Below are 56249 nucleotides of genomic sequence, written 5' to 3' on the forward strand. Positions count from 1 at the left end.
CCGCATCGCCGGTGTACCGCGGCACGTGCTGCGCACCACGCTGGCGTACAGCCGGCATCAGCGGCTGCGCGTGGCGGGCACGATCGACTGGGTGCCCACCGGCGCGTACGTGGACTATGCCAACACACAGAAGGTGCCGGCATACGTGCTGTTCGGCGTGCAGGCGAGCTACGAACTGGAAGGCCGCGCGCGCGGCGTGACCTTGTTCGTTGACGCCCGCAACCTGTCCAACCGCCGCTATATCAGCGACGTGAGCACGGTCGCGGACCTGCGCACAGCCACCAACACGGCGCTGTACTACCCGGGCAACGGCCGCGCGGTGTACGCGGGCGTCAAGTACAAGTTCTGAGAGATGAACCATGTCCTTTGATGATTCTTGGCTCTAACCTGACCAAACGTTCGCCGCTACACTCCTGAACAGTCGATTCCATCTTGGCTTTATATGTCTTACATCAGCACGGGTGTCGAATATGCACTGCATTGCTTGATACATCTAACGCGATCCCGGGATTTTTCCGTGGAGGATGTGAGCGTACGGGATCTGGCAGAACTTCAAGGGATCCCGAACGAATATCTCGCCAAGATATTTACAAAGCTCGCCAAAGCCGACCTCGTATGCGCCACCGAGGGCATCAAAGGCGGATTCAGGCTCGCGCGAGCCGGGAATCGCATCACGGTCCATGACGTTGTGGTCGCCATCGATGGCGAAAAGCCAATCTTTGACGGGCAGGAGATTCACCGTCGCTGCGCCATCTTTGGCGACAGGGTTCCCGCATGGGCGGCCCGCGGCGCATGCGCGATTCAAGACGTCATGCAATCGACGGAGAAGGGCATGCGTGCGGAAATGAAAAAACACACGGTGACCGATCTCGCGCTTCGCATCAGCGCCAAGGCTTCTCCCACGTACGGACCAGAGGTTGCGCAGTGGCTGTCGGATCGGACATCCAATCGGCAGTGATGACATGCCCTAGTCAAGATCATTGATCTTGCACCTCAACGACCGCCCGGCTGGTCGATAAGCTCCCCCTTCCGCAACATGATCTTGAAGGACGCTCGTAGCATATGGGGAAGCCGACGGTGTGGAAGACGGGTGAATTGAAGCTGGATCACGTCAGTGCTGTGTCACTCGTCGATCAGATCTCGCGGCATATAGAAGGAGCAATTGTCGAAGGCTCTCTGGCTCCCGGTGGCAGAGTTCCCTCTTGCCGCGACCTGGCCGTCCAGCTAGGTGTTGCGCGCGGTACGGTGAAAGCCGCGTATGACCGTCTGGTCGATCGAGATATCCTCATGACAGCGGGGGCCGCCGGCACACGGGTGGTCGACCCGTTGCCGCCGTTCTTTACCGCGCCCGGCAATGAAGCGCGCGAAAGCCTCGTACCGCAACACTTTCCCTATAGCTCGCACCAAGCGCTTCCATTCCAGATGGGCGTCCCCGCACACGATGCGTTTCCCGGCGCGCTGCTGTGCCGGTTGCATCGGCAGGCCGTCCCCGAGGCCTCGACGAAGACCAGTCACACCGACCCCCGGGGATCGTCTCAGCTCCGCGAAGCGCTTGCCTCACACCTTGCCATTGGCCGCGGAATTCAATGCTCGCCCGAACAGATCATGGTGACGGCGGGGTTCCGGGGAGGGCTTGCGCTTGCGCTGCGCGCGATTGGCGGTGCCGGAAAGCAAGCGTGGGTGGAAGACCCCGGATACCCGGCAACCCGGCTTGCGCTGGCGCTGTCAGAGATGGAGCCGATTGCTGTGCCGGTGGATATCGCAGGGCTTGACGTTCAGTGCGCGCAGTTGCTCGCGCCCGATGCATCGCTCGCGATCGTTACCCCGGGCCAACAGGCGCCCAGTGGTGTAGTCATGTCCTTACAAAGACGGGGTGAGTTGCTTCGATGGGCCGCAGAGGCGGGATCCTGGGTTGTCGAAGACGACTACCTTGCCGATCTCAGTCTGTCGCGACGGCCCGTTCAGGCGCTGGCGGCGGGCCGTGGGGCAGACCGCGTGATCCACATCGGCTCGTTAAGTAAAACGATCAGCCCGGCTCTTGGCGTAGGCTTTGTGGTTGCCCCGCTGTCACTTGCCCCCCGGATGGTGGAGATAGCGACGTGGTTGGGGAGTTCCCCGAACGTGGCTATCCAGCTTGCCCTCGCAAGGTTTCTGAACGAAGGCCATTACTTGCGGCACCTGCGTCGGATGCGGAATCTTTACGTGCAGCGAAGACAGTCCCTGTTGCAAGCGCTCAAGCGGTGCGGGGTCACCACAGCTGAGGCAGCCGGTTTAGCTGTTCTGCTGCCTCTTCCCGATCAGGCGGATGATGAGCGCCTTGCCATCGACGCGGAAGCCCTCGGGCTCGGTCCCGTCCCGCTGTCGCCTTGGTTTGTGGACCGCACGACTTCGCGCTCGGGCCTGTTGCTCGGCGTCGCAAACGTGCTGGATAGAACGATCGATGACGATTGCGGAAAGCTTCTTTCATTGATAAAAAAAAGACCTCACCCTGCTTGATATCGGGTGAGGTCGTAAGGTAGCGCACGGAGTGGACGGCTACCATGAAGCCGTTACGGCTGTGACGCGTCCCCCCAGCCACCGCCGAGGCTACGCACGAGCGATACCGTGGCCGATGCACGCAGGCCTGCCACGGTGTTGGCCTCGCGTTCCGATTGCAGTACCGTGCGATCGGCATCAATCACGGTAAGGTAGTCGGTCGCGCCCGCATCGTAGCGACTACGCGAGATGCGTTGCGCGCGCCTGGCGCCGGCAATGGCGCCATCCAGTGCGGTGCTTTGCTGGCTCAGCCAGCGCACGTCGGCCAGGCTGTCCTCGACTTCGCGGAATGCCGTCAATACCGTCTGACGATAGGCGGCGACCGACTCCTCATGCGAGGCGCGCGCCCCCGCCAGATTCGCGCTGTTGCGCCCACCGTCGAATACCGTCTGCGCAATGGTCGAGCCAAGCAGTGGGCCCATTGCCCATGCGCGCGACGAGTACTTGAACAGATCCGCGAAGTTGCTCGATTCAAAGCCAAAGAAGGCGGAAAGTGAAATGCGCGGGAAGAACGCTGCGCGGGCGACACCGATGCGCGCATTGGCGGCGGCCATCTGTCGTTCGGCCTGCGCGATGTCTGGACGGCGTTCGAGCAACTCGGATGGCATCCCGGGCGGCACGGACAGTGGCCTGACGTCGAGCCGCTTCGCACCAAGCGTGAACGCCGACGGAGGCAGGCCGGTCAGCACGGCGAGCGCGTGCTCCTGATTGGCGCGACGACGCTCCGTGGCCGCCAGATCCGCGCGGGCGGTGCCGAGCTCGGCTTCGGCACGCGCGGGATCGAAATCGGTCGTCTCGCCGGCCTGGTAGCGCATTCGCAGGAGCGTCAGGGCATCCTCACGTAACCTGATGGTCGAGTTGAGGATCTCCCGATCGCCGTCAAGCGTGCGCAACTGGAAATACGCCTGTGCCACGTCGGCCTGCAACGCCAGTTGCACCGATTGAAACAGATTCTGCGCGGCCTGGTCATTCGCTCGCGCGGCATTGACGCTACTGGCCACACGTCCGAACAGGTCGAGCTCGTAGCTGGCAATGGCTCGCGCGCGAATAAGCGTCTGAACGGGAGGCATACTGCCGCCGAGATAGGCCACGGAGGCGCTGGAGTACTGCGTACGGGTGGGATCCACTCCGACACTCAACTGCGGATAGAGATCAGACTCGGTCGCGCCGGTGAACGCGCGTGCCTGCCTCACTCGCGCGGCAGCGGCCGCAAGATCCTGGTTGCTCGAGTTGGCGGCCTCGATGAGGCGGCTGAGTTCATCGTCGCCAAAGATTCTCCACCACTCACCGCGGGAGTGGCCATCGGCTGGCGTTGCGGTTTTCCACTCCACGCCTTCCGCCTGCGCTGCTTCGGCTTCCTTGAAGGTCGCCGTGGTGACGGTGTCTGGCACGTTGTACGTCGGTGCCAGTGAGCAGCCCGCCAGCACCATCGCTGTGGCCAGCGTGGCCAAGCGAGGCAATGGATTGGTCGGTTGGGCAATCATGATCATTCTCTCGTGCGATCTGGTTATCATTCGGCCGAAGTGATGGTCTTCGCTTGATGCTGCTTCGCCTCACGACGCTGCCCGCGGGTTGCCAGAAGGCGCAACGCCACATAGAACACCGGTGTCAGGAACAGGCCGAACATCGTCACCCCGAGCATGCCCGCGAAGACCGTGATACCCGTTGCCTGGCGGACTTCACTGCCGGCACCGGCGCTGATCACCAGTGGCACGGACCCGGCAATAAACGCCAGGGAAGTCATCACGATGGGCCGCAGACGCAGGCGACATGCTTCCAGCGCCGACTCCACGATGCCTTTGCCTTGTATTTCCAGCTCACGTGCAAACTCCACGATCAGGATGGCATTCTTGCAGGCCAGCCCCATGAGGACGACCAGACCGATCTGTACGAAGATGTTGTTGTCGCCCCCGGTCATCCAGACGCCCAGCAATGCCGAGCACATGCACATCGGAACAATCAGGATGACTGCCAGCGGCAATGTCCAGCTTTCATACAGCGCCGCGAGCACAAGGAAGGCCAGCAACACCGCCAACGGGAAGACGATCGCCGCGGCGTGGCTTTGCGTCACCTGCTGGTAGCTCAGATCGGTCCATTCGAGTTCGATACCGGGTGGCAGAACGCGTTCGGCAATCTCGGTCAATTTTTCGATCGTTTGCGCGGACGACAGTACGCGAGGATCCGCATCGCCAATCAGATCGGCTGCCGGGAAGCCGTTATAGCGAACCACAGGATCCGGGCCATAGGTCTGCCTGATCGTCGTCATGGCGCTGATCGGCACCATTTGGCCGCTCGCGTTCCGTACGCGCAGATTGCCAATGTCCTCCGCTTTCTGCCGAAACTCGCTGTCCGCTTGCAACATCACGCGATAGACACGGCCGAACATATTGAAGTCGTTGATGTAGATGGAACCGAGATAGGTTTGCAGCGTCTCGAAGACATCCGGCAGCGCCACGCCTTGGGCCCGCGCCTTATCCCGATCGACCTTGACCTCGAGCTGCGGAATATTCGCCTGATAGGCGCTGACGGGATAAGTCATGCCGGGCGTCTGAGCGACCGCCGCCTGGAACTTGCTGAGCGCATCCTGTAACGCCCCGTAGCCGAGGCCCGCCCGATCCTTCAGATACAACGAATATCCGGACCCATTGCCGAGGCCTTGGATCGGGGGTGGCAATAGCGCGTAGGCAAAGCCTTCCTTGATCGTGGAGAATTTCTCGTTCAGCTCTGCAACGATCTCCGTGGCAGGGCGACTACGCTCGTCAAACGGCTTGAGGATGATGTACGACGCGGAGACGTTCGGCGTGTTGGTTGACTGGAGCGCATTCAGGCCAACATAGGCGGGAATCGTGTCCACGCCATCGACCTTCGAGGCGATCTCCCCCATCCGGCGCGTGATCGCGTCCGTGCGGGACAGCGATGCACCCTCCGGCAGCTTTGCCCCACCGAACAGATACAGCTTGTCCTGGTTCGGAATGAATCCACCGGGCACTTCGTGGAACAGAAAAGTCGTGGCACCGAGCAATGCCGCGTAGACCAGAAACACTGCGCCACGCCGCCCAAGGATTCGGCCAACGCCACGTTCATAGCTGATGGAACTGCGATGGAAGAAGCGATTGAATGGGGCGAAGATCCAGCCGCAGGTCCGCTCCATCAGGCGACCGAGAACATCCTTGGGTGCATCGTGACTGCGCAGGAGCTTGGCAGCGAGTGCTGGGGACAGCGTCAGCGAGTTGATCGCGGAGATCACCGTAGAGATGGCAATCGTTACGGCGAACTGCTTGTAGAACTGGCCAGTGACACCGCTCAGGAATGCCATCGGTACGAAGACCGCGCACAGTACCAGCGCAATGGCGATAATCGGACCGGACACTTCACGCATGGCCCGATGCGCCGCATCGCGCGGACTCAATCCCGTTTCGATGTACCGCTCGACGTTCTCCACGACGACGATCGCATCATCGACGACGATACCGATCGCCAGCACCAGCCCGAACAGAGTCAGGGTATTGATCGAGTATCCCAGCAGATAAAGGAATGCGAACGTACCGATCACGGATACCGGAACCGCGAGCAGGGGAATGATCGATGCGCGCCAGGTCTGAAGGAACAGAATGACCACAAGCACCACGAGGATCACGGCCTCGATGAGGGTGTGCTCCACGGCCTTGATCGAATCCCGCACGAAGACCGTCGGATCCCAGACCGCTCGGTAGGTGACGCCCTCCGGGAAATTCTTCGACAGCTGGTCCAGCTTTTTGTACACGTCGCTGGCGACGCCCAGCGCGTTGGCACCCGGCGAGAGGAAGATCCCGATGTTTGCCGCGTTCTTGTTGTCGTTCAACACACGCATGCTGTAGTCGGCAGCGGCCAGCTCGACACGCCCGACATCAGACAGCCGGACCAATTGCCCGTCCGCGCCGTTCTTGACGACAATGTTGGCGAATTCCGCTTCCGAGGTCAGGCGGCCTCGCACGCTGATGGAGGTCAGGAATTCCGTCGCCTGCGGCGATGGCTCGGAGCCCAATTGACCAGCCGAGACCTGAACGTTCTGTCCTCGCACGGCCTCGATCGCGTCCTTCGCGGTCAGGCCGCGTGTCGCGAGTTTGTTTGGATCGAGCCATATGCGCATCGCATAGTCGCCCGAGCCGAATACGCCCACGTCGCCAATGCCCTGGAGGCGGGACAGTTCATCCTTGACATGCAGGATCAGGTAGTTGCGCAGATAGAGCGAGTCGTAACGATTGTCCGGCGAGTACAGCGCCACGTACATCAATGGCGTGGGGGACTGCTTCTGCGTCGTGACGCCAAACTGGCGCACTTGATCCGGTAGACGGCTGAGGGCCTGACTCACGCGATTCTGTACGCGCACCGCAGCGGTATCCGGATCGATGCCCGGAAGGAACGTCACCACGACCTGCAGGTTGCCGTTCGAAGCCGATACGGACTTCATGTACATGATGCCCTCGACACCATTGATTGCTTCTTCCAGTGGTGTGGCGACCGATTCTGCGATCTCCTTGGGATTCGCTCCAGGGTACGTTGCCTGCACGATCACCGTAGGCGGAACGACTTCCGGATACTCGCCGGAGGGCAGCAGGGGAATGGCGATCAGACCACCCGCGAAAATGATGATCGACAACACAATCGCGAAGATTGGCCTGTCGATAAAGAATTTTGAGAAATCCATTACCAGCTTGCCTTCAGTTTGTTGCGGGCGCCGCGGCGTCATGTTTGGCCAACGTGGCGGCCTGGCGCGTCATGGGTACCTCTGTCGCGGAAACGGGCGCGCCGGAGAAAAACACGCGCTGCAGGCCAGAAACAAGAACTCGATCGTTGGCTTCGAGTCCTGCCTTGACGATGCGCAGCCCCTCCGCCGTGCGTCCCAACTCCACGTCACGCCGCACAGCCTTGTTGTCCTTGCTCAGCACGTACACGTACTTGCGGTCCTGATCGGTAAGTACTGCCCGTTCATCGAGCAGGGTGGCCATGGCGGCTCCGCCTGGCGCGAACCGGACGCGTGCATACAGGCCGGGCGTCAGCGCCTGATCTGGATTGCGCACGACGGCGCGCGCGCGGATGGTGCCGGTCGCAGGATCGAGCTGATTGTCCATAAACTCCACGACGCCCTCGTGCGGAAAGCCGGTCTCGCTGGCCAAGCCAACGTGAGCAACGAAGTTCGCCGAGCCTCGATCGCCAAGTCCCTTGCCGGTTCGATAGCTGAGATAACTGTGCTCATCGGGATCGAAGTAGACGTAGACCGGGTCCTGCGACACCACGGATGTCAACACCGATTGATCTGCCACGACCAGGTTGCCGGACGTCAGGAAGGCTCTGCTTGCACGGCCGTTGATCGGCGAACGCACGGTCGCAAACTCGAGGTTCAGCCGTGCAGTGGCCACTGCGGCTTCGGCCGCGCGGACATCCGCCTCGCTTTGAGCACGATTGGCACGGCGGGACTCCTGTTCTTCGACGGACATTGCGCGGGCTTCCATCAACGTCTGCGCGCGGCGATCCTGCAGCTGTGCGTTCTGCGCCAGCGCACGGGCGCGCTCGAGTTGCGCCGTGGCCGCATCCAGTACCGCGCGAAAAGGGCGCTCGTCGAGCTGGAACAGGACGTCCCCCTTGCGGACCGTACCGCCTTCCTTGAAAGACGTACTCACGATATGACCCGTGACCCGCGCACGAAGCTCGACACTTTCTACCGCGCTGACTCGACCGTTGAACTCATCCCACTGGACGACTTCCTTCATCAGGACCTTGGCGACCTCGACGCTCGGCGGCGCCGCGGCGGTCGTCGCGCTGCCGTTCTCCTTGCACGCGGACAGCGACAGGGCAACCGCCACGAGGGCCGGAGCGATATAGCGTGGATTTTTTAATGCGCCAACGGTTGCGTGGATCTGTTTTACGGTTCTATCGTTCATTTCTTATATTCCTGAGATCGGGCTCGGATCTGATTTGCGTCCTAGGTTGCGTACTAGGCGATGCCATCCACCGTTTGCAACGGCTCGACAAAATGCATGCCGCGTGCAAGGAGGCCTTGCCGGAAGTAGAAACGCTGTGCGTGCGCCATATGAAGGCCGGTGTCGAGCACGAACATGTTGCAACCCCGCGCGATGGCCTGGGCGCGCACCTCGGCGAGCAGAGCGCCGCCTACCTTGGATCCGCGTAGCTGGGCCGTAATAACGAGATCGTCAACGTAGATGAACTTTCCATAGAGGAGGTTCTCCGTGAGGCGATAGCCCGCGAGGCCAACGACCTCACCATCCATGATTGCCGCGAGAAGGCGGTAGGACTGTTCCTGTTGACGTGTGAGCTGTTTGACAAAACCTTGCTCGTCATACAGGTGAGGGCGTAGCTCCCTCATGACCTGGAATCCCTGCTGCAATTCCGCAGGTGTTTCGAGATGCTGGAACGAAATCGAATCGCGCATGATGGGTACCTGAAGGTGAGAAGCCTAAAAGGTACCGAGGAAGATGTCACACGCGTAGAGCCAAGAAATGACGGAATGACTAGACCATAGCTTGACTCAGGGGCATTTCGAAAACCGCTCAGTGCTCATGCAATACCGCATTGAGTTCTTTCACTGCCGCGGCAGCTTCCTGCGGCGTCGCGAAATTGGCGAAGCCCATTAGCAAACCACCTTGCGGCGCCGCGCGCATTCTCCAATGACTCAGGGGCTGGACAGCTAGCCCCCGGGAGGCCGCGGCGCCGGCAATCAGAAGGTCGTTCTGCCGCGTGGTCAGATGCGCCAGAACGTGGATACCTCCAGCCTGTGGCTGAACTTGCAGTCGGTCCCCGCTGATCTGGGTCAATGCGTCGACCAGATGATCTCTGCGTTCCGCGTAAAGGGAGCGCATTTTATGCAGGTGCCTGGAGAAATGTCCTTGCTCCATGAAATCCGCGATCGTCGCCTGAGGAAAGATCGAGCCGGGGCCGGGAAAGATCTCTACGGCATCTCTGAACCTGCCAACTTGACTCGCGGGTACGACCAGATATGCGATGCGTAATCCAGGGAACAACACCTTGCTGAAAGTGCCGGTGTAGAGCACGCGGCCGTCGCGATCGAGGCTCTTCAGCGCGGGCAACGGGCGGCCCATGTAGCGAAATTCGCTGTCATAGTCGTCCTCGATGATCCATCCATTGCTGCGGACCGCCCAATCCAGTAATTCCAGCCTTCGCGGTAATGACAGCGCCATGCCCATGGGGCTTTGATGCGTGGGGGTGACCACAGCGAAGCGTGCGTGCCTGGCCTGTCGGAGGCCCTCGCTGACCTTCAGTCCTTCTTCATCGACCGGCACTGGCATCAGCCGCACGCCAGCATGCTCCAGAAACTGACGCGCCAGCATGTACCCCGGATCCTCATACCAGCCGACGTCACCAGGCTGCAGGAGTGCGCGGCAGACGAGTTCAAGCGCGCCTCGGTAACCCGCGGTGACGAACACCTGCTCATGGGTGCATGTGATGCCGCGGGAAATGCCAAGGTACGTCGCAATGGCCCGTCGCAGCGGCTCATACCCAGCCGGATTGGGATAGGTCATGGCGATCGTCTCCAAGGTACGCAGAGTACGACCCGCCATGCGTGCCCACGTCTTCCTGGGGAACGCATCCAGAGCGGGCAGCCCGAGTTGAAAAGGCAGGGCCTCTCCAACGGAGTTCGCAAGCCGGGACGCATCTGCGTCAGGGCAACTCGCTTTGGCGCTGGGGGACTCGTTCAACTTCACGAGCCGCGGAGAAACCACGGTGCCAGCGGCACCGCGCGCGATGAAATAGCCTTCGCTGACCAGCATCTGGTACGCCATCTCCACGGTGCCGCACGCGAGGCTCAACTCACTCGCCAGGCTGCGCACGGACGGCACTCGATCGCCTGGCTGGAGCTTACCTCCTTCGATGGCCTCTCTGTAGCGTTGATATAGCTGGAGGTAGATCGGCGCACCTTGGCCTCGGTGCAGATTCAGGTCGTGCAGGTCCATGAGTAATGTCCCACTGATTCATTCAATTCTTGCACCTGTCCTGTGAGTCATGACTCCGCCAAGATCAGGTCCAGTGCGAAAGCGAAAAACTCACGGTCCAACCTTCTTCGGAGATCTTTCATGAGTACACCTAAACGTCTGCCCTACAGTACCCTCTCGCCCGAAGCCTATCGGGGCTTCGGCGCCACGAAGGCGGCGCTGGAGAAAAGCACCCTCGGCAAGCAGTTGCTCGAGCTGGTCTGGCTGCGCATGTCGCAGATCAACGGTTGCGCCTTCTGTCTGGAGCTGCATGCAAAGGCGCTTCGAACAGGTGGCATGCCGGATGCCAAGCTCGATAGCCTCGCCGGATGGCGTGTATCGGAGCATTTCACCGAACGCGAACGCACTGCGCTGGCGTGGACGGACGCGTTGACGCGTGTCGACCAGACCAATGCGCCCGACGAAGATTTCAATCCCCTCGCGCAACACTTCAGCGACGTCGAGATCTCGGATCTCACGTTCGGCATCGCATTGATGAGCGCGTTCAATCGTCTGGCAGTGGGGATGCGTCAATAGGCCGCGCCCTGGTGGGGGCTCATTCAATCGCTCTCACGTGTTGTTGCGCGAGAGCGAACCCCGACCATGCGTGCATCTTCACGGGCCGTCTGGCGCTCGGCGAACCAGATCTGCGCTTGATTCATAAAGCCCGAGGGCATGCCTTTGCCGAGGACCCCTGCGGAGAGCGAGGCGAGGGTTGTTTTTGCCAACTCCTCTCGCAACACTTTCTCGGCGTTCAGCATCACAGCGTGAATGCCACAGACCCCTCGGTTCGCCCACTTAGGGGGCGAGGTGCCAAAGAGCGCGCATCGGCCCCTGACCTCCTGACAATCGAACAATGCCTTTGGACCTTCAACCGCATCCACGACATCGAGGACGCTGATGTCCTCGGCGGGCCGGGCAAGACGGTATCCACCGCGAATCCCGCCGCTTGCCTCGACGATTCCGGCCTTCTCGAGCTTCGGGAAGATCTTCGCTACGAATGATGGCGGTACGCCTTGCATGTCCGCCAGGTCCCGACTGCTTGGCCGCTGCTCCAACGGGGCAACGAGCCAGAGAAGGCAATGCAGGGCGTACTCAACGCCGGTGCCGATGTAGGCCATAACACGAACAGTTCCATAACGTCATAACACGGACTCTATAAGGGTGCGTTACAGATTGCAAGCGGCGTTTCTGGCAGGGGGGCACCCCCGAGATCGCCGAACAACACGACAAAGGAGTTGCCATGAAAATTCTGCATATCGACTGCAGCCCAAGAGAGAACTCACAAAGCAGGAAGCTATCCGCCGAGATCGTGGCGCGGTTGCTGAAAGATCACCCCAATGCATCCGTCACCCACTGCGACTTGGGGAGGAATCCGCTGCCGCACGCGGAGGCCGACTATGCGGAGACCTTATCCGCGCCACGCGCCCTGACACCAGAGCTCGCGAGTGCCGCCACGACGCTGTCCGAGCGGCTTATCAGAGAGGTCGAAGCGGCAGACACGCTCGTCATCGGCACCCCGATGAACAACTTCACGGTGCCTTCGGTCCTGAAGGCGTGGATCGATCAGATCCTGCGTGTAGGGCGGACGATCGGGATCGTCCCAAGCGGCGAGAAGGTGGGTCTGCTCGAGGATAAGCCCGTCTATATCGGCATCGCATCCGGTGGTGTGTTTACAGGAGAGTGTGCGAAGCAACCGGATTTCCTGACGCCATACCTGCGTGCGGCACTCGGTTGCATAGGGTTGAAGTCACTACAGTTTTTCCCATTGCAAGCGACTGCATTTCTGGATAGCGAAAAGTTGGAAGCGGATCGCGGTGTCTTGGTCGCATCGATCGACACAACGATCTTTCCTTTCAAAGAGCGAGCATGATCAGGCGGCGTGTTGACATCGTAGGCGGGGGCCTCGCGGGTCTACTCGCGGCGATCGAGCTAGCCAGACAGAACGTGGAAGTCGCGGTCTGGGAAGCCGCGGGCGAGTTCGGTGGGCGAGCCAGGACGAGGAACGTCGACGGATTCCTGTTCAATCGGGGCCCGCATGCGTTGTACTGCCAGGGCGCATTGAAGCGCGAGCTCGACCGCCTGGGAATCCGCTATTCCGGCGGACGTTCGCTAACTGGTCCTCGAAAGGCCATGGCGGGCGGAAAACTTCATGATCTACCGACTGCATTCGGCTCGATCATGAAGACCTCACTTCTCGGTATTCGAGAGAAGTTCGACTACGCGTTGGTAGTCAAATCGGTTATGGATGGCGCCGTGGGCGTCGGCTCCTTTGCCGATTGGCTGGACGCGGGTCGGTTGACGCCAATGGTTCGCGCCACGGTAGAAGCGGTGGCGCGACTATCTAGCTATGTCAACGCACCGGACACGGTATCCGCCAACGCGCTGCTGGACCAGATCCGTCTGGCATCTGGTGGAACCATGTATCTCGATGGGGGGTGGATAACGCTGGTGAACGGGCTAGTCGAGACCGCGCGAGACATGGGGGTCACCCTCCGGGAGAGGGCGGCGGTCAAGGAGGTCGGCTACGCTGATGAACGCCTGGAGATCGCCTTCGGTGACGGCGAGAGGCGGTTCACCGATGCGGTGATTCTGGCGGTGGGTCCACGAGAGGCAGCGATGCTGGTCCCGGAAATCTTGGCATTGCAGGATGAGGCGAGGGAAGCGTGCGCGGCGCGTGCGAACACGCTCGATCTTGGATTAAGCCGGATGCCGCAAGGCGCCAGCGATTTTGCCCTTGGTATCGACACGCCGTACTACCTTTCTGTGCATTCCGGTTCGGCAAAACTGGCGCCGCAAGGTGGGGCGCTCGTTCACATCGCCAGGTACCTGAAAATCGATGAAGAACCATCGGCCAACGCGGTTGAAGAGCTGGAAGCCGTCGCCGATCTCGTCATGCCGGGTTGGCGCGAACTGGAGGTGACGCGACAGAAACTGCGCGGCATGGTGGTGTCAAATGCGTTGCCGCGATTCGACCGCCCTCGTGCGGACGTCAAGGTACCGGGTGCCGCTGGCCTGTTCGTCGCGGGAGATTGGGTGGGTAGCGAGGGCATGATCGCCGACGCCGCGGCCGCTAGCGCCATCAAAGCAGCGCAAGAAGCCGCACGGTGGCTCTTTCGATAGGTCACGGTGTTTATATCGTGGAATGGTCGTTCCGTATAGCCACCTGCAATTCTTGGACTAATCCAATTTCTATATCTTGGCTCTAAACACGTCGCTAATCGCACTGTAGGATAAATGCGTAGACCGGGACAAGTACGCGTGGATAGGTATGCGCTTTATCGCAGCGCGCGGAAGCAAAAAATACCCGCAATTTCGACGTAACAGGGACATTATAGAATGGTAGCCATTTCAAATATAGGGGTAGGCTCTGGCCTCGATCTGAAGGATCTTCTGGAAAAGATTGAAGCGAACGAAGCGGCGGCGTTAAAACCAATCGCTGCCGAGCTAGAGAAAACCAACAGCAAATTCTCCGCTTTCGGGATCATCCAGAATCTCCTCGACGCCTTTCAGGCCACGGCGCAAAACCTGGCCAATCCGAAGACGCTCCAGACGGTGAAGGCATCCATCGCGAACAGCTCGGTCTTGAGCGCTGTTGCCGGGCCGGATGCCGTGCGTGGAAGTTATGCGATCAACGTTACGAAGCTGGCCGCAGCACAATCGCTCGTGTCGAAGCAGGTTGCCGATCAAAAGGCGACGATCAGCGGCGGAACGATCACCATCGATTTTGGTGCGGACCTGGCGACGGGCGGCACTCCCACCAGCACCAAGACCATCTCGCTCGGCAGCGATAGCTCGCTGCAGGGGATCCGTGATGCCATCAACAAGGCGGACGTTGGCGTCACGGCGAGCATCGTCAACGATGGCAGCAACACGCCGTATCGCCTTGTTCTGACATCGTCGGCGACGGGTACCAAGTCCCAGATGCGTATCAGTGCCAGCGATGCGAATGTTGCAGGTGTCGTGGGTTTCGATCCTTCGCTGACAACGCAGCCGAGCGGGATGGAAGAGAAGGTCAGGGCATCCGATGCGATGCTCGACATCAACGGAACCGCGATCACAAGTCAGAGCAACGTGCTGACCGATGCGATCCAGGGCGTCACACTGACCTTATCGCAATTGGGTACCACATCCATGTCGGTGACCCAGGATGATGCCGCAATAGAGAGTGCGGTGCAGTCGTTCGTATCCGCCTACAACGCACTCCTGACAAAAGCATCCGAGCTGACCGCCTTCAGTACCGAAGGTGTAAAGCTGGGTGACAAATCTTCCTCGCAGCCTTTGAATGGCGACAGCACCATGCGGGACATCCAGACGAGCCTTCGCAAGATGCTGTCTGGTCTGTTTCCAGACGGGAAAAACGGCAATGTGTCGCTGACCGACTTCGGTATCACGTTCAACATGAACAATTCGGGTTCCGGGCAGAATTTTGGAAAACTGAGTATCGACGATAAGAAGCTGGATGCAGCCATCAGTGGCAATGGAATCAAGGGAATGTCCGCGTTGTTCAGCGGCGTTACGGAAGGTGGCGGACTTGGAAATGCGATATCAAGTTATGTCAAACGCATCGAGGACACAAACGGCTCGCTGAAGGTTGCTCAGGATGGTCTCACCAGGAAAATCAAGGACCTGAACGATAGCGGGGAGGCGATGCAGCAGCGTATCGACGACACGATCCAGCGATATCAAACTCAGTTCACGAATCTGGACCTGATCGTTGCCCGCATGAAGCAAACGACGAGCTATCTCCAGCAGCAGTTTGCCGCCATGAATAATGGCAAATCGTAATATGTCGAACGTCGTTATGAGTTTCGAAAAATTGGAGCGCATTCTGAAACGAATGTTGCACGCCACTCGATCGCAGCAGTGGGACGCGCTCGAGCCGCTGCGACATCGCTACGCGCAAGAAGAAGCGCAACTCAAATTGCATGCCAATGAGCCGCCGGCTGACGACGCTGAGCGCGTGCAGCGCTCGGAGTTGCTAGCGCGTATTTTCGAACTGGATTCGCAAGTTCAGGGACTGGCGACACAGCGCCTTGCGATTCTTGACACAGCGCTAAGGAGTGCGGGCGTAGCTCTGCCTAAGTCGTGATATGCGATGCCAGTTGATAAGTCACCCTTATCAACGCATCGAATCAAACGATTGGCAAGAGTCATAGGCGATGTACCACCATGCAACGCAAGCGGATCGATGTATGCACTTTGTATGACGTCATCCGCTTCACCATCCATAACAAGGAGACAGCATGGCAAAGATCGTTTGTGTGCTCTATGACGACCCCGTAACCGGATATCCCAAGACGTATGCGCGCGATGACCTGCCGCATCTGGAGCGTTATCCCGACGGACAGACGCTACCCACGCCGCGCTACATCGACTTCGTCCCGGGCACGTTGCTCGGCAGCGTTTCCGGGGAGCTGGGGCTGCGCAAGTATCTCGAGGGGAATGGGCACCAGCTCGTGGTCACATCGAGCAAGGATGGTGCGAACAGCGTGCTGGACCGCGAGCTGCACGACGCGGAGATTGTCATCTCGCAGCCGTTCTGGCCCGCCTATATGACCGCGGAGCGCATCGCCAGGGCGCCCAAGCTGAAGATGATCGTCACCGCCGGTATCGGGTCGGACCATACCGACCTCCAGGCCGCGATGGAGCGTGGCATTACGGTGGCCGAGGTGACCTACTGCAACAGCAACAGCGTTGCCGAGCACGTGCTCATGATGATCCTCGGGCTCGTTCGCAACTACATCCCGTCGTACAACTGGGTGATGAAGGGCGGCTGGAACATCGCCGATTGCGTGGCGCGCTCCTACGATCTGGAAGGCATGCAGGTGGGCACGGTCGCAGCCGGCCGGATTGGCCTTCGCGTGTTGCGCTTGCTCAAGCCGTTTGGCGTCGGGTTGCACTATATGGATCGGCACCGTTTGCCTGAATCGGTCGAGCAGGAGCTGAACCTCACCCACCACACGAACCTCGCGAGCCTGTCGAAGGTCTGCGATGTGGTGACCCTCAATTGCCCGCTGCATCCCGAAACCGAGCACATGATCAATGCCGACACGCTGAAGGGCTTCAAGCGTGGCGCTTACCTCATCAACACGGCGCGCGGCAAGCTGTGCGACCGCGACGCGATCGCCGCGGCGCTGGAGAGCGGACAACTGGCAGGCTATGCCGGCGACGTGTGGTTCCCGCAACCGGCGCCGGCGGACCATCCGTGGCGTTCCATGCCGCACCATGGCATGACGCCGCACATCTCGGGCACCAGCCTGTCGGCGCAAGCGCGTTACGCGGCAGGCACGCGCGAAATTCTCGAGTGCTATTTCGAAGGACGCCCGATTCGCAATGAGTACCTGATCGTGCAAAAGGGCGAACTGGCAGGCGTCGGCGCGCACTCGTACAGCGCCGGCAATGCCACCAAGGGATCGGAGGAAGCCGCGCGATACAAGAAGCAATAGGCGCGCTGGGCATTGGTCCGCGTGCGTAGATAGATGGTGGCGCTGCTGATCCAATGAGGTCTGCAGCGCGATCCCGTCACGCGCGCCTTCAGGCCATGAGGTTATCGACCGAACGCTGAATATCGAGCTCGCGGAAGCTCCGCATGGCCGCGCTCATGATGGGTCCCGCTGGATGCTGATCGCGGTAGACCAACCCGATCTGCCGCTCCAGGCGCGGAGACATGGGAATGGAATGCAGGCGTTCCGAAACTTCGGTCAGGCACAACACGCTGTGCGGCAGGATGCTGAACAGCCCGGCACGCCTGACGTGCGCATACAGCGCGGTCATCGAGTCGGTCTCGACCAGCGGCGTCGCCATGGCGCCGGCCGCCGCAAAGGCCATGTCGATACCGCGCCGGCATTGCAGCGAGCCGGTGAACAAGCACAGGGGTAGTTTTGCGGCATCCCCCCAGGAGATGGAAGTCGCACCATCGAACATGCTCGCATCGGTGGCTACCAACACGTATCGCTCCTGGAAGATGGGCAAGGTCAAAAAGCCACCAAGACGCTCGTCGTCGAGGTAGCTGATACCGATATCCAGTTCGAAATTGCCGATCTTGCGCAGAATCTCGGCGGCCGACAGCGTGTACACCTCATGCCGCATCCGCGGATAGCGCGACAGACAGCTCTGCGTCAGCATTGGGACCAGCGGCAACGACGCCGGAATCGCGCCCATGCGCAGCACCCCGGCCGGGTCCTCATGATTCGTACGGACGTCCTGCCGCAGGTTTTCGCAATCCGCGAGCACGCGTCTGGCCCAGACCAGTACGCGTTCGCCATCCTCGGTGAAGCCTTCGAAACGATGCCCACGCTGGACAATGACAATGCCCAGTTCTTCCTCGATGCTGCGCAGCGCCCCGGACAATGCCGGCTGGGACACGTTGCAGGCTGCCGCCGCACGTCCGAAATGCCGCTCCTTCGCCAGCGCCACCATGTACGTCAGTTGCCGCATAAACATGCGAACTCCTCCGCGTATTCCGATTCATCGCAGACCATCAGTTGAAAATGCCGATGTCGATACCGATGTGTACAGCGGAATATAACGCAGATAGTAGCGTCGCAGGCGATTTGGGGGAAGTTGAGGCGCCGACAGAGCAGGGGGCTTCGTTGTCCCCGGTCTGTCGGCGCGGCTGGGAGGTCAGCCGTCGATACCGACGATGACGCTCGAGGCCTTGAACAGGGCGGCAGCCGGCGCACCAACGGCCAGTCCGAGACGGTCCACGCTCGAGTTCGTGATGATGGCGGACACCGCCAGGCCGCTGGCGCTGGTGATCGTGACATCCGAATTGACGGCACCCTTCGTGAGTGCGCTGACCTTGCCGTCGATGAAGTTGCGCGCGGAAACCTTGCTGGCGTCGGCGTCCACCATAACGATGACCGAGGTGGCCTTCACCAGTGCAACGGCCTTGGCGCCCGCCTTCAGACCCAGTCGCGCGGCACTGTCATGGATAACGGTCGCGACGATTTGCGCGCCGCCATCGATGTTGATCGTGACCTCGTCATTGACGGCGCCTGCGGTGACCTGGCCGACAACACCGGAAAACTGATTACGTGCGCTGGTCTTCATTTCAAAAATCCTTTCGATCATCCACTGTGCTGGGCTGACAGTCTGACTTGATGCGCAACGCCTGGCAAGTCGTGACTCCAGATGGCAGTACTGCGGAAGTACGTACCAAAATTACGCATGCTAGAGTCGTTAGGCTCTATTCAGAGCCTTCCTGGGAGGAACTCGTATGCAACATGTTTCGACTGCGCCGGCCATTCCGGTTGTGCATTACAGAACTGCCTCGATCGATGGCGTTGACGTCTTCTACCGTGAAGCGGGGCCGGCCAATGCGCCGGTCGTACTGCTGTTGCACGGGTTTCCGACGTCATCGCATATGTTCCGGAACCTGATTCCCCTTCTTGCCGATGGCTATCGCGTGATCGCGCCCGATTACCCCGGCTTTGGCCAGAGCGGCTCGCCCGATCGAGCCAGCTTTGCCTATAGCTTTGCGCATTACGCCGATATCATCGACAAGCTCACGGTCAAGCTCGGTGCGAGCCGTTACAGCATGTACGTCATGGACTATGGTGCGCCGGTCGGTTACCGGCTTGCCATTGCGCACCCCGAGCGCGTACAGGCGCTGATCGTCCAGAATGGCAACGCCTACACGGAAGGGTTGGAAGCCTTCTGGGATCCCATCAAAGCGTACTGGGCGGAAGATACCCCGGCGCGGCGGCAGGCGCTGGAATGGCTCGTGACGCTCGAGACGACGAAATTCCAGTACACCGATGGCATGGGCGACCTTTCGCGCATCAGCCCCGATAACTGGATCGTCGATCAGGCGCTGCTTGACCGCCCCGGCAACCGCGATATCCAGCTCGACCTTTTTCGTGACTACGGAACGAACGTCCCGCTGTACCCGCAATTCCAGGCCTTCTTCCGCGAGCGCAAGCCGCCGACGCTGATCGTCTGGGGCAAGAACGACAAGATCTTTCCGGAACCGGGGGCCCATCCATACCTACGCGATCTGCCCGATGCGGAACTGCATCTTCTCGACAGCGGACACTTCGCGCTAGAGGAAAAGCTGGACGTCATGGCACCGCTGATCCGCGAATTTCTGGACCGTAAGGTGAGTCGCTGAGGATAGCGGCGAAGGGCGATCATGACTAGGCGCGATGCCGTGTTTGCAGGCTCGATCCCGAAGTTCTACGACACGCTGTTGGCGCCCCTGATCTTCGAGGCCTATGCGGCCGACCTGGCAGAACTCGTCGCGGTTTCCTCGCCCGACTCGGTGCTCGAGACCGCGGCTGGCAGCGGCGTGGTCACGCGGGCGCTTGCGCCAAGGCTCAGCGCTGGCGCGCGCTACGTGGTGACCGACCTCAACTTGCCGATGCTCAACTATGCGTCCAGCAGGCAGGGAGCAGACAGGCGCATCGAATGGCGGCAGGCAGACGCGCTCGACCTGCCGTTCGACGATGCGTCATTTGATGTCGTCTGCTGCCAGTTCGGTGCAATGTTTTTTCCCAACCGGACTGTGGCCTACACCGAAGCACGTCGCACGCTGAGGCCACGAGGGCGCTTTATTTTCAATGTCTGGGACCGCATCGAAGAGAACGTCTTTGCCGATGACGTCACCAATGCGGTCGCCACGATGTTTCCCCACGATCCTCCGAGATTCCTTGCTCGCACGCCGCACGGATATCACGACATCGCACTGATACGAGAAGAATTGAGCCGTGCAGGGTTCAGCGATATCGAGATCGAGACGCATGAGAAGGTGAGCCGAGCGAACTCGGCACGCGACGTCGCCACTGCCTATTGCCTTGGAACCCCACTGCGCAACGACATCGAGGCGCGCGACGCCGGCTTGCTTCAGGTCGCGATCGACCGAGCGACGATGGCGATCGCCAACCGCCACGGCGAAGGCCCGGTAGCCGGCAGGATTCAGGCGCTTGTTATCGTGGCGACTGGATAGTCAAGAGGTGGCTGTTTCACATTGACACCAGCGCACCCCGACAAGCGACACGCCGGCCTGCTATAGTCCCGCGATATTCATATGGTTTAAGGCAATGGGCTTCGAACAACTGGCAGCACTGAAAGCAAAACTCACCGAGCAGGCGAAGAATGAGGCGCGGGCAAACGCGCCTCGTCCGTCCCGTCGCGCACCTGCCCCGAAGGGCGAAACGGGCGTCAAGGGCGTCAAGGGCGAGAAGGGAGTCAGGGGCGAAAACAGCGGCAAGGGCGCGAAACCCAACGTCACGCGGGAAAATGCCGCCAAGGCCGCGAAACCCGCCAACCCGGTCGACCCGGTGGTGCGTACGTTCGGCAAGCTGCAGAAGCGCTTCCCGGTGGCCTTTCCCAAGAATCCCGCACCGAAGGTGCCGCTCAAGATCGGCATTTTCGAGGACGTGCTGACGCATGCCACGGAGCTGGGCCTGACCGAGGCCGAGTTGCGCGACGCCATTCGTACGTGGTGCCGTGGCTCCCGCTATTGGTCTTCGCTGACGGAAGGCGCCCAGCGCTTGGATTTGGCAGGGCAACCTGCCGGCGTCGTCACCGAAGCCGACGCTCGCCGTAGCAAACAGTTGCTGTCGGGTCGCCCAAGGCACGTACCGGCGAAGAACAAGGCGCCCGCGCAAGCCGCCACCGATCCGGCAGCGGCAGTGATCCCGCCGATCGAGCAGCCGCGACCGGAAACGGACGCTAGCGCCTGAACGATCCCGCGTCGGCATTGGCCGGACGAAGTACCGATAAATTTATACCCGGGTAATATTGACATCAATTTTATCCGGGTATAAATTGGCGACTTCGCTACCCGTCCGATCGCCATGAATCCCCTTTCCGCACTTCCATCCCACATTGCCTTTGATGGACACCGACGCATCGCGTCCGGCACGCTCGCAGCCGTCGCGCTAGCGGTCAAGCATGCGACAGGAGAGGGCGCCGCGGGGCCGATACTGGTTTTCGACAACGCGACCGGACGCTCGATCGATATCGACACACGCGGCGCTGACGACGAGGTCATCGCGCGCTTCACGCCAGTGGCCTCCGATGCGCAGCCCGCGGACGAAGCCGACGGCGCAGGCACGCAGCAAGAGACACGCGGCAGGGGGCGTCCGAAGTTGGGCGTCGTAGCGCGCGAAGTCACGCTGTTGCCGCGCCATTGGGATTGGCTCGCAACGCAGCCTGGCGGTGCATCGGTAGCGCTCCGCAAGCTCGTCGAAGACGCGCGTCGCGCGAATGCCCAACGTGACAGTCGCCGCGCCGCGCACGAGCGTGCATATCATTTCATGTCCGCGATAGCCGGCGATCTACCCAGCTTCGAGGAAGCGGCGCGCGCGTTGTTTGCGGACGATCGCACGTGTTTCGGCGAACTGATTGCTGGCTGGCCCGCCGACATCCGCGACCATGGGTTCGCGCTCGGCTTCGGCGACGGGCCATGAGTCGCGCTTTACCCAAGTTCCCCGCGGATGATTGCTGCGCCTGCGCTCAGCGCATTCAGCTTGCCTCTGGCGACTCGGCGAGGTAAGGGCGCCATGCCACAGTTGGTGGAAGGGTAGAGCTTGTCGGCATCGACGAACCGAAGCGCTTTCCGCAGGGTATTTGCCACTTCCTCTGGTGTCTCGATGGTATGGTTTGCCACATCGATGGCCCCCACCATGACTTTCTTGCCACGAATGAGTTCGATCAGATCCATCGGAACGTGGGAGTTGTGGCACTCCAGCGAGACAATATCGATGCTGGATTTCTGAAGCTTGGGGAACGACTCTTCATACTGGCGCCACTCGGACCCCAGGGTCTCCTTCCAATCGGTATTGGCCTTGATGCCGTAGCCATAGCAAATGTGTACGGCGGTTTCGCACTTGAGGCCTTCGATTGCCCGCTCCAGGGTCGCGATGCCCCAGTCATTCACCTCGTCGAAGAAAACGTTGAACGCTGGCTCATCGAATTGGATGATGTCAACGCCAGCCGCTTCCAATTCCCTGGCTTCCTGATTGAGGATCTTGGCGAATTCCCAGGCTAGCTTCTCGCGGCTCTTGTAGTGGTTGTCATAGAGCGTATCGATCATCGTCATGGGGCCGGGCAGGGCCCATTTGATGGGCTGCCTGGTTTGCTGGCGCAGAAACTTGGCGTCCTCGACAAACACAGGCTTTGGGCGGCTCACCGCGCCAACGACGGTCGGTACGCTCGCGTCATAGCGATCGCGGATTCGGACGGTCTCGCGCTTCTCGAAATCCACCCCACTGAGGTGCTCGATAAACGTCGTGACGAAATGCTGTCGCGTCTGCTCACCGTCACTGACAATGTCAATGCCAGCGTGCTGCTGTTCTTGCAGCGACAGACGCAAAGCATCATGTTTGCCCTCAACCAACTCGCCGTCTTGAAGTTTCCATGGCGACCAGAGTTTCTCGGGTTGTGCAAGCCAGGAAGGTTTCGGCAAGCTACCGGCGGTGGACGTAGGCAACAATTTTTTCATAAACATGACTCCGTATTTTATGGTTGATTAGAGCGCGTAACTATCAGCCCACCGTTCGAGCGTGTTCTTGTACGGCTTGATGAAATGCTCTTCCGTGAATTTCCCCTGCTTGGCAGCCAGTTCACCGCGTTCAACTCGGTCATAGACAATCTGCGTCAAGGAATAATCCTGATTCTTCAGGCTCGGCTGATAGTGTTTTCCTGCCGCGGAATTGGCATTGTAGATTTCGGGTCGGTAGATTCTCTGGAACGTCTCCATCGTGCTGATGGTGCCGATAAGCTCAAGATTGGTGTAGTCACCAAGCAGATCGCCAAGGAAGTAAAAAGCCAGAGGCGCAACACTGTTCGGTGGCATAAAAAATCGAACCTGCAACCCCATTTTTTCGAAATATTGATCGGTCGACGAGAGCTCGTTCTGCTCGTATTCGACGCCCAGGATCGGGTGATGATTCTCGGTGCGATGGTAGGTCTTGCTGCTCGAGGCGCTGATGCAGATAACGGGCGGCTTACCAAAACGCTCTTTGTAAGCACTTGAGTTCACAAAGTGCTTGAATAGCTTGCCATGCAAATCGCCGAAGTTCTCCGGGACACTGAACGTGGATTTGTTCTGGTTATACTCGGGCAGCAACACGCTGAAATCGTAATCGCGTACGTAGGACGAGAAATTGTTTCCCGCAATGCCATCGATGCGTTCGCCGGTCTTCCTGTCGATGATGTTTGTCTTCAGGATCTCGATCAGCGGAAACACATCGCCGCCATCCTTGGCCTCGATATTCATATCCACCGAAATGATTTCGAGTTCGACAGAGTAGCGATCTCCGGTTGGATTGTCCCAATGCGCGAGACTATTGAAGCGGTTGTCAATCATCCTCAGCGTATTGCGCAAATTGTCCTGACGACGCTTTCCACGTGCCAGGTTGGCAAAATTGGTCGTTATGCGCGTATTGTCAGATGGTTGGTAGTTCTCATCAAAACAAATACTCTTGATGCTGAAGGTGAAGTCGTTGCTCATGGTGATCTGATCCTCTGGTAATCCGAGAAAAAATTTGAATCTGTTTCGTGCCTATTTGGCGCTTGCTTCAGGCCGCAATCATTTCCTCAGCGTTGGCAGATCTAGGCAGGCGCGACAATTCGACCAACGGCAATGCTCGTTCGACCGCGAGTCTGGCTCGCTGTATAAGGGCCTCGTTCTGCAGGCGGTAGTCGGCGAAATCCTTGTCGGTGGCATAGACGCCCAACGGCAATGTGCGAGCCTGGAAGAAGCTGAACAGCGGCCGCAACTGATGGTCGATCATCAGAGCATGGCGCTCGCTGCCGCCGGTGGCAGCCAACAAGACCGGCTTGTCGATCAAGGCGTCCTGATCGACGAAGTCGAAGAAATGTTTGAACAGGCCCGTGTAAGAGCCGCGGAAGACCGGTGTTGCCACCACCAGGACGTCGGCTTGCTCGACTGCCGCAAGCTCCCGCTCCACAAAGGCAGGCAGTTGAGCGCGCCATACCGCGCCGGCAAGCTGCGGTGCGAGTTGACCCATTTCCACCAGACGCTGCTCACACGGGATTTCTTCGGCGATCAGCTCCATCAGATGTTCTGCCAGGACCGCAGACTTGGAAGGGCGTTGCAGCCCGCCGGAAACCGCTACGAGACGGATTGGACGTGTCATTTTCGCTTTCACATTCGCTGCACCGCAGTGCTGGGAAACACATTGGAGCGAATGTTAGCGATTGGCCACTATGAAGTAAAATGGTCTTAATTCACATATCCATGAATGATCATCATGGATTGGCGACTTGACGTATTTCGTTTCGGGCAACCGCACTTCGGTTGCGGCGGGCGAGCGTGACGCGTGCCGAGGTACAACCGCATGGCTACATGCCATCGCCTGCGTCAGGACACACCTTGCCCCCATTCTTGAAGTCAACGCTGCAGAGTTTGCGCATCGGCACGCAGGACCGGACGGCGGAACCGGGGCCGGACGCGCGGGGCCCGAACCGGCCCGCGAACCCTGCTGGCAAGCAGCGCGGCGTGTCAGCATCGCTCAGTCACCTGCACGACCTCGCGCGGTTACGGCAAGCCCGCGGCGATACGAGCGATGTAGTGGCGCAGTCGGCCTCCCGCCGACGGCCGCTCCCCGGCGGCACGCCCTCGGCGGAACGTGCGAAGGTCAATACGCTACCGTCAGGCCCCAAGATCGACGCCTCCGGCGACCCCACGACGTCGATCGACGCGCTCAATGGGAGCGATCTCGACGCGCTGGCGGTGGCCTTGCACCTGGCGGAGCCCGGTGCCACCGGCAACAAGGCCTCCAACACGATCGCGATCCGGCAAAGGCTCCTCTCGGTCGCGAACGATCTGGACAACAACCTGGTCGATCACGACAAGTCTTTCCTCGACCATCCTGCGACGATCGGCAAGCTGTCCGGTGCGGAGATCGAAGAGCTCCGTCAGTTGATGGATCTGACGCACATGTCGGTGAAGTCCCGGACGATTCCCGGTCCCAATGGGCCCCACGCGATGCTCGAGGTCTTTTTCAACGGCACGCAGAACTTCCGCGACGTGAGGCAGGACCTCAATACGGCGATCGGCAGGGCCGGGCAGGTGGATCGCGGTGCGCGACGTATTGGTGAGCTGATGTCGGCAATGCTGGCGCCCAATGGCAATGCCAGCCTCGTGTCCGTCATCGGTATATCGATGGGGGGCGGCTCGGCGCAGATCTTCACGGCGTCGGTGGACAGCCGCGTGGCTTTGTCCATGCGGCCCGCCGTCGTGCTGCTAGATCCCGCGCTGCTGAACAACCGGCAGGCGAAGCTGGCGGTCGAGGGCGGCACGCGCCCCGTCGACTTCTCCCAGCCGCGCGGCGTGGCGGTGACGCTCGACTACGCCCCGGCGTCGCAGCGCGGTCTGATGTCAAAGATGAAAACGGTCGGCTTCCACTCGCCGGGGCTCGTACGGCTGAAGCTCGGCCTCGTGGATCAGGATGGGCAGCGCTACGGCGACAGCAGGCCCCGGCCGGCACCGATTGGTCTCGGCTACCACGGGCGCGACGGGTATTACACGGAGGCGTTGCGGCGATTCGCGGGCGGTGAGGAACCCCAGCGCGCGCCGATGACCGCGTTCACGGTCACCAGACCGCCGGCCATGGCCGCCGGCGCCACATCTGCGACGTTCCGTCCGCCACGGCCACCGCAGGTCAGCCACGTAGGCCAATCTGCCTCGCCTTCGCGTCCGGCCCAGATCGACGTTGGCGAAGCCAGACTGCTGGCGGACTTCCAGTATCTCGCGCCGCTGATCAAATGATGGGTCCCCCAGCTCCCGGCGATGCTGCTAGCTCTTGCATTTGCCCCTCTCGCCCCTCAGATATCGATCCTTGGCGGCATTGCCGAACACCCACGAAACTCCTACGCCCGCCGCAAGGTTTTTCTGGCCGTGAGAGCATATTGGCCTCCCTCAACTAACAAAGGACCACGAAATGACCACCAAACCGGAAAGAGCCATCCTCGCCGGCGGCTGCTTTTGGGGCATGCAGGACTTGATTCGCCGTTACCCGGGCGTGATCTCGACGCGCGTGGGCTATAGCGGTGGCGACGTTCCGAACGCGACCTATCGTAACCACGGCACGCATGCCGAGGCGATCGAGATTCTGTTCGACCCGGCCACGATCAGCTTCCGTCAGATCCTGGAGTTCTTTTTCCAGATCCACGATCCGAGCACGCTGAATCGCCAGGGCAACGACCGCGGCCTGAGCTATCGATCGGCGATCTTTTATACGAGCGACGAGCAGAAGAAGGTCGCCGAACAGACGATCCTGGACGTCGATGCGTCAGGTCTGTGGCCGGGCAAAGTGGTGACCGAACTGGCACCCGCTGGCCCGTTCTGGGAAGCCGAGCCGGAACACCAGGATTATCTGGAACGGATCCCCGGCGGCTACACCTGCCACTTCGTGCGCAAGGATTGGCATTTGCCTACTGCCGTGAAGCCGGTCGCGTGACTCGGCTCCACGAAGGGCGGGTTGTAACCGCGCGGAGAAGGGGCTTTTCCCCTATCTCCCGTGGCACTTCTTGAACTTCTTGCCGCTGCCGCAAGGGCACGGGTCGTTGCGGCCGGGCTGGTCGCCTGCCACCACGGGCTCCACGCGCGGGCCCAGGGTCTTCCAGATCTGGCGCAGGTCGTAGATAGCCCAGATCGCCTCGCCGAAGGTTTCCACGCGCGCCAGGCTGGTGCTGGGCGGGCCATCGTCGCTGTACATGCAGACCTCGGGCTCGCCGGTGTCGTCCTCGGCAAGGGCGACGATGCTTTCCAGCGCGTCGTCCAACCACTGGGCAACCTCCTTGTCGCGCGGGGCGGCCCATTCCTCGGGCCAGTTCTCCACCACGAACATAAAGCCCAGCGCCCACACCTGGCCAAACGACGGGATTTCCCGGCCGTCCACCTCGGCGCGCTCTTCCGGAGGCAGGCTCAAGATGGCGCCGCGCATGTCCATGGCCTCGGGATGGAAGGTGCGTTCGTCCTCCAGCGTCTCCACGGGCTGGTCGAGCTGGTGCTCCACCTCGTTCCATCGGCGCTGCCACAGCTCCATAAAGCGGGTCTGCTGGGCCGCGTCATGGAACGCGGGCAGCAACGGCAGCGGGCTGCCCTCGGCCACGTCTAGCGCCGCGCCGTCGCCTAGCAGCATGGGCAGGTAGTCCGCAGCGGGGATGCGGCGGCGCGTGCAGACCAAGGCCGTGAGAAAGCCGTCGCAGAATTCCCATTGCGGGATTTCCTCAGCGCGCTGGCGCAGGTCGTCCAGCAGTTCGTCAAGTTCGTGGAGTTCGTCGGGCGTCAGGGCGGTGGCTTCGGTCATACTGCGGGTTCTCGTGTTGCGGGGTGCGGGGTGGGGATGCGTTGCACGCATCGCCGCGAAGTATATCGCTGCTCAAAGGCCCGCTACTCAAAGGCGCCGCCCAAAGACGCCATCCAAAGACGCCACCCAAAGCGGACGCTTGGTCTGAAAGGCATGGAAAGATGAAATGCGAACAGATCAGACCGTGATCCCGAGGCGAAACTCACTCATTCATTCTCGCTGCGCTTCCACCTTGCCTGCCTTTACTGCCGCCATGAGAGCCGCCCAGTCTTTCTCATTGCGGTCCGCATAGGCGATGGCAAACTGCTGGATGGCCTCATCGAACTCGTCCGACTTGCCGAGGTACCCAAGAATCAGTGCGGAGTCCCCTGACTTCGCCATCGAATGGGCAAGCGCGTGTCCGCAAGACACCGCGTACTCGCTGAGATCCCGCTCGCTGAAAGTGCTGAAGTCAAACGCCCCCTTCATGTCGCGTAACTGCCGCACGTAAAAGTCGATGCTCCCTACGCGCATCCTCGACCAGCCAAGGAAGATGTCGCTGGACGACTGCAGCAGACGTTGTCCGTTCACCACCCGCTCGCCATGGTTTGGAAATTTGCTCGCCGGCAGGTATTGCTCCAGCACCGAAGCACGGGCCTCCTTGACCTGCAGAAAGAGAGGGCTCTTCCCGTCCGCCATGAAAAGCGCTTCGTAACAGCGCGTGCCAACCGAGCCCACGCCGACGACACGCACCGCCATGTCAACCAACTCGTAGCAGTCGAACAGCGCGCGCACCGAGTCCACCAGCGTCAACCGATACTCCGCAAAGAAGCGCCTGATCATATCGTCGAACTGCTTCGCTTCCTTTCGGTTCGACATGGGGACGTGGTAAACCAGCGGAGGATTTTCCTTGATGCGCAGCCTGCCGTTGACAAGTTCCGTGGCATGGCTCAGCACCATTCGGGACGATTGCTGCCGGGCCTTGCTGAAGACTGCTTCCTCCTTTTTCCGCTCCAGGGCTGTGTCCGCAATGGCCAGGATATTCTCTGCCCCGAACTGGTAGTACCAGACGTCGAGCGTGTCCATCGTGCTGAACTCGGCGATGCACTGGCGGAAGGTCGCGCACAATCGTCGCACGATGGCGCGCTGTTCTCGCGTGCCAAGACCGCGTTCGCGGCCGGCAATGACGAAGGACGTTGCGAGCCTGCGTACATCCCAGTCGAACGGTCCTGGCAACGTTTCATCGAAGTCATTTGCCCCGAACAAGAGGCGGCGCTCCGGACTGGCGAACAGCCCGAAATTTGCCAGATGCGCATCTCCGCCCAACTGCACGGTGATTCCCGAATGCGGCAACCGGGCCAAGTCGAAAGCCATCAGCGGTGCGGCGCCGCGATAGAAGGCGAACGGATTCGCCACCATGCGGCCGTAGCGAATCGGTATCAGGTTCGGCATCCTGCCCGCATTCGAGGCTTCGAGCAGAGCAATCGGATCACGGTCCAACAGCGTGCAGGTTGCAAGCTGGGCTCGCGGCACAAGTCGCCGAGCCGATTTTCCCGCGTCAATGCGCGATTGCCGTGTGCCGCGGCCGCCGAACAGGCGAGAGAACGTCTCAGGAACTGGGGCAGGGGCAGGGGCAGGGGCCGTCTGCTGCCTGGCGCGCTCCACAGGCGCCGCGCCACGTTGTGTTCCGCCAGTCTTTGGCATGGCATGTTCTCCCGAGATGGAAAGACGGGGCTGTTGATTTGCACTGAATCCTGACCCAGGATTCAGTGCAAATCAACCTTGGGGGGACCGGTCGATCCAGCCACACATGAGCCCGCCACGCCCGGAAGGGTTGCGTACCTCTGCGCCCATTTCTGGCCGATTTACGCCAGCTGGCGCCCGACTCCGACACCGTCCTTTTGCCCAATGACAGATGGAGGCCGCGCTGCTAAGCTGACGCGGCCCCACTGCCGGCCTATTCCATGCCCTTTCTGATGCCTATCGCGCTGTCGCGACGCCTGTGCATGGCGGCCTTGCTTCTGACCGCTGCAGCCTGGATCGGGCCGGTGCACGCGCAGGAAGCCCTGCTACTGGGCGGCCTCCAGCGCACCGACCCAGGTGGAGAAACCAGCTACGGCTACGCCTACAGCTACCAGCACAATCTGGCCGAGAACTGGTACGCCTCGTTCTCGTACCTGAACGAGGGGCATGTCACGAATCACCATCGGGATGGCCATAGCATCCAGCTCTGGTGGCGCTACCCGCTTGCCGATCGTAGTTTCAATCTCGCCATTGGCGCGGGTCCCTATCGATATTTCGATACCACGGACAGCAACGGCGACGGCGGCTCCGACAATCATCACGGCTGGGGCCTGCTGGCCAGCGTGGCGGCCACATGGTATGTCAACGGGGGGCCGTGGATGGTGCAGGCCCGCTACAACCGCGCCCAGACGCCGTCGAGCATCAAGACCAATACGCTGCTGATCGGCGTGGGCTACCAGCTCGACCGGGGCGATCGTGGCGGCCCCGTGGTGCCACCCCCGTCGCGGACCGACAACGTCACGCAAAACGAAATCACCGTGTTCCTCGGCCAGACCATTGTGAATACGTTCAACTCCGAGACCTCGTTCGCCAAGGCCGTCGAGTACCGCCGCGGCCTGGCCCGCTACGTGTCTGGCACCGTCAGCTACATCAACGAAGGCGAAAACTCGGCCCTGCGGCGCGACGGCCTGGCCGCCCAGCTTTGGCTGGAACGTGCGTTCTTCCGCGATGCGTTGACGCTGGGGGTGGGCGCTGGGCCGTATTACGCAATCGATCTCAGCGAGCGCGGCCGCAGCGCTCCGAGCGAGCCGTCACGTTGGTCGGGACTGCTTACGATGTCCGCGAGCTACCACATCAACCAGCGCTGGCTCGCGCGCATTTCATGGAACCGGACTGTGACCGGCTATGACCGCGACACCGATGTTTTTCTGGCAGGCGTGGGATATCGATTCTGATTACCCTGCTCATGCTGAATTTGGCCGACGCAGGAGGCTGCTTATCAGCGGACCAGGGTTCTTGCCTTGCCGCGCCGGAGATCTATGCTAGATCACATCGAGCGCCCGACGTGCCAATGTCATGAACGGAGGTGCCATGGCTTCCACCGCGCCCCCCAAAACGCCTGCCACGCGCTGGTTGCGCTGGATGCCCGGGTTGATGATGCTGAGGTCCTATCAGCTTGCCTGGCTGCCTAGGGACTTCGCCGCAGGGCTGGTACTAACGACGATGCTGGTGCCGGCGGGCATCGCCTATGCCGAGGCGTCTGGCGTACCGGGGGTGTACGGCCTCTACGCAACTATCATCCCGCTGCTGGCCTATGCGCTATTCGGTCCGAGCCGGATTATGGTGCTGGGGCCGGACTCAGCCCTGGCAGCTCCAATCTTGGCAGTGGTGCTGAGCGTGTCCGGGGGCGACCCCGCGCGCGCGGTGGCCACCGCCGGCCTGATGGCCATTGTTTCGGGCCTCTTCTGCATCGTGCTGGGCCTGTTGCGGCTAGGTTTTATCACCGAACTCCTGTCCAAGCCGATCCGCTATGGCTACATGAACGGAATTGCCCTGACGGTGCTGGTGAGCCAGTTGCCGAAGATGTTCGCGATCTCGATCGACAAGGCGGGGCCACTTCGCGACCTTTGGCTGCTCGCACAGGCGGTCGCCAATGGCGACACCAACTGGTACAGTTTTGCGGTGGGCGCAGCGTGTCTGGTCATAATTCTCGGACTGAAGCGTTTCGACCGCGTACCGGGCATCCTGATCGCCGTCGTCCTGGCTACGCTGGCAGTGAGCGTCTTCAAACTCGATACGCATGGCGTGAAGGTGTTGGGCGAGATTCCGCAGGGTCTACCTATCTTTGTCATTCCCTGGCTCAGCGACGTAGATCTGGTCGAAATTGTGCTCGGCGGCTGCGCTGTCGCAATGATCGCGTTTGCGGATACCAGCGTGCTATCTCGCACCTATGCCGCGCGCACGAAGACGCGCGTGGATCCGAACCAGGAAATGGTCGGGCTAGGTGCGGCTAACCTCGCGGCCGGCTTCTTCCAGGGTTTCCCGATCAGCAGCAGTTCGTCACGCACGCCGGTGGCTGAGGCAGCGGGCGCTCGCACGCAAATGACAGGCGTTTTTGGCGCCTTTGCGGTGGCTGTCTTGCTGTTGGTAGCGCCCAATTTGCTGCGCTACCTACCGAACAGCGCGTTGGCCGCAGTCGTCATTGCGGCTGCCGTCGGCCTATTCGAAATCAAGGATTTGCGGCGCATCTACCGTATCCAACAATGGGAGTTCTGGCTATCGATGCTGTGCTTCGCAGGAGTGGCCGCGTTCGGCGCGATTCCCGGGATCTGCCTGGCAATTGCCATCGCCATCATCGAATTCCTGTTGGACGGTTGGCGGCCACACTTTGCGGTGTTGGGCTACGTGCAAAGCCTGCATAGCTACCACGACCTGAAGCGCTACCCACATGCATCGCTGATCCGCGGATTGGTGTTGTTCCGTTGGGATGCGCCTCTGTTCTTTGCTAATGCCGACTTGTTCCAGCAACGGTTGATGGAAGCTGTAGAGGCGTCGCCGACGCGGGTACAGCGTGTGGTGGTGGCCGCCGAGCCAGTGACCAGTGTCGATGTCACGTCGGCCGACATGCTGCGCGAATTGGGCCAACATCTGGCCGAAAACCAAATCGCACTGCATTTCGCGGAAATGAAGGATCCCGTTCGCGACAAGCTCACACGCTTTGAATTGACCCAGGTGTTTAGCAGCGACTGCTTTCATCCCACAGTAGAAAATGCTGTGGATAACTATCTTGAGAGTGTGGGCGGGCTGAAGTAGGAATGCGGCGACGCTAGAGGGCTGGAGGACCTGCCGGTGGCGCGATGGATGGCACGTTCCGCATAGCGCGCTCCAGTAGGCGTGGTCAGAAATTCGCGTGTGAATGGCACGGATAACGCTAGTCAAGCACTATCCTACCGAGCACGCTGACGCTGGCGAATCAAAATTCAGGAAGGGCAGGGCGGCCGGTAGGCAGGTTCTCGATCTAGCGCGATCCGACACGTGGCGGGGCGTGGAGATGACATCGGGCGCCGTGCAGGCTACAGTGGAGAATAGTCCATCGGGAGACGTGCGATACGCCTGTGGGGAAGACCAAGATGGTTGCGAGCACACACTCCGAAGCGCCGCCCGATCGGTCGCGGGCTGGTCCCGTTACCGAAATCGTTGCGCTGGGTGAGACCCGGTTAGCTGGCGTCATACGTTCTGCCATGGAGGCGATCATCTCCGTGGACGAGGCGCAACGGATCGTGCTGTTCAACCCAATGGCCGAGCGCCTCTTTGGTTGCCCGGCGGAGTCGGCCATCGGCAGGCAACTTGGGGACTTCATCCCCGAACGCTTTCGCGCCGCGCATTCGGCGCACGTCGCCCGTTTCGGCGTGACGGGGGTTTCGGACCGGCAGATGGGACAGCAGCGCACGCTCTTTGCGCTACGCCGGGATGGCACGGAGTTCCCGATCGAGGCGTCAATTTCACAAACGTTTGAAGAACCCGGGCGAAAGCTCTTCACCGTCATGCTGCGCGACATCACTGAGCGCGTCCAGGCGGAGGTGGCATTGCGTCGTTCGCGAGAAGAACTGCAAGAGTTGTCGGACAGTATTCTTTCCGGGCGCGAAGAGGAAAAGCGCCGGGTCGCGCGAGAGCTGCACGACGAGCTTGGCCAGCAGCTCAGCGCGTTGAAGATGGATCTGGTCATGCTGGAGGGCGATTTACGAGAAGCTCGGTTACCAGACCGCATTCTGGCGCAGGTCACGGCAATGCATGGCGTAATCGACACGACCGTCAATGCCGTGCGACGCATCGCCTCTGATCTGCGGCCGGCGCTACTGGACGAACTGGGTCTGGCCGCCGGGCTGGACTGGCTGGCGAAGGATTTCGGCCGCCGCTATGCCATCGACGTCGTCGTTCACACGGTGGACACCCTGGACGTCGGAGAGCAGGTGGCGACTGCCGCCTTTCGTATCGTCCAGGAAGCCCTCAACAACGTCATACAGCATGCCGACGCGCGGCGGGCATGGGTGGACCTCGCGCACGTTGACGACGCGTACGTGCTAACAGTGCGCGACGACGGTCGCGGGTGGGACGGGAAGGTGAGCAGGGACCAGCGACGCTCATTTGGCTTGCTAGGCGTCAGGGAGCGCGCGAGATTGCTCGGGGGCACCGTTTCCATGCGGTACGCCCCCGGCGAGGGCTTCGAGCTTGCTGTCAGCATTCCTGACCATCATGGACGGAAGGAGCCCGCTCGATGATCCGCGTGTTGATCGCTGATGACCACGCCGTCATGCGCAACGGCTTACGGCACATCCTGGAGCGAGCCGCCGGATTCGCGGTGACGGGCGAAGCCGCCAATGGCGCGGAAGTGCCACGGCTCGTCCGCGATCACCCCGCCGACGTGATAATCCTGGATCTCTCCATGCCCGGACGCAGCGGCCTCGAACTGATCTGCCTGCTCCGCGCAGAGCATCCCAGGCTGCGCATACTCGTGCTGACCATGCATGCCGAGGAGCAATACGTCGTGCGCGCATTCCGTGCGGGAGCCTCCGGCTACCTCACCAAGGAAAGCGCCGGCACGGAGCTCGTGGAAGCACTGAGAAGAGTTGCGGCAGGCGGCACCTATATCAGTCCCGCGATGGCCGAGAAACTGGCGCTTGGACTGCAGACGCACATGGTCGACGCTCCGCACGCGAGCCTGTCGGACCGCGAACTGGAAGTGTTCCGGCGAATCGTGGCGGGCGAGTCGCTCACGGATATCGCCAGCGCATTGTGCGTCAGTGCAAAGACGATCAGCACGTACAAGATGCGCCTTCTCGACAAGCTCAAGCTCCGCAGCGATGCGGCCCTCGTGCGCTATGCGATCGAGGCGAAGCTGTTCGATGACGACACGAGTCTCTAAGGGGAGCTAACGCGGGCAGCGTGCCGCACGGGGGATTCTTCGCCACGGATCAGCAGCACCGGCTTGTACGTTTGCGCGATCACGCCTTCCGATACGCTGCCCATGATCAGCCTGCGCAGCCCCCGGCGTCCGTGCGTTCCCATCACGATCAGATCGGCAGGCCAGCGATCGGCGCGCTCGACGATGGTTGCCGAGATCTGCCCCGGCGTAATCGGCCGCTCGATCAGCTCGGTCAGGAAGCGCACGCCAGCGGATTCGAGGCGTGTCGACGCGCGTGCGAGCGCGGTAGTGCCGACGTTCGCGATCGCGCGCATCATGTCCTCCGACTCCGGATAGCTGGATTCGAAGAACAGTTCGCTGTCGTCCACCACGAACAACACCTTGACCTCCGCAGCGGCCAACTCCGCCACGGCAATCGCTTGTGATAGCGCCAGCGCGGACGAGGGGCCGCCGTCTATCGCTACCAGAATCCGCTCATACATCGCGCTCTCCTTCGATGTCCGCCTGTCCACAGTACGTTTGATAAAAGCGTACTCAGTGAATCCCCGCGTTCCTTGCGCTGTATCAATCGGATCATTGATCTCCCTCAAGCGTGTGTATCGCGCCGCAACTACAGTGGTCATTACCGGTCGTACTTGGCATCCCGGAGGTGCACGATGAGCTTTGCCGCCATGCTCGTTCACGTAGACGAGGCGGAGGGAACGTCAGCCCGCCTGATTCAGGCCGTGGCGCTCGCAGAGGGCTTTCATGCCGCGCTGATCGGGTTGCTGTCTGTCGACGCGAACGATTCCGCCTGGGTGTACCGGCACGCGGACGGGCGGCGCGAACGGCAGGCGCCGGAGCGCAGCGTGGCGGAGGCCTGCGAGCAGGCGCGCCATTCGTTCGATACGGCGACCGAAACCGCGACGTTTCCGGTCGACTGGCGCGTCGGTGAAGGCACGCCGGAAGAGGCCATGCTATGCGAGGGGCGCCTTGCCGATCTGCTGATCGTCGGGCAACCACGCGCCATTCGGGAAGATAGTGGGATGATGTTTCGCGCGCAGCGCCGCTTTGTTGCTTCGGTAATCATCGGCGCGGGACGGCCCGTGCTGGTCATGCCTCGCGATGCGAGCGTGAGCACGAATGGCACGCGCGTGGTGGTCGGCTGGAATGGTTCCCGGGAGTCCGCGCGCGCGCTTCACGATGCCTTGCCCTGGCTCGCCCGCGCGGAGTCGGTGGATATCGTGCAGGTGCTGCAAGCGCGCAGGCACCACCGGTTCGAGGCGTCTCCGGGCAGTTATGCGATGGCATGGCTGTCAAGACACGGCATTCACGCCTCTCTGACGGAGCTCGTCGCGGAGGCGTCTGCGGAGGTCGGAGCGTTGCTCCTCAACTTCGCGCATCGCCGCGGCGCGGACCTGATTGTCTGTGGCGCATACGGGCAGGGGCGACTCCGGGAGGACATCCTGGGTGGCGTCACCGATACGCTCCTCCGCCATACGCAAGTCGCCACGTTGCTGGCGCACTGAGCACGCACCGCGGCCATTCGCGCGTCAGTGCGACATCAGCAAGGGGACGCTGGCGTGTTGCAGAAGACTGCGCGTCGTGCCCCCGAACATCAGCTCCCGAACGCGCGCGTGACCGTAGCAACCTGCAATCAGCATGCCCGCCGTCGACGCGCGCACCGCGCGGAGCAAGGCCTCGGCGGGATCGCTCTCGGGCGCGAGGCGATACGGCGAGGCTTCGATGCCATGGCAGCGGAGGTAGTGGAACAAGTCCGCCATGCCCGACATGTCATCGGTCGCCGCGACTGTCACCTGCGACGCGCGCGCGAGCAAGGGCAGCGAGTCCGCGACTGCCCGAGCGGCCTCAGTGCTGTCGTTCCAGGCGATCATGGCATGGCCGCCTGTCAGCGTGGTGGCAGAGGGAGGCATCACGATGGCGGGCCTGCCGCAGTTCAGCAGGATCGTTTCGACGACATCGGCGACGATGGGCGGCACGCCTGTCCATGGGGCACGCTGCGCAAGCAGCAACACATCCGCCATGCAGCCCTGTCGGGACAGGGCGCGCACCGGATCGTCCTCGATCATCTCGTGCGACCAGCTTACGGCGTGTCCCGTCTCCGCCACCATGTCGCGCATCAACGTCGCATGCACGTGGGCGTGCGCCCGCCGGCGTTCCAGCGTCAGTAAGTCGCACCGCGCGGGATCCTCGATACCGCGCACGCGGCCGAGCGAGATGCCGGTCGTCGTGATGCCGGTCAGATGCGCGCCGAACGTAAACGCCAGCAGCGCCGCGACACGCAGGCGGTCTCGGCAACCCGGGTCTCCGTCGACTTCGACAACAATGGATTTGTAGTCCATGGCCGGTCTCCCTCCTTTTGTTGCTTCGTGAGCAGTGCTCAGGCCCCGGGGCCCCGGCGCCTAGTGCGAAAACAAGACCGGCAATGTCATCGATCGCAACAGCGTCCGGGTGACGCCTCCAAATACGGCTTCGCGATGCGGCCCATGCCCGTAGGCGCCACTCACGATGAGGTCCGCACCCGCGTCCGCGGCGTAAGACAAGATCGCCTCGCCCGCATCGTCATTCGCACCCAGCGCGCGCGTGACCGATCGAGCGGCCACGCCATGGCGCGCCAGCCAAGGCAGCGTGTCCTGCACCGGCACACGGACTGATGACTGCGAAGACCGGCCCTCGCCGAATTCCACGAGCAGGACCGATGCCGCGCGACGCAGAAGCGGAAGCGCATCCCGCAACGCGCGCGTCGATTCCCGGCTACCGTTCCAGGCGACGAGAACGTGATCGCCAGGTCGATGACGAATCCATCCGTGCTCGGGGATGACCAGCACGGGCCTACCCACGCGCAGCAGGCAGCTGCCTAGATGATGCATGCGATCGCCCGCAGTCAACCCCCAGCCGGCCTGGCCCACGATGACGATATCGCCGGCACGCGCCTCGCGTGGGAAATTCCTGCCAACGTCGTCATGGGTTGAGCGCCAGAGTCCGTCGATCGGCGCGTCGTCGATCGCGCCAAGGAAGGCGCGTCGAATGACATCCGATCCGGCCGACGGGTCGTCCGGCGACGCGACATCGATATGCAGGGCCAGAAGCGATGCGCGGAACGCCGCAGCCAGCGAAACGGCGACGGCAATGAGCTGGTGGCTGCGGCGGCTGTCGTCGAGACAGACGACCAGGCTGGCGATGTCCATGTCTGCCTTGGTGCGGGAAGGTGATTTGACTTTATGATGCCGGCCTTCATGCATATTGAGGCAGGTCAAGGGTTTGGAGGTTTGCATCCTTGGACGCGTTGACGCGCCCGATTCCCGGTGGGATAACAACGCGTATGCCCCGGGGCAGGAGCACGACATGGCATCTTCCAGCGAACATCCAAGGACAATGCAGGCAGCGGTATTCGACGGCCCCGATCCGTGCCTGTCGCTGCGACGGATGCCGATTCCCGAGCCTGGCCGCGGTGAGGTGCGGATTGCGGTCGCCGCATGCGGCGTCTGTCGTACAGATCTGCACGTCATTGACGGGGAACTGCCCTCACCGAAACCGGCACTCATTCCCGGACACGAAATCATCGGGTACGTGGATGCGCTGGGGGCCGGTGTCAGGGACTTGCGCCCAGGGATGCGGGTCGGCGTACCCTGGCTCGGTCACACCTGTGGCCACTGCCGGTATTGCCTTGATGGGCACGAGAATCTGTGCGATGCGGCCGCCTTTCACGGCTATACGAGGGACGGCGGCTACGCGGAGTATGTGGTGGCGGAGAGCGCGTACTGCTTCAGTATTCCGGATGCCTATGACGACGTGGAGGCAGCACCCCTCATGTGCGCGGGACTGATCGGCTATCGGTCGCTCAGGATGGCGGGGGCGGCGAGGCGCGTGGGCATCTATGGCTTCGGTGCCGCCGCCCACATCGTCACGCAGATTGCCGTGGCGGAAGGGCGTCGCGTGTTCGCGTTCTCGAGCGCCGGCGATGACCAAGCCCGGCAGCTGGCGCGAGACGTCGGCGCCGAATGGGCGGGGAGCAGCGATGATCCCGCGCCGGAGCGCTTCGACGCTGCGCTGATCTTTGCGCCTGCGGGCTATCTGGTCCCGCGCGCGCTCGAGTCCGTGGACAAGGGCGGCATCGTGATCTGCGGCGGGATCCATATGAGTGACATCCCGGCGTTTCCCTACCGGCTACTCTGGGAGGAGCGACGCCTCGTGTCCGTGGCCAACCTGACGCGGGCGGACGGAATCGGGCTGATGCGCGCGGCAACGAAGACGCGCCTGCTTGTCCACGCCGTCTCCTACCCGCTCCCGGACGCCAACGTGGCGCTTGCGGACCTCCGCGCCGGTCGCATAGCCGGCGCCGCAGTCCTGCGCGTCAGCGGCGACGGACGGTCAGCCTGAGCATCCACGCCGCGCCCGTGACGCGTTCTCGGCATGATGTGTCAGGTTCTTCTGACACATCCCTTCCCTCTGCCCGACGCGGGGCTCAGCAAAGCCTGATTTCAAACCCAGCCTCCCCGCACCATACTTCCCGCATGGTTGACACGCGCGCGGCGCCGGGAGCCATGGCAACACATGGCCCTTGATAAGAAGGGGTAGGAAATGCTTCAGGAATGCGAGGTACACGTACGCGAACAAGTATCGAAGGCGCACTGCTCGTGCTGCGGGCTACGGACCCTATGTATGGCAAGTTGTCTCGACGACGATCATGTGGGACGCTTGGAGGCCGTCGTGAGCCACTGGCGGATGGTTCATCGCGGCGAGAGGCTGTTTCGGGCCGGCGATCATTTCCGGAGTCTTTACGCTCTGCGATCCGGTAGCGTCAAGACTGTCACCAGCGATACCTGCGGCGGTGAGCATGTGACGGGCTTCTTCATGGCCGGCGAAACGCTCGGTCTGGGGGCGATCAGCACTGACGCATACGACTGCGATGCGATTGCGCTTGAGGACAGTTCGGTCTGCGTGATTCCATTCGGGCCGATGGAGGCTTTGTGCCGGGAGCTCAAGCCGTTGCAGCATCAGTTCCATCGCCTGCTCAGTACCGAGATCGTCAGGGAATCGCGACAGATGACGCTGCTCTCCGGCATGTCCGCGGAGCGGCGCGTCGCCGCCTTCCTCGTGGACCTCTCACGACGCCTGCAACAACGCGGCTATTCGCCGCGCAGTCTTACGTTGCGCATGACACGCGAGGAGATCGGCAACTACCTTGGCATCAAGCTGGAAACGGTCAGCCGCGCATTCTCGCGATTCCAGCGGGAGGGGTTGCTCCACGTCGACGGCAAACACGTGGAATTGTTCGACGTGGAGGCATTGGCGCTCGTGTAGCCGGCCTAATGGATCTCGATCCTGCGCTGCGGTGTCGCCTGCGACTTCGGCAGTGACAACCGCAGTACGCCGTCCTGATAATGGGCTTCCACCCGTGCTTCATCGATCGGTGTCGCCAGCGTGAAGGCGCGCTGCATGGTGCCGCTATAGCGCTCGCGGCGAATCACGCGTTCGCCTTGCTTCTCTTCGGACGCTTTTTCGACCTTGGCCGAGATCAGAACCGTGCCGCGTTCGACGGAGACATGAAGGTCCTCCTTTTTCGCGCCGGGAATCTCCGCGACCACGGTGTAATCCTTGTCGGACTCCGTCACATCGACCTTGAAGGCAAGCCCGGCGTCGGTGCTGCTACCGAACGCTCGCATCATGCCATGCAGCATGTCTCCGATCGGCTCGATCGAAAATGGGTCGTACAGTCGGATATTGCTCATAGGAAGCTCCTCGGTCAAATGGGACAGCCGGATGCCGCCCGTCGTTTCATAGTGGCAGGCATCCGTCACCGGGTATTGCGCTGGATCAATGATGCGCGACGCGGGCTTTCTATGCTGGATGCTATACACCGCGTCTCCTCTCGAGCTCGCCCATGACCATCCGCAATCTCGCGTATCTCTTCCAGCCAGCCTCCATTGCTGTCATCGGCGCGAGCGATCGTCCGGGGCGGGTGGGGACGACTGTCTGGAACAACCTGCGGCGCGGCGGCTTTGCGGGTGCACTCCATGCCGTCAACCCCCGCCTCGATCGTCTCGACGGCATGCCCTGTCATGCTCGCGTCGGGCAGCTTCCGGCCTGTCCGGAGCTGGCCGTCATCTGCACACCGCCTGCGACCGTTCCACGGCTGATTGCCGAGTTGCGCGAGCACGGATGCAAGGCAGCGGCCGTGTTGACAGCCGGACTGGATGCGGCGGCCCGGCAGGCTATGCTCGACGCGGCGAAGCCTGGGTTGCTGCGCGTGCTCGGCCCCAATTGCCTGGGCCTGATGATGCCGTGGATTGGCTTGAATGCAAGCTTCGCCCACACGCAGGCATTGACGGGAAGACTGGCATTCGTGTCGCAGTCCGGCGCGTTGTTTACCGCCGTGGTCGATTGGGCTAATGCGCACGGTATCGGTTTTTCCCATTTCGTCTCGCTCGGGGAGAGCGCCGATGTGGACGTGGGCGACGTCATCGACTACCTCGCCGCCGACGCCGACACATCGGCCATCCTGCTGTACATCGAAGCAGTGCGCGCGGGCCGCAAATTCATGTCTGCGGCCCGCGCTGCCGCCCGCAACAAGCCCGTGATCGTGATCAAGGCCGGGCGCACTGAGGCATCGGCCCATGCCGCGGCGTCTCACACTGGCGCGCTGGCTGGCGCGGATGACGTCTATGACGCGGTGTTCCAGCGGGCTGGCATGCTGCGGGTCGAGAGCACGGAGGCACTGTTCGATGCCGTGGAGACCCTGGCGCGCGTCAGGCAGCCGTCCGGAGAGAAACTGGCGATCGTGACCAATGGGGGCGGTCCGGGTGTCATGGCTACCGACGCGCTCGTGCGCGCGGGCGGGCAGCTCGCCTTGCTTGCCGCCGACACCGTGGCGCGACTGGATGCCGTGCTGCCGGCGACGTGGCCACGCGCCAATCCGATCGACATCATCGGCGACGCGCCGGTCCGGCGTTACGCGGACACGTTGCAAATCCTGCAGGACGCACCGGAGGTCGATGCCATCCTGATGCTGCATGCACCGACCGCTATCGTGGGCAGCGATTCGATCGCGGCCGCCGTAGTGGCCAGCGCGGCGGGACGTCATCCGGTCCTGATTTCCTGGCTCGGCGCGGACGCCGTACGCGAGGCGCGCCGCATGTGCCGCGATGCCGATGTGCCGGAATACGACACGCCCGAGCAGGCCGTGCGTGGGTTTCTTCAAGTCGTCACGCAGGCACGTTATCGCCGGTTGCTGATGCAGACGCCGCCCGCCGCCCCCGAGCTCGCACCCGGCCGGGTGGCCGCCAGGGGATGGATTGCCGAGGCGGTGGCGGCGGGACACCGGCAACTGCCCGCCGATATCGCGGCGCGCGTGCTCGAGGCCTACGGAATCCCGGTGGCCACGACGCGGATCGCGCGCGACGAGCGCGAAGCGGCGATGGTTGCGGGTGCAATCGGCTTTCCTGTGGCGTTGAAGATCGCGTCGCCCGATATCTCGCACAAGTCGGATGTGGGCGGCGTCGCGCTGGGGCTGGGATCGGCCGAGCAGGTAAGAGAAGCGGCGTTCACCATGCGCGCGACGGTGTCGCGGCTGGCGCCGGCCGCGCGTATCGATGGCTTCGCCGTTCAGAGAATGGCACACAGCGCGCATGCCGCCTTCGAACTGATCGTCGGGATCGCGTCGGATCCGGTGTTCGGGCCGATTGTGCTGTTCGGCCAGGGCGGCACGGCGGTCGAACGGATTGCGGACCGCGCCGTCGCGCTGCCGCCACTCAATCGGCTGCTTGCCGCCGACCTCGTCTCGCGTACCCGGATCGCGCGTTTGCTGCCCGGCTACCGCGACGTCCCAGGCATCGATGGCACCGCGCTCGAAGACGTGCTGATGGCCGTCTCGCGCATCGCGTGCGAGCTGGATGGCATTGCGGAGCTCGACATCAACCCGCTCGTGGCGAGCGCCGGTGGTGTGATGGCACTCGATGCCCGCATCGTGATCCGGCCTGCAGGAGGTGATGCGAGCGCACGGCTCGCGATCCTGCCATACCCGGCGCACCTGGCGCGCGACTTGACGTGGCAGGGGGAAGCGCTGCGACTACGGCCCGTCCGACCGGACGACGAGAATGGCTATCGCGCGTTCCTCGAAGCGCTCAGTCCTGAGGACATGCACGCGCGATACTTCTGCATGTTGCGCAACCCTGCCCACAGCCAGCTGGCGCGGATGACCCAGATCGACTATGCGCGCGAGATGTGCTTCGTTGTCGAGCGTCCAGCAAGAGAGGGCAGGCCAGCCGAACTGCTGGGCGAGTGCCGGGCGATGGCCGACCCGGACAACGAGCGCGCGGAGTTCGCGATGTGCGTGCGCACGGACTGCAAGGGCGGGGGGCTCGGCAGACTCCTGCTGAATGCGATCATTGCCTACAGTCGGGCGCACGGTACGGGAGCCCTCCACGGTATGACCCACCGCGGGAACGAGGCGATGCTGGCGCTGGCCCGCTCCCTCGGCTTCGATACCACACCCGATGCGGACGTGACACGTCTGCTGCTCCGGCTGCGGCCGGCAAACTTCCCCGAGGAAGGTACCGCATGAATCCGGAACGTTTTGCCCTGATCTCCTACCTCTGTTCCGATGATGGCGCGCTCGTGACTGGCGCGAATCTGGCCATCAACGGTGGGCAGCACATTCAATGAAACGCGAACCACTCTCCGCCGTCTCTGTTCCCGCTACCTGTCAGGAGCCCGTGCTCCCCGATGCGTACGCGCGGTGGGATCAAGACATACGCGCCGCGCTCGCGGCGACGACGGGCGGCATCTCTATTGCCTCGCTGGCATTGGCCTGGGCCGACTGGGCGCTGCACCTGATCGTCTCTCCGGGCCGGCGGGGGAAGGTGGCCGCGCAATGGTGCGCGGGTACGCTCTACGACTGGGCGAAGCCGCCTTTTGCCGAGCGCGAAGCGATCGCGGGGGATCCCCGTTTTGCCGGACCGGCATGGCAACAGTGGCCATGGTGTGTCTGGCGGGACGCGTTCCTCCGTCAGGAGACGTTCTGTCAGGAGATGACGTCCGATCTCGACGGCGTATCGCCGCATCATCAGCGGCTGGCGGCCTTCTGCGCGCGCCAGTGGCTGGACCTTGGCTCGCCGAGCAACCTGTGGTGGCTGAATCCCGCCGTGTTGGCGGCCACCGCGAATACGCTCGGCGGCAACTTCGTGCAGGGCGCGAGTCACTGGGTCGAAGACGTCGAAGATGCCGTCGCGCAGGCGTGCCACCTTCCTGCGCAGCGCCGCAATCCGGACTTCGTCGTGGGCAGGGATGTCGCCATCACGCCCGGCAAGGTGATTTTCCGTAACGAGCGCATGGAGCTGATCCAGTACGCGCCGACGACCGCAAGCGTGGCGACGGAGCCGCTGCTGATCGTGCCTTCGTGGATCATGAAGTACTACATTCTCGATCTGCAACCCGCCGACTCACTCGTACGGCATGCGGTGGCCAGCGGCAACACGGTGTTCATGGTGTCGTGGAAGAACCCCGGCGACGAGGCCCGCGATGCGGGGTTGCACGACTACTTGCGCGACGGCCTGCTGGAAGCGTTGCGGGTCGTGCGTCAGCAATGCGACGGCGCGCGCGTGCAGGCGGCCGGGTATTGCCTGGGTGGCACGCTGCTCGCCATCGCGGCCGCATGGCTGGCGAGGGAGCATCGCGATGACCTGTCCGGCGTGACATTGTTCGCAACGGGCACCGACTTCGAGGTGCCGGGGGAGCTGGGCCTCTTCATCGACGACAGCGCCTTCGCGACGATCGACGCGCTCATGCGCCGGCAGGGCTATCTGGACGGTCCCCAGCTGACAACCGCATTCCAGATGCTGCACGCGCGTGATCTGGTGTGGTCGCGCATGCTGGGTGAATACCTGCTCGGCAAGCGCGCCAGACCCAACGACCTGATCGCGTGGAACCGCGACACGACGCGGCTGCCGCACCGGTTGCATGCCGACACGCTCCATTCGCTCTTCCTGCGCAACGATCTGGCCGAGGGCCGCTATTGCGTTGGGGGCGAGCCCATCGCGCTGGCCGACATCACCGTACCGATCTTCATGGTGGGTACCGAGCACGATCACGTGACGCCGTGGCGTTCGGCCTACAAGCTTCATCTGCTTACGCGCGACGCGTTGACCTTCGTGCTGACATCCGGCGGCCACAATGCCGGCATCGTGTCGGAGCCGGGCCATCCACGCCGCAGATACCGTGTGGCCACGCGTGTACCCGGCACACGCTATCGCGATCCCGACAGGTATCTCGCCGAAGCTACGCTGCATGAAGGTTCGTGGTGGCCGTGCTGGTTCGACTGGCTGGCCGAGCACGCGAGCGGGCAGCGGGAGGCGTGTGCGTTGCCCGCGGACGCGCTGGACGATGCTCCGGGGAGATACGTGCTGGAACCCTGAACCCCTGCGCCAGGGGCGATCTGGGGGCGTTGGTCACCCATCGTTTCCCGCTCGAGCGGATCGAAAACGCCTACGAGCTGTTCTCGCATCAGCGCGATGGCGTGTTGAAAGTGGCTATTTTCCCTTGAGCGCTTGCTCGGCTTGACCCACGTCAAAGCTCCCTCTCATGCGACTCCTAGACTGAATCGTGCGAGGCGCGCGCCTGTCGCCGGCATCTGACGATCGAATGGGAGGCCATTATGCAGAACATCATTCTCGCCACGGACGGTTCCGTCTATTCCGACGCGGCGGCGCGCAGCGTCGCATCGCGAACGCTGCTACGCGGCGACTTCGTGGTGCACGTCGTCCACTGCATGCCCGAGCTGAGCGGCGAGATCAAGCGCCTCGTGGGCCGCGAAACCATAGCGGACTGGATGGCTGACGAGGGCGAGCGCAGCATGCGTTCTGCGGTGGCCATTCTTCGCGACGCCGATTTCGCCGTGGAATGCCACGTGCTAGTGGGCTTTGCGCCGGACCGGATCATCGCGCTCGCAAAGGAGCTCCATGCTGCCGCCATTGTGCTCGGTACCCACGGACGCGGCGCGTTCCTCGATGCCGTGATCGGCTCGGTCGCCACCCGCGTACTTGCGCACGCGCCGTGTCCGGTGCTGCTTGTCAAAGGTCCCGCAGCCATCTGAACAGGAATTCATGATGCTTGGCTTTTCCAGCGTATTCGTTCACGTCGGCGTCGAGGCGCGGGTCAAGTCGCGCATCGCGCTCGCGGCGCGTATTGGCGCCGCGCAGCAATGCCGTATGGCCGGCATCTGCGTCACCTATGCGCCCCAGCCCTGGTTCTATCGCATGCATCATGCGGCCGAGTGCCTGCAGGAGGATCGCGAACGTCGGCACCATACTCATGAAGCCCTGCGGCGTCGCTTCGAGTCCGCGATCTGGGAGCACGGCATGACGGCGGAGTGGCGCGTGGCAGAAGGCGAACCGGTGGCGAGCACCCTGAGAGAGGTGAGAGAGGCCGGCCTTGTCGTGCTCGGACAGACCGACGAATCCGACGACGACAGTTATATCGCGCCCCAGTATCTGGAATCGATCGTGCTCGAGTCCGGTCGTCCCACGCTGGTCATTCCGTATACGGGGGACTTTCCCACGCTGGGAACGAGTGTGCTGGTCGCATGGGATGGCGGCCGGGAAAGCGCGCGCGCGTTGCACGATGCCTTGCCGCTGCTCGCGGGCAGTCGTGTCCATCTGTTACACGCCAATGCGGCGATGCGCAGCCTGCGTGTGGATTCGACACCGGCGGCGAATGCACTGCGGCTGCTGCGGGACGTCGGCGCCGAGGTGGAAATGGAGTACATGGCGGAGGCCAACGATCTGCTCATCGGGGAGCTGATCCTGTCGCGCGCGGCGGATATCGGGGCGGATCTCATCGTCATGGGCGCCTATGGCCATAGTCGTCTGCGTGAGATCACGCTTGGCGGGGTGACGCGCACCATCCTGGCATCGATGACGGTGCCGGTACTGCTGGCGCATTGACTGGCGTACCTCTCAGTCATGTAAACGCGATGAAACTGACATTTCTGGGTGCTACGGGCACCGTAACGGGTTCGAAGTATCTGGTGGAGGCAGGCAGGTCCCGAATCCTGGTCGATTGTGGGCTGTTTCAGGGCTTCAAGCAGCTCCGCTTGCGCAACTGGGCGCCATTGCCGGTGGATCCAGCGAGCCTGCATGCAGTCGTGCTGACGCACGCGCACATCGACCATAGCGGCTATCTGCCGCTGCTTGTCCGCAATGGTTTCCGTGGCAGCGTGTACTGCACGCTGGGGACGGCGCAGCTCTGCGAGGTCCTGTTGCCCGACGCCGCCGCGCTGGCGGAAGAGGATGCCAACTACGCCAATCGCAAAGGGTTCTCGCGGCACCACCCGGCCATTCCCCTGTACACCGGCACGGATGCCACCCGCGCGCTGCGACGTCTGGAGGTGGTGCCGTATGCGAAACGCTGGACCGTCGCCCCAGGGGTGGAAGCCGAGTTTCATCGCGCAGGGCACATCATCGGCGCGACGACGGTCACGTTGCATTTCGACGGCGCCCGGATCGTGTTCTCGGGCGACCTCGGCCGCCAGTCGGATCCCGTCATGCGAGCCCCCGAGCCGGTGAGCGCGGCGGACTGGCTGCTCGTGGAGTCGACTTACGGCGATCGGCTTCATCCTGTCCAAGATCCCATCGAAACCCTGGGCGATATCGTCAATCGGACGATTGGGCGCGGCGGCACGTTGGTGGTCCCCACCTTCGCAGTGGGGCGCGCGCAGTCGCTGTTGTATTGCCTCTACCGTTTGAAGCAGGCGGGGAAACTGCCGGATGTGCCGATTTTCCTCAACAGCCCGATGGCGATCGCCGCGACCCGGATCTTTTCGCTGCATCCGGAAGAACTGCGCATCGGTCGCGAAGCCTGTGCGGCCGCCTGCGATATGGCCGAACCAGTGCAGCGCGCCGAGGATTCCGTACGGCTGAACAGCGACACCCGCCCCAAGATCATCCTGGCCGGAAGCGGGATGCTCACCGGGGGACGCGTCGTGCATCACCTCGAGAGTTTCGGCCAGGACCCTTCCAGCACAATCCTCCTGTGCGGGTTTCAGGCGGGCGGCACGCGTGGCGCGACGCTTCGGTCCGGCGGGCGCCTGGTCAGGCTGCACGGCAAGGACATTACGATCCGCGCGGAAGTGGCATGCCTCGACACATTATCCGCGCATGCCGACGCGGACGACCTGCTAGCCTGGCTGAAGGGCTTCCATCAGCCGCCGCGGCAGACCTTCATCGTGCACGGCGAGCCGCAGGCCGGCGATGCGTTGCGACAGCGCATCGAGCGCGAACTTGCGTGGGCGGTGACCATGCCCGAGTATCGTGAGACGTACAGGCTTCGGGAATCGGCAGCGGAGGCGCCGAAACGGTGACGGCACCCGTCGTTCCGGATTGACGACGGAAGAAGCCGCCAATCCGCTTCTGGTGGCCGACGTCGTTGCCGCACTGGCGCTCCACGTGGGGGCGATGTGTCTGCCCGGCCTTGCCGCCACGCTGCATATTGCGCCCGTATCCATCGCCACCTGGCGGACTCTGATGCTGCTGGCCTTTCTGTTGACCCTCGTCGTCGAGTTGGACAAGTGGCAACGGAGAATCCCGCGGCAACCGTGGCATACGCAGGGTACGCGAGCTAGCCGACCTGCAGATGATTGATGACTTCCGACACCCCTGGCGCCGACCATGCGGCGCCCGCCGCGGCGCGGCGCTCGGCCAGCGTGCCGACTTTCCCCTCGAGCGTCACCACCCCCGCCGAAGCCTTCACCTTGATATGTTGTGCTTCACGTTCGGCATGACGGCGCAGCGCACCTTCGATCTTGCCTTCTACTTCCTCCGGTACCAGCTTGGGCCGCACCACGATTTCGTTGCGCACGCCTCGGACGCCGCGGATATGGCTGACGGCACTTTCCGCCGTCCGACGCTGGAAGCCCCACTGCACGCTGCCCCGCAGCGTCACGCAGCCGTCCTCGACCTCGAGCTGCAGATCTTCTGCGGGCACATGCACGTACCACTGCAGCGCTGAACGCGCAGCGAGCGCAAGCGCCTCGTCGGTATGCTGCGCTTCGTGCCGTATGTTGAGTTTCACCACGACGCCCTTGACGCCGCCGACGCGTTCGGTGGCGCGCTCCACGGCCAGCTTCTCAGAATAGGAGCCGACGTGGCCGGAGAGGGTAACGATACCTTGCCTGACCTCCGCTTCGATGGCATCGGACGTGATACGCGGATCCCAAGCCAACTCCGCGTGGACGAGCTTCCTGAGTTCTTCATCGGTTCTCATGTCGGTCTCCTGTGGGCCTCATGTCAGTCGGAGCTTTTACTGTAGAAACTGCTCAGGTCCGTTCCTTGATCTGGCGCAACGCGGTGGCCAGTCGCGTCCGAACGTCTTGCCTCGGTTTGGCGTACAGGGAGCTACGCGCCAGGAAGGCACCGGTCAGATACAAGGCCAGCAGCAGCGGAAGGTATGACCAGAACGCCGACGGCGGGGGCACCAGCCTGAGCGCCGGCGCAAACGGAGAGAATGGCAGCCACAGCGCGAGCGTGATGATTGTTATCGTAGCGCCGACGAGTGCCGCGCTGGGGCGGCTCTGGACAAACGGGATCCGTCGCGTACGAATGACGTAGATGACAAGCATCTGAGAAAGAATCGACTCCACGAACCAGGAGGAATGGAACGCTGCCTGGGACGCAATCGTGCGAAGGTCCAGCACGAAGTAGAGCAGCATGAAGGTCAGGAAGTCGACGGCGGAACTCAGCGGTCCCATGATCGCGATATAGCGCCAGAGCACCCGCGTATCCCACGAACTCGGCTGCGCCAGCGCATCTTCATCGACGCGATCGGTAGGGATGGCAGTCTGCGAGATGTCATAGAGCAGGTTGCAGGTCAGCAACTGAATCGGCGCCATCGGCAGAAACGGCAGCCAGAGACTGGCGCCCAGCACGCTGAACACATTACCGAAGTTCGAGCTGGACGCCATCCGGATGTATTTGAGCAGATTGGCAAACACTCGCCGCCCCTCGACGATGCCTTCATGCAGCACCAGCAGGCTCTTCTCCAACAGGATGATGGTGGCCGCCTCCTTTGCAATGTCGGTCCCGGTGTCCACCGAGATGCCGACATCCGCGGCACGCAACGCGGGGCTGTCATTGATGCCGTCGCCGAGTACTCCCACCACGTGCCCACGGGAGCGCAGCGCGCGGACCAGCGCAGCCTTGTGCTCCGGGGTCAGCTTGGCAAATACCGTGAACCGTTCAGCGAGGTCGGCGACGGCCGTTTCCTCCAGCCCGTCCAGCTGCCGCCCCGTCACGATATCGAGGGAATCGATGCCCACCAGGCCGCAGACATGCCTTGCGATGTCCGGGCTGTCTCCCGTCAGGACCTTGATGCCAATCCCGCATCCCCTGATCGCGCGCAACGCCGCGGCTGCCGTCTCTTTCGGTGGATCGATGAAGGCGACAAAGCCCGCCAGGGTCAGGCTGCATTCGTCCGCCACGGAATATACGCTGGCGTCTGTCCTTGCCAAGCTGCGGAACGCGACCGCCAGCAGCCTGAACCCCGCGCGATTGAGCCGACCGGCGAGCTCTTTTGCCTCCTCCATGACCGGCGCCGTCAGCGGCACGACGGCTCCCGCACGTTCGCAGGTCGTGCAAACCGAGAGAATTTCCTCCACGGCCCCTTTGCAGACCAGCAGATGGGCGATGTCGGATTCGACGATGACGGACATCCGCCGGCGCGCGAAGTCGAAGGGTACCTCGTCAATCAGGCGATACCGCTGGTCGAGCTCCATGCGCGTCACTACGGCCGGATCGTGCAGCAACACAGCCTTGTCCAGCAGGTTGCGCAGGCCGGTCTGGAAACGGCTGTTCAGATAAGTAAGGGCAAATACGTGATCGGATTCGCTCTCGTCGATATCGAAGTGCCGGTGGAGAATGACGCAGTCCTGTGTCAATGTACCGGTCTTGTCCGTGCAAAGGACATCCATGGCGCCGAGGTTCTGGATTGCGCTCAACTGCTTGACAATCACTTTCCGGCGCGCCATCGCGAGGGCACCCTTGGAAAGGGTGACAGTCGTCAGCATCGGCAGCATCTCCGGCGTCAGGCCGACAGCAACCGCCAGTGAGAACAGCAGAGCCTCGAACGTATCGCCTTTGGTCAGGTAGTTGATGGCAAACACCAGCGGCGTCATCGCGCATATGAGCGCCAGCATCAGGTTCGCCACGTGACGGATCCCCGTGTCGAATGCACTCGGCGCAGCCGTCTGCGATGCAAGGCGTGAGATATTGCCAAACACCGTGCGCACACCGGTCGAGACGACCACCGCAGTACCCGTGCCGCTGACGACAGTGGTGCCCATCAGGGCGACATTTGGCAAGTCGCCTGGCGTGAGCGTCATTGCGTCCGGTGCGTCCAGTGCCCATTTTTCGACCGGCACTGACTCGCCCGTCATCGCGGATTGATTCAGAAACAGGTCCTTGGCTGCAAGCAGCCGCAGATCGCCGGGTACGATGTCACCGGCCCCGATGTGCACGATATCGCCGGGCACCAACTGCGCAATCTGGACCTCCGCCAGGGTCGATTCGGCATCGGCCGTTGCGCGTCGCTGCACAGTAGCCGTGGTGTGAACGAGCGCACGGAGAGCCTTGGCCGCCATCACCGAACGCTGTTCCTGCCATGTGGCAATGCCCACGCTCAACAGAACCATCGCGGCAGTGATGGCGGCCGAGTTGAATTCGCCAATGACCAGCGATACGGAAGAAAGCACGAGCAGCATCACGCTAAGCGGGCTGGACAACCTCTTCAGGATCTCGATCGGCAGTCGGGGGCGCTCGTCGGGGAGTGCCTCATTTGGGCCCACCTCCTTCAAGCGCTGGCGAGCGTCGGCGTCAGTCAATCCGAAGCGACAGCTCCCGAGCGCCGAGAGTAGCGCGGAAAGGGGCAGCGTTGCGGCGGATAGCAATGTGGACGACGTGGTCGGCGGATTGGCTGAATGCTGCGGCATACTGGAACGCGGCTTCTGACTCGCCGAATCAGGCCTCATGTGGAGATAGCCACGCCGGACGATGCGCCTGGCTGAGATCGGGGCGGGCACGCAAATAGGCGTCGGCAAACCTCTTGATCTCCGCGCGCGCTGCACCGCTTATGATGTCCTGCTCCACGAGTGTCAGCACCGGAAAAGGCTCTCGACCGATTGCGTCCCCAATGTCCTGTGCGGCGCGAAGTCCGCCACGTCGCGCCATGATCGTCACTGCGGCGACAAGCCGCGGCAGGGTGTTCGCATCCTCGAGAAAGGTGCGCATTGGGGCCGCCAGGCGACCCATCCAGACTGGCGCCATCACGATTACGTCGCGGACGTTCGCCAATGGCGGGCCGCTATACCGATAGCCTGCCTTGCGCCGGAACAAGTTATCCACCACACAACGCAGGTCGCCATAGGCGCCGGCGCGTGGCACCGCGTCGGCTACCTCCGCTTTCGGGCAACCGAGCATGTTTGCGAGCTGCGTCGCGGCGGTCAGCGTCACGCCGGTGCGTGAATAGTAGATGACGACAGTCTCGTCCATGACGATTCTCCTCGGCGTTGGCGTGCGCGGCGGCAGCGTGATATTCGTCTGAAGCCTAGGTGCAGCCACGAACGTCGAGGTTGATGTGCGTCAACACTCCCGACGTCAGGCCGACTATCGTGAACCGTGTCATGTTCAAGCCTGGATGGCCCGCCCATCTCGCTGTCCGGGATCAGACCAAGGAGACTGTCATGAGCGAAACAGAAGTGCCCGCCGACTATTGCGTGACGATGCAGCGCATGGCGCTTGTCGAAGCGTGCCGGGCGTACCTTGCTTTACAGGATGTGAGGCACACCATTCTGAAGGCCCACATGAAGGCGGTGGAGGACGAGGTTCGAAGCGGCAAACGGCTGCTGCAGCGCATCGAGGCTTCCAGCGAGCCCGTGACCTTGCAGGCGTCTGTCGCGCAAATGCTCTCGGACCGGATGGAGCATCAGTCGGCATTGTCCCGAGAGTATGCCAAGGCGTTCGCCGACGGATGGTCGTCGTGGCTCAGGCAATGCCAGACGCTCAAGGCGCCATGGCTGGCGTCGACGCGGGCGGGCGGGGCATCCGCGGATCCCGCTGGCATGAATGGACTGTCAGCTGCATGGGGAAGCTTCTACGACCAGCTTGGAAAGATGTCCTCGGTGCTGGCGGGATCGACTCCCGTCACGGCGCAGCCGAACGGGAGCACGCGGAGTCGGGCGGCAGCGTGAATATGCACGGCGTGGCATGAACAGAGGAGTCGCCAATGTACCGACACGTCCTTGTTGCAATCGACGGCAGTGATTGTTCCCGGAGTGCTCTGACCGAAGCCATTCGTATTGCGCTCAGCTGCAAGGCACACCTGGAGATTCTCCACGTCATCGATTATCAGTATCTTCTTTATGAGCCGAGCCTTGGCGTGCGCGAGGATCTCGGCCCCGCCCTGTTCGAAGCTGGCAAGGATCTTCTGCGGGACGCCAGCGCGACGGCGGCCAAAGCGGGTCTTCAGCATTCGGAAACGTTGATCGACGAAGTCCGTAGCATGGGCGAAGTTGCGGGTCTCGTGGAGGAGCACGTGAGGACCTGCGGCGCGGACATTGTAGTCGTCGGAACTCATGGCAGGCATGGATTGAAGCGGCTTCTGCTGGGAAGCGTTGCGGAAACACTCGCTCGTCATTGCCCGCTGCCGGTGCTACTTGTGAAGTACTCGGAGGGGCTGGCGAATGCAGGGGAGGGAGGATGAAGGACGACTTCAATGGCGGTTTCTGGCCTCGAGCAGCCGCGGCAGCTGGTGGTGTCCCAGCTGGCCGCGCTGACGCGACAGCAGGCCCATCGGGCCGTCCATGCGCCAGCGTTCGACCAGGCGCCGGATCTGTCGGGTCGTGAGATTGAGCCGTTCCGCCGCGCGCCACTGCGGCAGCAGACCTTCGGCCGTGGCTTGAATGACCTTGAAGCGGTCAGCCTCGCGCAGACTCATGGTGATCCATCGTCGATCGGTCATGGCGGCGCTCCGGTTCTCACTCAGGCGCTACCAGTATAGGTTCGGGAAGCGGACATTCTGATTTAGCCAGAAGCGGACATCCTAACTTGGCCCTGACAAGCAGATGTCTAGGGCGTTCTCAGATGTCGGAGCGCGCGGCAAGTTCAAATGTCGGCACGGTCGTGCGGTTTGTGCAGGGTTGCATGCTTCGTTGGGCCCTTTGATCGGGCGGTGTCGCTGGCCGTCAGCGGCTGGGGCGACGGGCAGGGTGGGGCGCATGCATATCGCCTCGGCAGCGCCTCCGCCGCGGGATAGCTGGTCGGAACAAGTCGTGGCGGGGTGAACGGGCACCGGAGTTGTCCGAAGGCTCGACCGGCGCAAAACGACCCTTTTGCGTCGTTCGGCTATCCCGCTCTCGGCGACCGCAGCTGGTCGCTTTACGGACTTTCGCATGGAGTCGGTGCCTGTGCGAGCGGGAGCGTTGCATTACCATCGCTGGCAATGACGCGACGCATCTTTAATGCCACCGGTGTCCATCCGAGTAAACTTGCGCCATAGGTGATGATTAAAAAATCAATAACGACATGACGATCATTCAACGTGGATGGGCGATTGGCCTGATTTTGGCGGCTTTGACGGGTAGCCAACCGGCGGAATGCACGGAGCATAAGGTTGGCGACAAGGGAGTGTAGGAGATCTTTACAGAGTCGAGATTGGCAGCGCTGGCGCGTGCTGCTTGCGTTGGCAAGAAATGCGCGCACGCCTAAGCATGATTGGGCCAGCATATTTGCGTGTTCCCCTGGCACTTCTGCGGTTGCGCGACCGAACGCTTCATAGGCCAGGCACAGCTTCTCCACTTTAGTCATATGCATAGTGTCGCCCCGGTAACTGCCGCTTGCCGAGCGGCTGCGTTAGCGATTTCCGTGAAACAACGCTCTTGCCGCAATGATGGAATGCATTTTCGCGAGATCGATGTGCGCATCTTCAATCGACTCGGCGCAACTCGAAATTCACCGGCTGCAGGAGCAAGCGAGGGGCGACCTTCAGCCGAGTCATCTATTGACGCAGGATTGGGAAATTGGGGTGAGCCTAGCAGACGGCCCGCTAACTCAGCAGTGTCGTGAAGTGGGGTGTTGGTGGCGAGCGACGGCACGTGAAGGCTGAGATCAGACATTCAAGTCCCGTGGTCGTGTGTCCACTTGCAGGCAAAGCGCTCAAAAAAGCGGAGAGTCAGGCGCGGACTGAAGTTACATCGATGAATATGTACTGAACCTAACCTAGAGGAGATCCTCGATGTCGATGACGCCAAAGTTTTTTGGATTCAACAACTGCGCGGACTTGCTCTTGATGTGCACGTCACCTTCAACACGAACCATCTTCGAGTTGTCGTGCGCGACCACTGCCAGATGATAGTCATCGCCCGTCAACTCTACTTGCACCTTGCGCTCAACGTCACCAAAGGTGGAGTCAATGGTGATCGTGCCTGCCGTTTCGTATTTCGGCCTGTTCAGCTTCGTGATGTAACCGGTCAGCCTGCGCTCGGGAAGGGAGTAATCGCCCTTGTAGTAGCCCGTCGCCTTTTCCAACCCCTCGACGTGCCTTCCCTCAAACACGGTGGATAGGTGGGAAACGTGACATCGGCACGCAGATCTGCGCGCGCGCCCTGTAGACATCCCGAGCGCGACGTCTTCGTCTATCAGCATCTCTTGGTAGACGTGCTCATCGTGGCGAAATCCAGTGGGGTTTAAGCCCACCCAAACAGAATACCTCCGACCTTGTTCGCTGCATTATCCAAAAGCGGCCGGCGTTCCAGCATGTCCTTCAATGGCAGTCGGGCGGTAGGGGCATGCACGGCCAGTCCGGCTAGCACCTTGCCCGATGCATCGCGCACGGGCACAGACATAGCATTCAGGCCGAGCGAGTCTTCTTCCTGGTTGACAGCGTATCCCTGCGTTCGGATGTCCGCGAGGGCGGCTTCCAGGTCATCCACCGTGACCAATGTGTTGGGTGTGTACTGCGTCAGTTCGAGCCGTGGCAGCAGTTCGCGCCGTTGTGCGTCTGGCAGATGCGCGAGCAGCAGTTTCCCGATGGCCGTGCAATGCGATGGCACGCGGCTGCCAGGGTGTAGTTGCACGCGCAACGGCCAGTGACATTCCACCCGGTCCACATAGAGCACGCGCTCGCCGTCAAGAATCCCGATATTGCAGGTCTCGCCGATCTCCGCCACAAGCTCGGTCAGGATCTGCCGCGTTGCGAGGGATTGCCTCGGGGCCGACAACGCCGCGACGCCGAGCTGGCGCAAACGGGCGCCAAAGTGATAGCGATCGCTGCCGGCTTCGCGCGCAACCAGGCTGAGTTCTTCCAGCTGGCGCAGAATGCGATGCACGGTCTGCTTAGGCATGCCGGTGACTTCAGCCATTTCGGCAAGGCTCAGCGCGCGGATCTGGTCACCTAGCGCTTCGAGGATTCCGACGGCTTTTTCCAGTGCGGAGCCTGTAGTGCGAGTGCGTTCGTTATCTTCCGTATCCATCA

The 56249-nt window shown here is 62.0% G+C and carries 54 protein-coding genes and 1 pseudogene (1 of these 55 running past the window's edge); 31 read left to right on the forward strand and 24 right to left on the reverse strand.

What is annotated here, in order from left to right:
• The 3 genes from LDO41_RS04300 to pdxR (LDO41_RS04310) form a co-directional block, all read left to right on the forward strand.
• A partial coding sequence (locus LDO41_RS04300; RefSeq protein ID WP_223982418.1) for a TonB-dependent receptor domain-containing protein occupies positions 1-349 on the forward strand: 349 nt, incomplete at its 5' end.
• A 93-nt stretch (positions 350-442) separates the two neighbouring features.
• A complete protein-coding gene (locus tag LDO41_RS04305; protein ID WP_223982420.1) occupies positions 443-958 on the forward strand; it encodes an RrF2 family transcriptional regulator in 516 nt (171 codons plus the stop codon).
• Positions 959-1062: 104 nt separating this feature from the next.
• On the forward strand, positions 1063-2496 hold the full coding sequence (gene pdxR, locus LDO41_RS04310) for a MocR-like pyridoxine biosynthesis transcription factor PdxR (RefSeq protein ID WP_223982423.1): 1434 nt from the start codon (positions 1063-1065) through the stop codon (positions 2494-2496).
• 53 nt (positions 2497-2549) lie between these two features.
• Here pdxR (LDO41_RS04310) and LDO41_RS04315 read toward each other — a convergent pair whose 3' ends face one another.
• From LDO41_RS04315 to pdxR (LDO41_RS04335), 5 genes are all read right to left on the reverse strand, one after another.
• Positions 2550-4019, reverse strand: coding sequence for an efflux transporter outer membrane subunit (locus LDO41_RS04315; RefSeq protein ID WP_223982425.1), 1470 nt, complete (start codon positions 4017-4019; stop codon positions 2550-2552).
• A gap of 26 nt (positions 4020-4045) precedes the next feature.
• Positions 4046-7222, reverse strand: coding sequence for an efflux RND transporter permease subunit (locus tag LDO41_RS04320; RefSeq protein ID WP_223982427.1), 3177 nt, complete (start codon positions 7220-7222; stop codon positions 4046-4048).
• Between the two features lie 13 nt (positions 7223-7235).
• A complete protein-coding gene (locus LDO41_RS04325; protein ID WP_223982430.1) occupies positions 7236-8456 on the reverse strand; it encodes an efflux RND transporter periplasmic adaptor subunit in 1221 nt (406 codons plus the stop codon).
• Between the two features lie 53 nt (positions 8457-8509).
• A complete protein-coding gene (locus LDO41_RS04330) occupies positions 8510-8965 on the reverse strand; it encodes a GNAT family N-acetyltransferase (RefSeq protein ID WP_223982433.1) in 456 nt (151 codons plus the stop codon).
• Between the two features lie 118 nt (positions 8966-9083).
• On the reverse strand, positions 9084-10505 hold the full coding sequence (gene pdxR / locus LDO41_RS04335) for a MocR-like pyridoxine biosynthesis transcription factor PdxR (RefSeq protein ID WP_223982436.1): 1422 nt from the start codon (positions 10503-10505) through the stop codon (positions 9084-9086).
• 120 nt (positions 10506-10625) lie between these two features.
• On the opposite strand from pdxR (LDO41_RS04335), the gene LDO41_RS04340 reads away from it, so the two are divergent.
• Entirely contained in the window at positions 10626-11060 is a 435-nt protein-coding gene (locus LDO41_RS04340; protein ID WP_223982439.1) for a carboxymuconolactone decarboxylase family protein, read from the forward strand.
• Between the two features lie 23 nt (positions 11061-11083).
• Here LDO41_RS04340 and LDO41_RS04345 read toward each other — a convergent pair whose 3' ends face one another.
• Positions 11084-11644 (reverse strand): RrF2 family transcriptional regulator, encoded by a 561-nt coding sequence (locus LDO41_RS04345; RefSeq protein ID WP_223982443.1) that lies wholly within the window; start codon positions 11642-11644, stop codon positions 11084-11086.
• A gap of 122 nt (positions 11645-11766) precedes the next feature.
• On the opposite strand from LDO41_RS04345, the gene LDO41_RS04350 reads away from it, so the two are divergent.
• The 5 genes from LDO41_RS04350 to LDO41_RS04370 all read left to right on the forward strand — a co-directional run bounded on the left by LDO41_RS04350 (position 11767) and on the right by LDO41_RS04370 (position 16972).
• Positions 11767-12396, forward strand: a complete 630-nt coding sequence (locus LDO41_RS04350; protein WP_223982446.1) for an FMN-dependent NADH-azoreductase — start codon at positions 11767-11769, stop codon at positions 12394-12396.
• The gene (locus LDO41_RS04355) at positions 12393-13646 is read left to right on the forward strand and encodes an FAD-dependent oxidoreductase (RefSeq protein ID WP_223982449.1); all 1254 of its coding nucleotides are present in this window, start codon (positions 12393-12395) and stop codon (positions 13644-13646) included. Before LDO41_RS04350 ends, LDO41_RS04355 begins: the two co-directional genes overlap by 4 nt.
• 216 nt (positions 13647-13862) lie before the next feature.
• On the forward strand, positions 13863-15311 hold the full coding sequence (gene fliD / locus LDO41_RS04360; RefSeq protein WP_223982452.1) for a flagellar filament capping protein FliD: 1449 nt from the start codon (positions 13863-13865) through the stop codon (positions 15309-15311).
• A gap of 1 nt (position 15312) precedes the next feature.
• Positions 15313-15615 (forward strand): flagellar protein FliT, encoded by a 303-nt coding sequence (locus tag LDO41_RS04365; RefSeq protein ID WP_223982455.1) that lies wholly within the window; start codon positions 15313-15315, stop codon positions 15613-15615.
• A gap of 154 nt (positions 15616-15769) precedes the next feature.
• Entirely contained in the window at positions 15770-16972 is a 1203-nt protein-coding gene (locus tag LDO41_RS04370) for an NAD-dependent formate dehydrogenase (protein ID WP_223982459.1), read from the forward strand.
• Positions 16973-17060: 88 nt separating this feature from the next.
• On the opposite strand, the gene LDO41_RS04375 is transcribed toward LDO41_RS04370, so the two are convergent.
• Together LDO41_RS04375 and LDO41_RS04380 are read right to left on the reverse strand one after the other, a co-directional pair.
• Positions 17061-17969, reverse strand: a complete 909-nt coding sequence (locus LDO41_RS04375; RefSeq protein WP_223982462.1) for a LysR family transcriptional regulator — start codon at positions 17967-17969, stop codon at positions 17061-17063.
• Positions 17970-18149: 180 nt separating this feature from the next.
• Positions 18150-18578 carry a TOBE domain-containing protein gene (locus tag LDO41_RS04380; RefSeq protein ID WP_223982465.1) on the reverse strand — a complete coding sequence of 143 codons (429 nt, stop codon included), beginning with the start codon at positions 18576-18578 and terminating at the stop codon, positions 18150-18152.
• 166 nt (positions 18579-18744) lie between these two features.
• On the opposite strand from LDO41_RS04380, the gene LDO41_RS04385 reads away from it, so the two are divergent.
• The 4 genes from LDO41_RS04385 (at position 18745) to LDO41_RS04400 (ending at position 21940) form a co-directional block, all read left to right on the forward strand.
• Positions 18745-19638 carry an alpha/beta fold hydrolase gene (locus LDO41_RS04385; protein WP_223982468.1) on the forward strand — a complete coding sequence of 298 codons (894 nt, stop codon included), beginning with the start codon at positions 18745-18747 and terminating at the stop codon, positions 19636-19638.
• 21 nt (positions 19639-19659) lie between these two features.
• Entirely contained in the window at positions 19660-20472 is an 813-nt protein-coding gene (locus LDO41_RS04390) for a class I SAM-dependent methyltransferase (RefSeq protein ID WP_223982471.1), read from the forward strand.
• Between the two features lie 94 nt (positions 20473-20566).
• On the forward strand, positions 20567-21211 hold the full coding sequence (locus LDO41_RS04395) for a ProQ/FinO family protein (RefSeq protein WP_223982474.1): 645 nt from the start codon (positions 20567-20569) through the stop codon (positions 21209-21211).
• Positions 21212-21325: 114 nt separating this feature from the next.
• The gene (locus LDO41_RS04400) at positions 21326-21940 is read left to right on the forward strand and encodes a DUF2239 family protein (protein ID WP_223982476.1); all 615 of its coding nucleotides are present in this window, start codon (positions 21326-21328) and stop codon (positions 21938-21940) included.
• A gap of 8 nt (positions 21941-21948) precedes the next feature.
• Here the strand turns inward: LDO41_RS04400 and LDO41_RS04405 are convergent, their stop codons facing one another.
• From LDO41_RS04405 to msuE, 3 genes are all read right to left on the reverse strand, one after another.
• On the reverse strand, positions 21949-22974 hold the full coding sequence (locus tag LDO41_RS04405) for a methionine synthase (RefSeq protein WP_223982478.1): 1026 nt from the start codon (positions 22972-22974) through the stop codon (positions 21949-21951).
• Positions 22975-23001: 27 nt separating this feature from the next.
• Positions 23002-23985 (reverse strand): DUF1852 domain-containing protein, encoded by a 984-nt coding sequence (locus LDO41_RS04410; protein ID WP_223982481.1) that lies wholly within the window; start codon positions 23983-23985, stop codon positions 23002-23004.
• Positions 23986-24052: 67 nt separating this feature from the next.
• Entirely contained in the window at positions 24053-24634 is a 582-nt protein-coding gene (gene msuE, locus LDO41_RS04415) for an FMN reductase (protein WP_223982483.1), read from the reverse strand.
• 236 nt (positions 24635-24870) lie between these two features.
• Here msuE and LDO41_RS04420 point away from each other — a divergent pair, with 236 nt between their 5' ends.
• On the forward strand, positions 24871-26268 hold the full coding sequence (locus tag LDO41_RS04420) for a hypothetical protein (protein WP_223982485.1): 1398 nt from the start codon (positions 24871-24873) through the stop codon (positions 26266-26268).
• Positions 26269-26440: 172 nt separating this feature from the next.
• Positions 26441-26959 (forward strand): peptide-methionine (S)-S-oxide reductase MsrA, encoded by a 519-nt coding sequence (gene msrA / locus LDO41_RS04425; protein WP_223982487.1) that lies wholly within the window; start codon positions 26441-26443, stop codon positions 26957-26959.
• 51 nt (positions 26960-27010) lie between these two features.
• On the opposite strand, the gene LDO41_RS04430 is transcribed toward msrA, so the two are convergent.
• Positions 27011-27811, reverse strand: a complete 801-nt coding sequence (locus LDO41_RS04430) for a YecA/YgfB family protein (RefSeq protein WP_223982490.1) — start codon at positions 27809-27811, stop codon at positions 27011-27013.
• Positions 27812-28021: 210 nt separating this feature from the next.
• Positions 28022-29494, reverse strand: a complete 1473-nt coding sequence (locus tag LDO41_RS04435) for a DUF2252 domain-containing protein (protein WP_223982493.1) — start codon at positions 29492-29494, stop codon at positions 28022-28024.
• A 260-nt stretch (positions 29495-29754) separates the two neighbouring features.
• Here LDO41_RS04435 and LDO41_RS04440 point away from each other — a divergent pair, with 260 nt between their 5' ends.
• The 4 genes from LDO41_RS04440 to LDO41_RS04455 all read left to right on the forward strand — a co-directional run bounded on the left by LDO41_RS04440 (position 29755) and on the right by LDO41_RS04455 (position 34736).
• Positions 29755-30768, forward strand: a complete 1014-nt coding sequence (locus tag LDO41_RS04440) for a porin family protein (protein ID WP_223982496.1) — start codon at positions 29755-29757, stop codon at positions 30766-30768.
• 136 nt (positions 30769-30904) lie between these two features.
• Positions 30905-32626, forward strand: a complete 1722-nt coding sequence (locus LDO41_RS04445; protein WP_223982498.1) for a SulP family inorganic anion transporter — start codon at positions 30905-30907, stop codon at positions 32624-32626.
• 317 nt (positions 32627-32943) lie between these two features.
• Positions 32944-34092 (forward strand): sensor histidine kinase, encoded by a 1149-nt coding sequence (locus LDO41_RS04450; RefSeq protein WP_223984152.1) that lies wholly within the window; start codon positions 32944-32946, stop codon positions 34090-34092.
• On the forward strand, positions 34089-34736 hold the full coding sequence (locus LDO41_RS04455) for a response regulator (protein ID WP_223982500.1): 648 nt from the start codon (positions 34089-34091) through the stop codon (positions 34734-34736). Before LDO41_RS04450 ends, LDO41_RS04455 begins: the two co-directional genes overlap by 4 nt.
• Here the strand turns inward: LDO41_RS04455 and LDO41_RS04460 are convergent.
• Positions 34733-35218, reverse strand: a complete 486-nt coding sequence (locus tag LDO41_RS04460; protein ID WP_223982502.1) for a universal stress protein — start codon at positions 35216-35218, stop codon at positions 34733-34735. The genes LDO41_RS04455 and LDO41_RS04460 overlap by 4 nt on opposite strands.
• A gap of 174 nt (positions 35219-35392) precedes the next feature.
• Between LDO41_RS04460 and LDO41_RS04465 the strand changes: the two genes are divergently transcribed.
• Positions 35393-36244 (forward strand): universal stress protein, encoded by an 852-nt coding sequence (locus LDO41_RS04465; RefSeq protein ID WP_223982504.1) that lies wholly within the window; start codon positions 35393-35395, stop codon positions 36242-36244.
• Positions 36245-36268: 24 nt separating this feature from the next.
• On the opposite strand, the gene LDO41_RS04470 is transcribed toward LDO41_RS04465, so the two are convergent.
• Together LDO41_RS04470 and LDO41_RS04475 are read right to left on the reverse strand one after the other, a co-directional pair.
• Positions 36269-37078: a universal stress protein gene (locus LDO41_RS04470; protein ID WP_223982506.1), complete on the reverse strand. Its 810-nt coding sequence runs from the start codon at positions 37076-37078 to the stop codon at positions 36269-36271.
• A 60-nt stretch (positions 37079-37138) separates the two neighbouring features.
• The gene (locus LDO41_RS04475) at positions 37139-37924 is read right to left on the reverse strand and encodes a universal stress protein (RefSeq protein WP_223982508.1); all 786 of its coding nucleotides are present in this window, start codon (positions 37922-37924) and stop codon (positions 37139-37141) included.
• A 157-nt stretch (positions 37925-38081) separates the two neighbouring features.
• Between LDO41_RS04475 and LDO41_RS04480 the strand changes: the two genes are divergently transcribed.
• Both LDO41_RS04480 and LDO41_RS04485 read left to right on the forward strand, forming a co-directional pair.
• Positions 38082-39116, forward strand: a complete 1035-nt coding sequence (locus LDO41_RS04480) for a zinc-dependent alcohol dehydrogenase family protein (protein ID WP_377741432.1) — start codon at positions 38082-38084, stop codon at positions 39114-39116.
• 282 nt (positions 39117-39398) lie between these two features.
• Entirely contained in the window at positions 39399-40040 is a 642-nt protein-coding gene (locus tag LDO41_RS04485) for a helix-turn-helix domain-containing protein (protein ID WP_318036269.1), read from the forward strand.
• 5 nt (positions 40041-40045) lie between these two features.
• Here the strand turns inward: LDO41_RS04485 and LDO41_RS04490 are convergent, their stop codons facing one another.
• Complete coding sequence (locus tag LDO41_RS04490) at positions 40046-40468, reverse strand: Hsp20/alpha crystallin family protein (RefSeq protein ID WP_223984163.1); 423 nt, start codon at positions 40466-40468, stop codon at positions 40046-40048.
• Between the two features lie 152 nt (positions 40469-40620).
• On the opposite strand from LDO41_RS04490, the gene LDO41_RS04495 reads away from it, so the two are divergent.
• The 7 genes and pseudogenes from LDO41_RS04495 (at position 40621) to LDO41_RS34325 (ending at position 48370) form a co-directional block, all read left to right on the forward strand.
• Complete coding sequence (locus tag LDO41_RS04495) at positions 40621-43299, forward strand: bifunctional acetate--CoA ligase family protein/GNAT family N-acetyltransferase (RefSeq protein ID WP_223982511.1); 2679 nt, start codon at positions 40621-40623, stop codon at positions 43297-43299.
• A gap of 97 nt (positions 43300-43396) precedes the next feature.
• The gene (locus LDO41_RS04505) at positions 43397-45148 is read left to right on the forward strand and encodes a PHA/PHB synthase family protein (protein WP_223982514.1); all 1752 of its coding nucleotides are present in this window, start codon (positions 43397-43399) and stop codon (positions 45146-45148) included.
• An 11-nt stretch (positions 45149-45159) separates the two neighbouring features.
• Positions 45160-45276, forward strand: a pseudogene (locus LDO41_RS04510) (NAD(P)-dependent alcohol dehydrogenase); the annotation flags it as partial.
• A gap of 111 nt (positions 45277-45387) precedes the next feature.
• A complete protein-coding gene (locus LDO41_RS04515) occupies positions 45388-45825 on the forward strand; it encodes a universal stress protein (RefSeq protein ID WP_223982516.1) in 438 nt (145 codons plus the stop codon).
• Between the two features lie 10 nt (positions 45826-45835).
• Positions 45836-46675, forward strand: coding sequence for a universal stress protein (locus LDO41_RS04520; protein WP_318036270.1), 840 nt, complete (start codon positions 45836-45838; stop codon positions 46673-46675).
• A gap of 29 nt (positions 46676-46704) precedes the next feature.
• A complete protein-coding gene (locus LDO41_RS04525; protein WP_223982519.1) occupies positions 46705-48090 on the forward strand; it encodes an MBL fold metallo-hydrolase RNA specificity domain-containing protein in 1386 nt (461 codons plus the stop codon).
• Positions 48041-48370, forward strand: coding sequence for a cation transporting ATPase C-terminal domain-containing protein (locus LDO41_RS34325; RefSeq protein WP_377741430.1), 330 nt, complete (start codon positions 48041-48043; stop codon positions 48368-48370). The genes LDO41_RS04525 and LDO41_RS34325 overlap by 50 nt, the downstream gene beginning before the upstream one ends.
• Here the strand turns inward: LDO41_RS34325 and LDO41_RS04530 are convergent.
• From LDO41_RS04530 to LDO41_RS04540, 3 genes are read right to left on the reverse strand one after another with little or no spacing between them, the layout of a single operon-like run.
• Positions 48348-48992 carry a BON domain-containing protein gene (locus tag LDO41_RS04530; RefSeq protein WP_223982521.1) on the reverse strand — a complete coding sequence of 215 codons (645 nt, stop codon included), beginning with the start codon at positions 48990-48992 and terminating at the stop codon, positions 48348-48350. The two genes, LDO41_RS34325 and LDO41_RS04530, sit on opposite strands and share 23 nt — an antisense overlap.
• 52 nt (positions 48993-49044) lie before the next feature.
• A complete protein-coding gene (mgtA, locus tag LDO41_RS04535) occupies positions 49045-51711 on the reverse strand; it encodes a magnesium-translocating P-type ATPase (protein ID WP_253074771.1) in 2667 nt (888 codons plus the stop codon).
• Between the two features lie 28 nt (positions 51712-51739).
• Positions 51740-52270 carry a flavodoxin family protein gene (locus tag LDO41_RS04540; protein WP_223982526.1) on the reverse strand — a complete coding sequence of 177 codons (531 nt, stop codon included), beginning with the start codon at positions 52268-52270 and terminating at the stop codon, positions 51740-51742.
• 191 nt (positions 52271-52461) lie between these two features.
• Here LDO41_RS04540 and LDO41_RS04545 point away from each other — a divergent pair, with 191 nt between their 5' ends.
• Positions 52462-52968, forward strand: a complete 507-nt coding sequence (locus LDO41_RS04545) for a hypothetical protein (RefSeq protein ID WP_223982528.1) — start codon at positions 52462-52464, stop codon at positions 52966-52968.
• Positions 52969-53003: 35 nt separating this feature from the next.
• Positions 53004-53480: a universal stress protein gene (locus tag LDO41_RS04550; RefSeq protein ID WP_223982530.1), complete on the forward strand. Its 477-nt coding sequence runs from the start codon at positions 53004-53006 to the stop codon at positions 53478-53480.
• 9 nt (positions 53481-53489) lie between these two features.
• Here LDO41_RS04550 and LDO41_RS04555 read toward each other — a convergent pair whose 3' ends face one another.
• The 4 genes from LDO41_RS04555 to LDO41_RS04570 all read right to left on the reverse strand — a co-directional run.
• Positions 53490-53738: a helix-turn-helix domain-containing protein gene (locus tag LDO41_RS04555; RefSeq protein ID WP_223982533.1), complete on the reverse strand. Its 249-nt coding sequence runs from the start codon at positions 53736-53738 to the stop codon at positions 53490-53492.
• A gap of 416 nt (positions 53739-54154) precedes the next feature.
• Positions 54155-54583 (reverse strand): hypothetical protein, encoded by a 429-nt coding sequence (locus tag LDO41_RS04560; RefSeq protein ID WP_223982536.1) that lies wholly within the window; start codon positions 54581-54583, stop codon positions 54155-54157.
• Positions 54584-54994: 411 nt separating this feature from the next.
• Positions 54995-55420 (reverse strand): hypothetical protein, encoded by a 426-nt coding sequence (locus tag LDO41_RS04565; RefSeq protein ID WP_223982538.1) that lies wholly within the window; start codon positions 55418-55420, stop codon positions 54995-54997.
• A 41-nt stretch (positions 55421-55461) separates the two neighbouring features.
• On the reverse strand, positions 55462-56249 hold the 3' portion of the coding sequence (locus tag LDO41_RS04570; RefSeq protein WP_223982540.1) for an IclR family transcriptional regulator. 1 nt of this gene lie beyond the right edge of the window; only the last 788 of its 789 coding nucleotides appear in the window; the start codon is cut by the window's right edge — 2 of its three bases fall inside, at positions 56248-56249; the stop codon is at positions 55462-55464.

The organism is Cupriavidus pampae (assembly GCF_914271485.1).
GTDB lineage: Bacteria > Pseudomonadota > Gammaproteobacteria > Burkholderiales > Burkholderiaceae > Cupriavidus > Cupriavidus pampae.

Coding starts and splice junctions, on each gene's coding strand:
- LDO41_RS04305 (WP_223982420.1), top strand. CDS start 443: ATGTCTTACATCAGCACGGGTGTCGAATATGCACTGCATTGCTTGATA.
- pdxR (WP_223982423.1), top strand. CDS start 1,063: ATGGGGAAGCCGACGGTGTGGAAGACGGGTGAATTGAAGCTGGATCAC.
- LDO41_RS04315 (WP_223982425.1), bottom strand. CDS start 4,019: ATGATTGCCCAACCGACCAATCCATTGCCTCGCTTGGCCACGCTGGCC.
- LDO41_RS04320 (WP_223982427.1), bottom strand. CDS start 7,222: ATGGATTTCTCAAAATTCTTTATCGACAGGCCAATCTTCGCGATTGTG.
- LDO41_RS04325 (WP_223982430.1), bottom strand. CDS start 8,456: ATGAACGATAGAACCGTAAAACAGATCCACGCAACCGTTGGCGCATTA.
- LDO41_RS04330 (WP_223982433.1), bottom strand. CDS start 8,965: ATGCGCGATTCGATTTCGTTCCAGCATCTCGAAACACCTGCGGAATTG.
- pdxR (WP_223982436.1), bottom strand. CDS start 10,505: ATGGACCTGCACGACCTGAATCTGCACCGAGGCCAAGGTGCGCCGATC.
- LDO41_RS04340 (WP_223982439.1), top strand. CDS start 10,626: ATGAGTACACCTAAACGTCTGCCCTACAGTACCCTCTCGCCCGAAGCC.
- LDO41_RS04345 (WP_223982443.1), bottom strand. CDS start 11,644: ATGGCCTACATCGGCACCGGCGTTGAGTACGCCCTGCATTGCCTTCTC.
- LDO41_RS04350 (WP_223982446.1), top strand. CDS start 11,767: ATGAAAATTCTGCATATCGACTGCAGCCCAAGAGAGAACTCACAAAGC.
- LDO41_RS04355 (WP_223982449.1), top strand. CDS start 12,393: ATGATCAGGCGGCGTGTTGACATCGTAGGCGGGGGCCTCGCGGGTCTA.
- fliD (WP_223982452.1), top strand. CDS start 13,863: ATGGTAGCCATTTCAAATATAGGGGTAGGCTCTGGCCTCGATCTGAAG.
- LDO41_RS04365 (WP_223982455.1), top strand. CDS start 15,313: ATGTCGAACGTCGTTATGAGTTTCGAAAAATTGGAGCGCATTCTGAAA.
- LDO41_RS04370 (WP_223982459.1), top strand. CDS start 15,770: ATGGCAAAGATCGTTTGTGTGCTCTATGACGACCCCGTAACCGGATAT.
- LDO41_RS04375 (WP_223982462.1), bottom strand. CDS start 17,969: ATGTTTATGCGGCAACTGACGTACATGGTGGCGCTGGCGAAGGAGCGG.
- LDO41_RS04380 (WP_223982465.1), bottom strand. CDS start 18,578: ATGAAGACCAGCGCACGTAATCAGTTTTCCGGTGTTGTCGGCCAGGTC.
- LDO41_RS04385 (WP_223982468.1), top strand. CDS start 18,745: ATGCAACATGTTTCGACTGCGCCGGCCATTCCGGTTGTGCATTACAGA.
- LDO41_RS04390 (WP_223982471.1), top strand. CDS start 19,660: ATGACTAGGCGCGATGCCGTGTTTGCAGGCTCGATCCCGAAGTTCTAC.
- LDO41_RS04395 (WP_223982474.1), top strand. CDS start 20,567: ATGGGCTTCGAACAACTGGCAGCACTGAAAGCAAAACTCACCGAGCAG.
- LDO41_RS04400 (WP_223982476.1), top strand. CDS start 21,326: ATGAATCCCCTTTCCGCACTTCCATCCCACATTGCCTTTGATGGACAC.
- LDO41_RS04405 (WP_223982478.1), bottom strand. CDS start 22,974: ATGAAAAAATTGTTGCCTACGTCCACCGCCGGTAGCTTGCCGAAACCT.
- LDO41_RS04410 (WP_223982481.1), bottom strand. CDS start 23,985: ATGAGCAACGACTTCACCTTCAGCATCAAGAGTATTTGTTTTGATGAG.
- msuE (WP_223982483.1), bottom strand. CDS start 24,634: ATGACACGTCCAATCCGTCTCGTAGCGGTTTCCGGCGGGCTGCAACGC.
- msrA (WP_223982487.1), top strand. CDS start 26,441: ATGACCACCAAACCGGAAAGAGCCATCCTCGCCGGCGGCTGCTTTTGG.
- LDO41_RS04430 (WP_223982490.1), bottom strand. CDS start 27,811: ATGACCGAAGCCACCGCCCTGACGCCCGACGAACTCCACGAACTTGAC.
- LDO41_RS04435 (WP_223982493.1), bottom strand. CDS start 29,494: ATGCCAAAGACTGGCGGAACACAACGTGGCGCGGCGCCTGTGGAGCGC.
- LDO41_RS04440 (WP_223982496.1), top strand. CDS start 29,755: ATGCCCTTTCTGATGCCTATCGCGCTGTCGCGACGCCTGTGCATGGCG.
- LDO41_RS04445 (WP_223982498.1), top strand. CDS start 30,905: ATGGCTTCCACCGCGCCCCCCAAAACGCCTGCCACGCGCTGGTTGCGC.
- LDO41_RS04450 (WP_223984152.1), top strand. CDS start 32,944: ATGGTTGCGAGCACACACTCCGAAGCGCCGCCCGATCGGTCGCGGGCT.
- LDO41_RS04455 (WP_223982500.1), top strand. CDS start 34,089: ATGATCCGCGTGTTGATCGCTGATGACCACGCCGTCATGCGCAACGGC.
- LDO41_RS04460 (WP_223982502.1), bottom strand. CDS start 35,218: ATGTATGAGCGGATTCTGGTAGCGATAGACGGCGGCCCCTCGTCCGCG.
- LDO41_RS04465 (WP_223982504.1), top strand. CDS start 35,393: ATGAGCTTTGCCGCCATGCTCGTTCACGTAGACGAGGCGGAGGGAACG.
- LDO41_RS04470 (WP_223982506.1), bottom strand. CDS start 37,078: ATGGACTACAAATCCATTGTTGTCGAAGTCGACGGAGACCCGGGTTGC.
- LDO41_RS04475 (WP_223982508.1), bottom strand. CDS start 37,924: ATGGACATCGCCAGCCTGGTCGTCTGTCTCGACGACAGCCGCCGCAGC.
- LDO41_RS04480 (WP_377741432.1), top strand. CDS start 38,082: ATGGCATCTTCCAGCGAACATCCAAGGACAATGCAGGCAGCGGTATTC.
- LDO41_RS04485 (WP_318036269.1), top strand. CDS start 39,399: ATGGCAAGTTGTCTCGACGACGATCATGTGGGACGCTTGGAGGCCGTC.
- LDO41_RS04490 (WP_223984163.1), bottom strand. CDS start 40,468: ATGAGCAATATCCGACTGTACGACCCATTTTCGATCGAGCCGATCGGA.
- LDO41_RS04495 (WP_223982511.1), top strand. CDS start 40,621: ATGACCATCCGCAATCTCGCGTATCTCTTCCAGCCAGCCTCCATTGCT.
- LDO41_RS04505 (WP_223982514.1), top strand. CDS start 43,397: ATGAAACGCGAACCACTCTCCGCCGTCTCTGTTCCCGCTACCTGTCAG.
- LDO41_RS04515 (WP_223982516.1), top strand. CDS start 45,388: ATGCAGAACATCATTCTCGCCACGGACGGTTCCGTCTATTCCGACGCG.
- LDO41_RS04520 (WP_318036270.1), top strand. CDS start 45,836: ATGATGCTTGGCTTTTCCAGCGTATTCGTTCACGTCGGCGTCGAGGCG.
- LDO41_RS04525 (WP_223982519.1), top strand. CDS start 46,705: ATGAAACTGACATTTCTGGGTGCTACGGGCACCGTAACGGGTTCGAAG.
- LDO41_RS04530 (WP_223982521.1), bottom strand. CDS start 48,992: ATGAGAACCGATGAAGAACTCAGGAAGCTCGTCCACGCGGAGTTGGCT.
- mgtA (WP_253074771.1), bottom strand. CDS start 51,711: ATGCCGCAGCATTCAGCCAATCCGCCGACCACGTCGTCCACATTGCTA.
- LDO41_RS04540 (WP_223982526.1), bottom strand. CDS start 52,270: ATGGACGAGACTGTCGTCATCTACTATTCACGCACCGGCGTGACGCTG.
- LDO41_RS04545 (WP_223982528.1), top strand. CDS start 52,462: ATGAGCGAAACAGAAGTGCCCGCCGACTATTGCGTGACGATGCAGCGC.
- LDO41_RS04550 (WP_223982530.1), top strand. CDS start 53,004: ATGTACCGACACGTCCTTGTTGCAATCGACGGCAGTGATTGTTCCCGG.
- LDO41_RS04555 (WP_223982533.1), bottom strand. CDS start 53,738: ATGACCGATCGACGATGGATCACCATGAGTCTGCGCGAGGCTGACCGC.
- LDO41_RS04560 (WP_223982536.1), bottom strand. CDS start 54,583: ATGACTAAAGTGGAGAAGCTGTGCCTGGCCTATGAAGCGTTCGGTCGC.
- LDO41_RS04565 (WP_223982538.1), bottom strand. CDS start 55,420: ATGCTGATAGACGAAGACGTCGCGCTCGGGATGTCTACAGGGCGCGCG.